This window comes from Pedobacter nyackensis (assembly GCF_032678475.1).
GTDB classification, from domain to species: domain Bacteria; phylum Bacteroidota; class Bacteroidia; order Sphingobacteriales; family Sphingobacteriaceae; genus Pedobacter; species Pedobacter nyackensis_A.
Window position 1 is genome coordinate 403,700 of the sequence record NZ_JAVTSF010000004.1, and the last position, 57,671, is coordinate 461,370.

At 39.8% G+C, this 57,671-nt stretch carries 46 protein-coding genes and 1 tRNA gene (2 of these 47 running past the window's edge); 22 read left to right on the forward strand and 25 right to left on the reverse strand.

Translation table 11 applies throughout. From position 1 onward, the window contains the following. The 3 genes from R2Q84_RS15685 to R2Q84_RS15695 form a co-directional block, all read right to left on the reverse strand. Positions 1-518 carry the start of a TonB-dependent receptor gene (locus tag R2Q84_RS15685; protein WP_316817518.1) on the reverse strand. The gene continues 2,905 nt to the left of window position 1, outside the view, so 518 of the gene's 3,423 nt are visible here — the first part of the coding sequence; the start codon lies at positions 516-518; the stop codon falls past the left edge of the window. Between the two features lie 174 nt (positions 519-692). Beyond that, positions 693-1,895 carry a FecR family protein gene (locus R2Q84_RS15690; RefSeq protein ID WP_316817519.1) on the reverse strand — a complete coding sequence of 401 codons (1,203 nt, stop codon included), beginning with the start codon at positions 1,893-1,895 and terminating at the stop codon, positions 693-695. A 70-nt stretch (positions 1,896-1,965) separates the two neighbouring features. Then, positions 1,966-2,553 (reverse strand): RNA polymerase sigma-70 factor, encoded by a 588-nt coding sequence (locus tag R2Q84_RS15695; RefSeq protein ID WP_316817520.1) that lies wholly within the window; start codon positions 2,551-2,553, stop codon positions 1,966-1,968. Between the two features lie 226 nt (positions 2,554-2,779). On the opposite strand from R2Q84_RS15695, the gene R2Q84_RS15700 reads away from it, so the two are divergent. From R2Q84_RS15700 to R2Q84_RS15720, 5 genes are all read left to right on the forward strand, one after another. Then, positions 2,780-3,358, forward strand: a complete 579-nt coding sequence (locus tag R2Q84_RS15700; protein ID WP_316817521.1) for an RNA polymerase sigma-70 factor — start codon at positions 2,780-2,782, stop codon at positions 3,356-3,358. Between the two features lie 78 nt (positions 3,359-3,436). Next, a complete protein-coding gene (locus R2Q84_RS15705; RefSeq protein ID WP_316817522.1) occupies positions 3,437-4,558 on the forward strand; it encodes a FecR domain-containing protein in 1,122 nt (373 codons plus the stop codon). A 143-nt stretch (positions 4,559-4,701) separates the two neighbouring features. After that, positions 4,702-8,205 carry a SusC/RagA family TonB-linked outer membrane protein gene (locus R2Q84_RS15710; RefSeq protein WP_316817523.1) on the forward strand — a complete coding sequence of 1,168 codons (3,504 nt, stop codon included), beginning with the start codon at positions 4,702-4,704 and terminating at the stop codon, positions 8,203-8,205. 18 nt (positions 8,206-8,223) lie between these two features. Then, positions 8,224-9,768: a SusD/RagB family nutrient-binding outer membrane lipoprotein gene (locus R2Q84_RS15715; protein WP_316817524.1), complete on the forward strand. Its 1,545-nt coding sequence runs from the start codon at positions 8,224-8,226 to the stop codon at positions 9,766-9,768. A gap of 11 nt (positions 9,769-9,779) precedes the next feature. Next, positions 9,780-10,304, forward strand: coding sequence for a TlpA disulfide reductase family protein (locus tag R2Q84_RS15720; protein WP_316817525.1), 525 nt, complete (start codon positions 9,780-9,782; stop codon positions 10,302-10,304). An 81-nt stretch (positions 10,305-10,385) separates the two neighbouring features. On the opposite strand, the gene R2Q84_RS15725 is transcribed toward R2Q84_RS15720, so the two are convergent. Beyond that, on the reverse strand, positions 10,386-11,057 hold the full coding sequence (locus tag R2Q84_RS15725) for a peptidylprolyl isomerase (RefSeq protein WP_316817526.1): 672 nt from the start codon (positions 11,055-11,057) through the stop codon (positions 10,386-10,388). A gap of 69 nt (positions 11,058-11,126) precedes the next feature. After that, positions 11,127-11,336 carry a hypothetical protein gene (locus R2Q84_RS15730; protein WP_316817527.1) on the reverse strand — a complete coding sequence of 70 codons (210 nt, stop codon included), beginning with the start codon at positions 11,334-11,336 and terminating at the stop codon, positions 11,127-11,129. Positions 11,337-11,457: 121 nt separating this feature from the next. Here R2Q84_RS15730 and R2Q84_RS15735 point away from each other — a divergent pair, with 121 nt between their 5' ends. Continuing rightward, positions 11,458-11,814 (forward strand): DUF488 domain-containing protein, encoded by a 357-nt coding sequence (locus R2Q84_RS15735; protein WP_316817528.1) that lies wholly within the window; start codon positions 11,458-11,460, stop codon positions 11,812-11,814. 4 nt (positions 11,815-11,818) lie between these two features. Here R2Q84_RS15735 and R2Q84_RS15740 read toward each other — a convergent pair whose 3' ends face one another. Then, the gene (locus R2Q84_RS15740; protein WP_316817529.1) at positions 11,819-12,526 is read right to left on the reverse strand and encodes an FAD-binding oxidoreductase; all 708 of its coding nucleotides are present in this window, start codon (positions 12,524-12,526) and stop codon (positions 11,819-11,821) included. 143 nt (positions 12,527-12,669) lie between these two features. Here R2Q84_RS15740 and R2Q84_RS15745 point away from each other — a divergent pair, with 143 nt between their 5' ends. Next, entirely contained in the window at positions 12,670-13,296 is a 627-nt protein-coding gene (locus tag R2Q84_RS15745) for a sigma-70 family RNA polymerase sigma factor (RefSeq protein ID WP_316817530.1), read from the forward strand. On the opposite strand, the gene R2Q84_RS15750 is transcribed toward R2Q84_RS15745, so the two are convergent. Beyond that, positions 13,291-14,760: a PLP-dependent aminotransferase family protein gene (locus R2Q84_RS15750; RefSeq protein WP_316817531.1), complete on the reverse strand. Its 1,470-nt coding sequence runs from the start codon at positions 14,758-14,760 to the stop codon at positions 13,291-13,293. The two genes, R2Q84_RS15745 and R2Q84_RS15750, sit on opposite strands and share 6 nt — an antisense overlap. Positions 14,761-14,933: 173 nt before the next feature. On the opposite strand from R2Q84_RS15750, the gene R2Q84_RS15755 reads away from it, so the two are divergent. The 3 genes from R2Q84_RS15755 to R2Q84_RS15765 all read left to right on the forward strand — a co-directional run bounded on the left by R2Q84_RS15755 (position 14,934) and on the right by R2Q84_RS15765 (position 16,779). Next, a complete protein-coding gene (locus R2Q84_RS15755) occupies positions 14,934-15,386 on the forward strand; it encodes a GNAT family N-acetyltransferase (RefSeq protein WP_316817532.1) in 453 nt (150 codons plus the stop codon). A gap of 62 nt (positions 15,387-15,448) precedes the next feature. Next, positions 15,449-16,246 (forward strand): helix-turn-helix domain-containing protein, encoded by a 798-nt coding sequence (locus tag R2Q84_RS15760; RefSeq protein ID WP_316817533.1) that lies wholly within the window; start codon positions 15,449-15,451, stop codon positions 16,244-16,246. A gap of 65 nt (positions 16,247-16,311) precedes the next feature. Further along, complete coding sequence (locus tag R2Q84_RS15765) at positions 16,312-16,779, forward strand: DUF6265 family protein (RefSeq protein WP_316817534.1); 468 nt, start codon at positions 16,312-16,314, stop codon at positions 16,777-16,779. A gap of 73 nt (positions 16,780-16,852) precedes the next feature. Here the strand turns inward: R2Q84_RS15765 and R2Q84_RS15770 are convergent, their stop codons facing one another. The 11 genes from R2Q84_RS15770 to R2Q84_RS15820 form a co-directional block, all read right to left on the reverse strand. Further along, positions 16,853-19,660: a family 78 glycoside hydrolase catalytic domain gene (locus R2Q84_RS15770; protein ID WP_316817535.1), complete on the reverse strand. Its 2,808-nt coding sequence runs from the start codon at positions 19,658-19,660 to the stop codon at positions 16,853-16,855. After that, complete coding sequence (locus R2Q84_RS15775; protein WP_316817536.1) at positions 19,660-22,410, reverse strand: alpha-L-rhamnosidase; 2,751 nt, start codon at positions 22,408-22,410, stop codon at positions 19,660-19,662. The genes R2Q84_RS15770 and R2Q84_RS15775 overlap by 1 nt, the downstream gene beginning before the upstream one ends. Before the next feature lie 85 nt (positions 22,411-22,495). Then, entirely contained in the window at positions 22,496-24,364 is a 1,869-nt protein-coding gene (locus tag R2Q84_RS15780) for a beta-N-acetylhexosaminidase (RefSeq protein WP_316817537.1), read from the reverse strand. A 33-nt stretch (positions 24,365-24,397) separates the two neighbouring features. Then, a complete protein-coding gene (locus R2Q84_RS15785; protein WP_316817538.1) occupies positions 24,398-25,702 on the reverse strand; it encodes a hypothetical protein in 1,305 nt (434 codons plus the stop codon). A 40-nt stretch (positions 25,703-25,742) separates the two neighbouring features. Then, the gene (locus R2Q84_RS15790; RefSeq protein ID WP_316817539.1) at positions 25,743-28,040 is read right to left on the reverse strand and encodes a hypothetical protein; all 2,298 of its coding nucleotides are present in this window, start codon (positions 28,038-28,040) and stop codon (positions 25,743-25,745) included. A 24-nt stretch (positions 28,041-28,064) separates the two neighbouring features. Further along, a complete protein-coding gene (locus R2Q84_RS15795) occupies positions 28,065-29,411 on the reverse strand; it encodes an IPT/TIG domain-containing protein (RefSeq protein ID WP_316817540.1) in 1,347 nt (448 codons plus the stop codon). 17 nt (positions 29,412-29,428) lie between these two features. Then, positions 29,429-31,051 (reverse strand): RagB/SusD family nutrient uptake outer membrane protein, encoded by a 1,623-nt coding sequence (locus tag R2Q84_RS15800; RefSeq protein WP_316817541.1) that lies wholly within the window; start codon positions 31,049-31,051, stop codon positions 29,429-29,431. 19 nt (positions 31,052-31,070) lie between these two features. Beyond that, positions 31,071-34,358 carry a TonB-dependent receptor gene (locus R2Q84_RS15805; protein WP_316817542.1) on the reverse strand — a complete coding sequence of 1,096 codons (3,288 nt, stop codon included), beginning with the start codon at positions 34,356-34,358 and terminating at the stop codon, positions 31,071-31,073. Positions 34,359-34,648: 290 nt separating this feature from the next. Further along, positions 34,649-35,800 (reverse strand): FecR family protein, encoded by a 1,152-nt coding sequence (locus R2Q84_RS15810; RefSeq protein ID WP_316817543.1) that lies wholly within the window; start codon positions 35,798-35,800, stop codon positions 34,649-34,651. Between the two features lie 93 nt (positions 35,801-35,893). Continuing rightward, positions 35,894-36,751 carry an alpha/beta hydrolase gene (locus R2Q84_RS15815; protein WP_316817544.1) on the reverse strand — a complete coding sequence of 286 codons (858 nt, stop codon included), beginning with the start codon at positions 36,749-36,751 and terminating at the stop codon, positions 35,894-35,896. 79 nt (positions 36,752-36,830) lie between these two features. Beyond that, positions 36,831-37,376, reverse strand: coding sequence for an RNA polymerase sigma-70 factor (locus tag R2Q84_RS15820; protein WP_316817545.1), 546 nt, complete (start codon positions 37,374-37,376; stop codon positions 36,831-36,833). Between the two features lie 145 nt (positions 37,377-37,521). Between R2Q84_RS15820 and R2Q84_RS15825 the strand changes: the two genes are divergently transcribed. Beyond that, positions 37,522-38,346, forward strand: coding sequence for an SGNH/GDSL hydrolase family protein (locus R2Q84_RS15825; protein ID WP_316817546.1), 825 nt, complete (start codon positions 37,522-37,524; stop codon positions 38,344-38,346). A gap of 5 nt (positions 38,347-38,351) precedes the next feature. Here the strand turns inward: R2Q84_RS15825 and R2Q84_RS15830 are convergent, their stop codons facing one another. Together R2Q84_RS15830 and bla are read right to left on the reverse strand one after the other, a co-directional pair. Continuing rightward, positions 38,352-39,758, reverse strand: a complete 1,407-nt coding sequence (locus R2Q84_RS15830) for a sialate O-acetylesterase (RefSeq protein ID WP_316817547.1) — start codon at positions 39,756-39,758, stop codon at positions 38,352-38,354. A gap of 91 nt (positions 39,759-39,849) precedes the next feature. Beyond that, positions 39,850-40,740: a class A beta-lactamase, subclass A2 gene (bla, locus tag R2Q84_RS15835; RefSeq protein WP_316817548.1), complete on the reverse strand. Its 891-nt coding sequence runs from the start codon at positions 40,738-40,740 to the stop codon at positions 39,850-39,852. A 151-nt stretch (positions 40,741-40,891) separates the two neighbouring features. Here bla and R2Q84_RS15840 point away from each other — a divergent pair, with 151 nt between their 5' ends. The 8 genes from R2Q84_RS15840 (at position 40,892) to R2Q84_RS15875 (ending at position 49,420) form a co-directional block, all read left to right on the forward strand. Then, the gene (locus R2Q84_RS15840; RefSeq protein ID WP_316817549.1) at positions 40,892-41,452 is read left to right on the forward strand and encodes a Crp/Fnr family transcriptional regulator; all 561 of its coding nucleotides are present in this window, start codon (positions 40,892-40,894) and stop codon (positions 41,450-41,452) included. A gap of 91 nt (positions 41,453-41,543) precedes the next feature. Next, complete coding sequence (locus R2Q84_RS15845) at positions 41,544-42,725, forward strand: hypothetical protein (RefSeq protein ID WP_316817550.1); 1,182 nt, start codon at positions 41,544-41,546, stop codon at positions 42,723-42,725. 37 nt (positions 42,726-42,762) lie between these two features. Beyond that, positions 42,763-43,743 (forward strand): deoxyhypusine synthase family protein, encoded by a 981-nt coding sequence (locus R2Q84_RS15850; protein ID WP_316817551.1) that lies wholly within the window; start codon positions 42,763-42,765, stop codon positions 43,741-43,743. A gap of 13 nt (positions 43,744-43,756) precedes the next feature. Beyond that, positions 43,757-45,043, forward strand: coding sequence for an NAD(P)/FAD-dependent oxidoreductase (locus tag R2Q84_RS15855; RefSeq protein ID WP_316817552.1), 1,287 nt, complete (start codon positions 43,757-43,759; stop codon positions 45,041-45,043). 60 nt (positions 45,044-45,103) lie between these two features. Beyond that, positions 45,104-45,652 carry a LemA family protein gene (locus R2Q84_RS15860; RefSeq protein WP_316817553.1) on the forward strand — a complete coding sequence of 183 codons (549 nt, stop codon included), beginning with the start codon at positions 45,104-45,106 and terminating at the stop codon, positions 45,650-45,652. 9 nt (positions 45,653-45,661) lie between these two features. Next, positions 45,662-47,608: a DUF2207 domain-containing protein gene (locus R2Q84_RS15865; protein ID WP_316817554.1), complete on the forward strand. Its 1,947-nt coding sequence runs from the start codon at positions 45,662-45,664 to the stop codon at positions 47,606-47,608. Positions 47,609-47,669: 61 nt separating this feature from the next. Continuing rightward, positions 47,670-49,295, forward strand: a complete 1,626-nt coding sequence (locus tag R2Q84_RS15870; RefSeq protein WP_316817555.1) for a serine hydrolase — start codon at positions 47,670-47,672, stop codon at positions 49,293-49,295. Between the two features lie 51 nt (positions 49,296-49,346). Then, positions 49,347-49,420 (forward strand) — tRNA-Pro (locus R2Q84_RS15875). Positions 49,421-49,527: 107 nt separating this feature from the next. Here R2Q84_RS15875 and R2Q84_RS15880 read toward each other — a convergent pair. Then, the gene (locus R2Q84_RS15880) at positions 49,528-50,949 is read right to left on the reverse strand and encodes a PLP-dependent aminotransferase family protein (protein ID WP_316817556.1); all 1,422 of its coding nucleotides are present in this window, start codon (positions 50,947-50,949) and stop codon (positions 49,528-49,530) included. A 98-nt stretch (positions 50,950-51,047) separates the two neighbouring features. Between R2Q84_RS15880 and R2Q84_RS15885 the strand changes: the two genes are divergently transcribed. Genes R2Q84_RS15885 through R2Q84_RS15895 form a run of 3 tightly spaced genes read left to right on the forward strand, consistent with a single transcriptional unit; the run spans position 51,048 to position 52,722 of the window. After that, entirely contained in the window at positions 51,048-51,548 is a 501-nt protein-coding gene (locus R2Q84_RS15885) for a cupin domain-containing protein (RefSeq protein WP_316817557.1), read from the forward strand. A 20-nt stretch (positions 51,549-51,568) separates the two neighbouring features. Further along, entirely contained in the window at positions 51,569-52,468 is a 900-nt protein-coding gene (locus R2Q84_RS15890) for a dihydrodipicolinate synthase family protein (RefSeq protein ID WP_316817558.1), read from the forward strand. 23 nt (positions 52,469-52,491) lie between these two features. Then, complete coding sequence (locus tag R2Q84_RS15895) at positions 52,492-52,722, forward strand: thioredoxin family protein (RefSeq protein WP_316817559.1); 231 nt, start codon at positions 52,492-52,494, stop codon at positions 52,720-52,722. A gap of 90 nt (positions 52,723-52,812) precedes the next feature. On the opposite strand, the gene R2Q84_RS15900 is transcribed toward R2Q84_RS15895, so the two are convergent. The 4 genes from R2Q84_RS15900 to R2Q84_RS15915 all read right to left on the reverse strand — a co-directional run. Continuing rightward, positions 52,813-53,739: a metallophosphoesterase family protein gene (locus tag R2Q84_RS15900; protein ID WP_316817560.1), complete on the reverse strand. Its 927-nt coding sequence runs from the start codon at positions 53,737-53,739 to the stop codon at positions 52,813-52,815. A 50-nt stretch (positions 53,740-53,789) separates the two neighbouring features. Beyond that, the gene (locus R2Q84_RS15905) at positions 53,790-54,758 is read right to left on the reverse strand and encodes a metallophosphoesterase family protein (RefSeq protein WP_316817561.1); all 969 of its coding nucleotides are present in this window, start codon (positions 54,756-54,758) and stop codon (positions 53,790-53,792) included. Positions 54,759-54,962: 204 nt separating this feature from the next. After that, a complete protein-coding gene (locus R2Q84_RS15910) occupies positions 54,963-56,720 on the reverse strand; it encodes a RagB/SusD family nutrient uptake outer membrane protein (protein ID WP_316817562.1) in 1,758 nt (585 codons plus the stop codon). A 20-nt stretch (positions 56,721-56,740) separates the two neighbouring features. Next, positions 56,741-57,671, reverse strand: the 3' end of a protein-coding gene (locus tag R2Q84_RS15915; protein WP_316817563.1) for a TonB-dependent receptor. It continues 2,528 nt past the right edge of the window; the window shows 931 of its 3,459 coding nt (coding positions 2,529-3,459); the start codon falls outside the window, past its right edge — the gene reads right to left on this strand; the stop codon is at positions 56,741-56,743.

Here is a 57,671-nt window from a genome sequence, read left to right on the forward strand (position 1 = left end):
ACGGCAATACTGAAATCTCCATTGCTGTTGGTGGTACCACCACCTGTTTCACCTTTTATTTTTACCGTTACCCCCGGTATTCCCTTTCCCTGTGTATCAACTACGCGACCACGTACGTCAACCACCCGATCAGCCTGCTTTATTTTTAAAGGAGCATCCAGCTTTTCTTTGAGTACAACAGTACGGTCTTCTATAGTATAAGAGAGGGGCTGACCTATAAATACCTTGTTAAGTACTTCCTCCAGCAATGCAGCATTTACATTTATATCAACCTCCTTTGCGTTTTTCAACAGCTCATCGGTATAGATAAAATCATAATTACTTTGTTTTCGTATTTCCTTAAAAATACTTTTCAGGGTCGCCTTCTTTTTGGAAAGGGTAATCCTTTGGGCGAAACCTGCTGCACTTACCTGCATTATGGTTGCTATTAATATAACGGTGGTTAATCGCATAATCAGCAGTAGTTTTTTGATATACCTTTTGGGCACACCAAGTTCATTAGCATAATTTTTATACATTTGTTAGTCTGGTTATTCGCAGGTTAACCTTGATCCTTAAAGATCTAAGTTGTCCGCGGGTTAAAGTTGATTGAATCGCAAAATTTGTTGACTGAAGTAATCGGGACATTGGCCAGTCGTGTTGCAAGCACTTCTGGCTTTTTTTATAAGATTACTTCTATTGATTTTAAGTAGTTATTTTGTAACTATAATCCTCCTTCCTTCAATTCTAAAGTGAACCTTATTCGTTAATTCTAATTTGCTTAGGACTTTGGATACATTGCTGAAACGGCTAACTGTACCACCAAATCGATCTTTAGGAATCGCTCCTTCATATACAACATCTACATCGTACCATCGTGAAATCTTTCTCATTACTGATGCTATATCTTCGCTTTCAAACATAAAAGATCCATTCTTCCAGGCCAGTACCTCTTCCATATTTGCTTCGGCAACTGTCAATGTACCATTCCCCGCCACAGCCTGATTTCCAGGCGTAAGCATTTGTGATGCCCCAAAAGCATCAACCATTACAGAACCTTCAACAAGCGTTGTTCTGCTGACTGGCTCATCCACATAACTGTTGACATTAAAATGGGTACCCAACACTTTTATTTCCTCTTTGTTCGTCACGACAATAAAAGGCATTCTATGTTCCTTACTCTTTAATTCTTTATCCTTCATCATGACCTTGGCCACCTCAAAATAAGCTTCCCCTTTTAACTGCACCCGCCTCTCCTTAACAGTAGTAAAGGAGGTAGGAAAAGTTAATACGGAAGCTGCATTCAGCAGCACCTTCGTTCCATCAGGTAATACCACCTGGTATTGTCCACCTTTTGGAGTCTCTATACTGTTGGCTTTTGTCGTTGCAGCCTGGTCCTTTACCGTATACACGATTTTTCCATCAGTCAGTTTGGTTACCACTACACCAGATTGCGCGGCAAGGTCACCGTTCTTAGCATCGGTAAGGACGATTTTTTCTCCATTAGCTAAAGTAAGTATAGCTTTATTTCCTCCTGGCGCGATGTCGTTCGCTAATGTACCAGATAGAGATTGCGGGGATAAATAATAAAAAGAACCTACACTTAAAGTGATCAAAATAACCGCAGCGGCTGCAATTTTTCTCCAATAAGTATTTCTAACAGGAAGAACAATAGCACGCTGAGGCTCTTCTACGATGGTATCTTGTATTCTATTATGTAAGCCCGTAATTTCATCAAAAGACATTTCTGATTGCCGGGCACTTTTTACCAATGCAGCGGCATCTTCAGTAAGTACAAACTCCCATTCATCTTTATAACTTCCCTCTTCAATCAGCGTAAGAACTTTTTCAAGTTCAGTTTTACTACATTGATTATTTAGATATTTTATAAAAAGTTGTATGATTTCGTTGTTCAATTTTCCTCCCTTTTGTAACTAATACAAATGGCAGAAACAATACATCTATCCTGATTAAAAAAAAATATAATTATTTCACTACAGTTGCCATTAATACCAGAACAGCAGTACGAATGGTAATAAATTCCCTAATGGTTTTTAAAGCTTTAACCATTTGATTATTAACTGTGCTTTCTGAAATACCCAGCTCTATAGCTGCTTGTTTGTAGGTCAGCCCTTGTATGCGACAACGGATAAACACTTCCCTCCTTTGTTCCGGCAAATTATTTATGGCCTCAGTAAAAATTGAACTGCTTTCTGTATAATCTATTAAAAGCTCAGTCGCATTTTCTTCGCCCACCACATTTTTTTTAATCTCGTCCATGATACTCACCTCATGTTGGGCACGCTTCAAAAGATTAAGTAAATGCCTCCGGGCGATGGTATATAAATAAGGCTTAAAAGGTTGTCCACTATCTATTTTAACTCTATTCTCCCAAACTTTAATAAATGTATCGTGTACAACATCCTCTGCAAGCATAGCAGACTTAGCAGTTCTCATTACAAAATACTTCAGTTGTTTAACATGTAAATAATACAGACTGCTTAAAGCATTGGGATCACCTTCTATAAGAAGACCAAGCAGTTTTTCTTCACTGTAGTTATTATAAATGTTCATTTGGTTTGGTTGACTATCCGAAACTACAAAAATTAACACAAATTGTACCTTTTAAACAGTAAATACCTCCACCTTGTCAGTAATTATTAATTTACTATATTTATTTTTTAGTGTATCCGGAATAATGAATTGCTATAATATCAAGTCATTTTGGTTTCATTTTAACACTTAGATTTTAAATTAAAATTTAAATATCTACCTTCGCCATAGATAATATATACTAAATATGTCAACATACAGTAATTTAAGCGATTACGATTTAACCACCTTATTAAAGGAAGGAGACCGTATGGCTTTTACTGAAATATATGACAGATATTTTTGGCTGCTCCACGCTCATGCCTACAAATGGATGCGTAACCGGGAAGAAACCAGGGACATTATTCATGAGCTTTTTCTCGCATTATGGGAAAAACGGGAGACTTTATCTTTTGAACCTGGTTTACTTAGTTATTTATCAGCTGCCGTAAGAAACAGGATTTTTAATCTTTTATCTCATAAACGCATTGAATCGCAATACCTCACTTCGCTGGACAACTTTACTACCGAAGGCACCTGTATCACTGATCACCTGATCAGGGAAAAACAATTGACCTCACTTATAGAAAATGAAATCGCAGGCATGCCTGGCAAAATGCGAGAAGTGTTTGAATTGAGCAGAAAAGAAAATCTGAGTCACAAAGCCATTGCAGTACAACTCAACATATCAGAATTGACCGTCAGAAAACATGTTCAACATGCGCTAAAACTATTACGTTTCAAGCTCGGAATCTATCTCATCGTTTCTTTTCTTAATACATTTTAATTTTTTTCATTTTTATTTACCCCCTCCCGGCCTTTCAGCTGTACCTCTTTATATAAGGCATTAAAATGTCGACTGGATATGGAAGAAAAAAAAGCACAGGAACTGTTTAAAAAATATGCGGCAGGCAATTGTACTGATGAAGAGAAAGTACTGTTGGAGTCGTGGTATCTTTTACATAGCCAGAATTCAAACCTTTCGGATGTCAGCGCAGAAGAACGCCTGGAAGACAAACAATTAATCCTTGATGCACTTGATCATGCCTATGCTCCGGTAACACGAAACGTAAGCTGGCTAAAATATGCGGGTATGGCTGCAGCCTCGATTGCATTAATCCTGATCGGCTTTGGCTTATATACCTATACAATTAAAGAGAATCAGGAAACACGTCCGTTGGTACTGGCTAAAACAGATGTCTCTCCTGGTGGAAATAAAGCTGTGCTTAAGCTGGCAAACGGACAAACGATTAATTTAAGTAATGACCAGAATGGGATAATCATCAAAGCAACTGAACTGGCTTATAACGATGGAACCCACATTCAGACCAATGACACTCATCCAACTGCATCAGCACAAAACACCATAAGTACTCCTGCGGGTGGTCAATACCAGGTTATCCTGCAGGATGGCACTAAAGTATGGCTCAATGCCGAATCGTCTTTAAGCTATCCAAGCAGTTTTGCAGGACAGGAGCGCAAAGTGGAAATAACTGGTGAGGCTTATTTTGAAGTAGCACACAATAAAGCTATGCCATTTAAAGTAGTTAGTAAAGGACAGACTGTAGAAGTGTTGGGTACACATTTTAACATAATGGCCTATAATAACGAAAACGCAGTAAAAACAACTTTGCTGGAAGGCTCAGTAAAAGTAACGGGCAGAAGAACATCTAAACTCCTCAGTCCCGGGCAACAGGCACAGCTTACAGATCAGCATATAACTATAACAAACCATGTAGACCTGGAGGAAATCATTTCCTGGAAAAATGGCTATTTCAAATTTAACGAAGACATCAAAAGTATCATGAATAAAATTGCGCGGTGGTACGACCTGGATGTGGTATACAAACCGGGTGTAGATCTTAACCAAACCTTTTCTGGTGAGGTTTCGAAATCAAGGAACGTCTCTGTACTGCTGAAAGTAATGGAACTGACCGGAAATGTAAACTTTAAAATTGAAGGAAGGAGGATCATCGTTATGCCATAGTTTATACATAAAGATGAGCCTTAAAAAGAAGCCGGAGATGATTGGACCCATCCCCGGCAGAATTGTAAGGGCTCTAAAAAATCCGCGGCTTAAGCGGAATTCATATCGAAATGACAATTATCTAAACCCTAACTATCAAATGTATGATTTTTTACCTAAACGTTAAACGTGGTGGGAGCCACAGTATTATACGAAAACTCATCATGCGGATCAACTTATCCATATTTTTCATTCTATTGGCTATGATACAAGTATCTGCCAAAGGTCTATTCGCACAAAAAATTACGCTGGACAGAACCAACAGCAGCCTTAACCAATTGATAAAAGAAATTCGCACTCAAAGTGGATATGATTTCTTTTATAATAATGCATTGATTGCAAAAGCAAAACCGGTATCCATTCATGTAAAGAATGTAACATTGGAAACTGCCTTGCAAAAGTGTTTTGCCAATCAGAGCTTTACGTACCGGATTACCGACAAAATGGTAATTATCATGGAGAAAGACACTGATACTCCTGTACAAACATCGCTTTTACAGGAATCCATTACCGGAAAAGTAGTAGATACACTGGGAATGCCCCTGCCAGGTGCAACAGTTAGAATAAAAGGCACAACAAAAGTGACCATAACTGATGCTAACGGTGTGTTTGTCTTTAAAGAAGCAAACAATAATGTTATCCTGGAATTCTCTTACCTGGGATTTGTAAGTCGTGAAATAAAAGCCAGTGCTAACATGGGCAAAATTGTTTTGCAGGTTGCCCAATCCGGATTAAATGAAGTTGTGGTAACTGCAATGGGTATCTCCAGAGAGAAAAAAGCATTGGGCTATGCTGTACAGGACGTTAAATCCGAAGAACTCACCACCCGGCCTACCAATGCACTCAGTGCAATTTCAGGGAAGGTCTCTGGTCTACAGGTTATATCATCAGGAGGTAATATGGGCGGCTCGACCCGCGTGTTGTTACGCGGTATCAATTCCATAACAGGAAACAATCAGCCCTTGTATGTAATTGACGGAACACCAATAGACAATTCTGACATCAACACTTCTTCTACCGTTAACGGAAGTGCAGGTAAGGATGTAGGAAACCTGATCCAGGACATCAACCCGGATGACATTGAGAACATATCGGTATTAAAAGGTCCTTCTGCTGCCGCCATCTATGGATCAAGGGCAGCAAACGGAGTGATTCTGGTAACTACCAAGAAAGGCAGCAGAAAAGACAAATTTGATATTATATTGAACACCGGTTTAGACCTGGAGAACATTGTACGCCTACCGGCAAGACAACATCTATACGGACAGGGTTATGCCAATACCTTTACCAAAGCAACCATTAATGGCAAGGAATACAATATGGTAGACTATGCTTCTGATGAAAGCTGGGGGCCAAAATTAGATGGAACGCCAGTATTACACTGGTATAATCTAGATCCGGAATATCCTGCTGACTACCTGAACCCACAACCATGGGTATACCCTGAGCACGATGTAAATTACTTTTTCCGTACTGGTATCGCCAATACCAATAACATTGCTGTAAGCGGTGCAAGCGACAAAACCACTTATCGTTTATCTTATACCAACAAAAACGTACGTGGTACTGTGCCTAATTCCAGTTTGGGGCGTAATGCTGTTAATTTTTCGGGTTCCACGCAACTGGGCATCGTTAACGTATTTAGCAACCTGAATTATATTAAGAATACATCGCTAGGCAGACCCTGGACAGGCGCTTCCAATCGCAACATCATGCTTGAAGCCTTTCAATGGGGTGGAGTACAAGTTGATTACAAGCGTTTAAGTGATTATAAAAGAGAAGACGGGACTCCGCGTCCCTGGAACCGGACAGGTTATTTGAATACTCCTGCAGCTAAAGCAACTCGTTTTATCGACAATCCGTATTGGTCGGCGTACGAAAGCTATCTGGAAGAAAACCGTGACCGGATTTATGGAAATATAGGTTTTACCGTCGATGCAAATAACTGGTTAAAACTGACAGGAAAAGTACATGCGGATATATACACTTTTGAATATCAAGACCGTATCGCTGTATACTCCCGTTCCCAATCACAATATCAGGACTATAGCAATCACTTTAATGAATTCAATTATGAGTTCCTTGCTTCCGCAAAACACAACTGGGGCGACTTCTCTCTATCGGGAAATGCGGGTGGTAACATCAGGGATCAGCAACGCCGTATAATCGATGGCTTAACACAAGGTGGTTTGATCATCCCACAATACTATAACCTTAAAAATGCGCCTACGGTACTGAACAACAACAACTTTTATCACAAACAAGTCTATTCATTATATGGTAGTTTCTCGGCCGGATGGAAAGGTATGCTTTATCTGGACGGAACTTTACGAAACGACTGGTCTTCAACGCTGCCAGTGAACAACAATTCATTCATATACCCTTCTGTTACAGGTAGTTTTGTATTCAGTGAAATTGCTGGTATAAAAAAACAAGAATGGCTGGATTTCGCTAAAATACGTTTGGGATGGGCACAGGTAGGGAATGATACTGACCCTTACCAGTTATATCCTGTTTATGAAGCACAGCAGTCGTTCAATAACAACGCTCCCTACCGTTTACCGTCTACCTTAAACAACCCTTTGTTAAAACCAGAAATCACCACTTCGGTAGAGGCTGGTTTGAACTTACAGATGTTTAAAAACCGTCTCGGCTTAGACGTGACCTATTACAATAACAATAGCCGCAACCAGATCCTGGCTGTACCGGTATCCGCAGCATTCGGATACGACAACAAGATCTTCAATGCAGGTAAAATCAATAATAAAGGTCTGGAAGTTACTTTGAACGGTACACCATTAAAAACCGATAACTTTGAGTGGAACAGTACCATCAACTGGTCCAGAAACCGGAATAAAGTAGTTAGCCTGGACAAAGGGGTAAATACACTCGAATTAAGTAACCTGTTGGTTACCCTTGTAGCCCAGGAAGGGAAACCTTATGGACAGATCATGGGTAATGACTTTGTTTATGCACCAGATGGACAGCGTGTGGTACAAGCCGATGGTACGTATCTTAAAACCTCTCAACAAGTAGCCCTGGGCAGTGTTTTACCTGATTACCTTTTTGGTTTCCAAAATACTTTCCGCTATAAAAAAATGCGATTAGGTTTCCTGATCGACGGCAGAATGGGTGGAAGTTTCTTCTCCCAAACCTATAAAGTTGGGATGTACTCAGGAGTACTCGACCGTACTGCAGCAAACGGAATACGCGAAAATGGAATCGTTGTTGACGGAGTAAAGGCAAATGTGGTATTTCATCCGGACGGTTCTTATACAGTAAGCAACCCGGTTAAAAATGACACCAAAATCTCAGCACTGAACTGGGCAAGGAACGAATATAGTGGTCCAACAACTTTTAGTGTATTCGATGCTTCTTACATCAAATTAAGGGAAGTAACACTAGGCTATAATTTCGACCTGAAAAAAACCAGTACCATCCGTTCTGTAGGTCTTACGCTATACGGCAGGAACCTTTGGAACATCTATACCAAAAGCAAATATATTGATCCGGAATTCACTAATAGTGGTGGTAACGTGCAGGGCATAGAGGGTGGAAACATCCCGGTTCCGATCACATATGGTTTAAATGTAAGTGTTAAGTTTTAACCTCAAAAATTCGAACAGATGAACTTTTACAATAAAATATTTTCCCTGGCACTTTTAACGATTACGGCGTTTAGCGCTTGCAGCGACAAAAAGTTTGAGGAAATTAATACCGATCCTAACAGGCCAAATAATGTGCCAACACCAACCATTATTTTAGCTACTGAAAAACAGATCATGGACAACGTACGGCACCTTGATTTTTCCCTAAACGGCACCATGCTGTTTGCCCAGTACTATAGCCAGAACATATATACTGATCAGAGCCGTTATGACATCCCAAAAAATTACTCGGATCGTTATTGGGCCGATGCTTTTAAAGCCTTAAGTAATTTAAATGAAGTCATCAAGTTAAATACCAATCCAGTGACAAAAGCAGTTGCTGCAGCTGGTACAGCTGGTACAAATGTCAATCAAATTGCAATATGCCGTGTATTAAAGGTATTCACATTCCATTCTCTGAGCGATGTATTTGGCGAGATCCCTTATCAATCCTATGCAGGAACGGATCCAAGTTTTGAGGCCCTGCAACAAAATCCTGATAACTATACGCCAGGATATGCTACACAGGAAAAGGTTTATACTGATATGTTGAACGAACTGGATCAGGCAGCAGACACCTTGTGGAAATATCAGACCGCAAATACTTTTGGTGTTTCTGATGTAATTTACAAAGGAAACAATGAGCTTTGGGCAAGATTTGCAAATTCTCTGCGTTTGCGCCTGGCTACACGTATACGGACGAAATTACCAACATTATCAGATCGACATTTTACGGATGCACTTACACAGGGGGTGTTTACATCAAATACACATACTGCGGCATTCAAGTACAGCGTTGGCGCACCAAACGAAGCTCCACTATACCGGGCTACAGTAACCGCAAATCGTAAGGACTTTGCAGTCTCACATATCCTGATCAATTCCTTGAAAGGACAACTTGGGCCTTTTACCAGTAGTGATCCCCGCCTGCCGATCTATGCTTTGCCAAACAAAAACAACGAATACATTGGCCAGCCATACGGTTTACCTCTCGATGCTGCAGGCATCAATGGACCTACAGATATTAGTTTACCGGGCACCTTAGTCAATGCTGCTGATTTCAGCGAAGTATTACAGGAATATGCTGAAGTTGCATTTTTAATTTCGGAATACCAGAACTGGAGCGACAGCGAATATAAAAAGGGAGTCGTAGCTTCCTTAACCCGCTGGGGCATTGCACAAAATACGGCGCAATCTTATGCAGACAACCTACCTGCAGCCAATAAAGAAAGAGTTCTGACGCAAAAGTATTTTGCGTTGTATACTCAGGGACTTGAGGCCTGGTCAGAAATTCGACGTACAGGTTTCCCTGGTTTCCTGGTCAAACCAAACGATATTGTTTGGGCCAGAACCACACCTGCAGGCATTGTTAACTACCGGTTTGTACCGCTGTTTGGTAATGGCATCCCAAAACGTTTGTATTATCCGCTGAAAGAACAAAGTGTAAACAGGGCCAATTATCAAAAAGCACTGGCTTCACAGGGAGATGACGTAATCACCACCGCTGTTTGGTGGAACAAATAAATACCGTAGCTATGAAAACATTATTAATTTACCTGTTCTGCATTATGCCAGCCTTAGTGCTGGCGCAGAACACTAAACCAGATGATCGCGGTTACATTGTAAAAGTAGGCGATAAAGCACCGGATGATTTTAAACTGGTACTCGCTAACGGAGAAACAACTAGTCTCAGCAAATTGAAAGGTAAAGTAGTAGTACTACAATTCACCGCCAGCTGGTGTGTAGTTTGTCGGGATGAAATGCCACATCTGGAAAAAGATGTATGGCAAGCCTACAAAGACAAAGGCCTGATGCTTATCGGAGTTGACCGTGACGAGCCCTTAAATGTGGTTCAGAAATTTGCAAAAGATATGAAGATCACTTATCCGCTGGCATTGGATCCCGGCGCTGATATTTTCGGCCGGTTTGCAGATAAAAAAAGTGGGGTAACAAGAAATATTGTAATCGATCAGCAAGGAAAAATTGCATACTTAACCCGGCTATATGATGAAAAAGAGTTCAAGGGTATGGTAGCAGCAATTGAAAAACTGCTTAGATAAAACTTATACTATACATAAAAATGCCCCCAAAAAGTTAGACACTTTTTGGGGCATTTTTATGGTCTAAACGTTTTCAGCGTATTATTTCAATTTCTTACGCCACACCGCAGCTTCTTTTTTAGACAGTATCACGGGATTAAAAACCACTGATGTTAAAGGTACATCGTTTTTATCTGTAGCTACTGAATTAATGGCATCAGCAACCTCCATACCTTCTACTATTTCACCAAATATAGTATAGTCCTGATCCAGGTGAGGAGTACCTCCTATTGTTTTATAAACAGCTCTTTGTTCCTCTGGTATTTTCTTATTCCTTTTCTTCTCTATAGCATCCAGCTGTGCATCTGTTTGTTTTTTCCCCGCTACCAGGTAAATCTGCGTAAAATACGATGCCTTATCAGGGTTATCATCCCGTCCCGCCCCAAGTGCTCCTTTTTTATGAAACAATGTTGGTTTAATTTCTGCGGGGAAACGTTTTGCACCTAGCTCAGGATTGCGCTTTTCCCTGTTTAAAATGGTATCGTCCAATTCGCCTCCCTGACTAACAAATGATTTAATAACCCTATTGAATTCGGCATTTTTATACAAACCGGCCTTAACGGATTTCAAAAACATATCCCTGTGGGCAGGAGTTTCATCGTATAGCATTATAGTAATATTTCCTTTGTTGGTTACAAAACGCACAAAAACCGATTGCGCATTAACAAGTGTAACAAACAGAACAAGGAATAAAAAAAGGATAACTTTTCTCATTGGGATAGGGAATAATGAAGCAAAAGAGAAATCCCCGCAATCATCTTACGGGGATTCAATATTTAATGATTAATGAGTATGTCCCTCATGTGAATGTGCAGTATCTACAGCAGTAGAATCTGTAGTTGTAGTTTTTAAAGTGGTATCAACAGCATGTTCGTGTGCACCATGTACTGTTCCATCTTCATGTGTGTGTGTACCTTCAGCTGGTTTTTCATTGTTACATGATGCAGTAAATAAACCAACGGCTATAGCCATTGCAAGCATAGTTTTTTTCATGTTTATAAAATTGTTAAATTTAAAATCCAAATATATTATAAAAAGCTACGCCTGTTGGTAATATTTATATAGGCAAACGCACTTCTAAAAATGGCTAAGTATTAAATAATAGACGAACAACATGATCCAGATTAAGCGAATTTATGATCCCTTTAATAAAGCAGATGGCTTAAGGGTTCTGGTAGACCGCTTATGGCCCAGAGGTATAAAAAAAGAATCGGCACATGTAGATTTATGGACCAAAGACCTTGCGCCCTCAGTTCCTCTAAGAAAATGGTTTAATCATGAACCTGAAAAGTTTAAGATTTTCAAGCAAAACTACTTGCATGAACTCGGAAAAAGTGAAGCCATCACTCCATTCCTGGAAGAAATAGAGTCACACCACACCGTTACATTATTGTATGGTGCCAAAGATAAAATCCATAACCATGCGATTGTGCTCCGGGATTTTTTATCGCATTTAGCAACAAATGCCTAGTTTACTACTGCTCAATAACTATTCGTTGTTTCCTTACTCCAAGCTCTTCAAGATTTGCCATCATTGCAAAAGTAAATGCTTCAGGACCGCAGATGTACCAGTAACTCTCCTTATTTCCGCTATAAGCAGCTAACAACTGCGTATCAATGATCCCGCTTTTTATATTTGGATCAAGAGGTGTCTTTAATATGTTCACACAATTTTCACCAAGCAAATAACTCAATTCAGCTTTGCAAATGATATCATTTTCATTGTGATTCGCAAACAGCAACGTATTCCCTTCAAGTTGATCATCTAACTTAAGCTGCCTAAAAATAGAAATAAAGGGTGTTATACCAGCGCCTCCTGCAATAAATACGCCTGAACCTTTATACTGTATCGTTCCAAACACCTCATGTATAATCAGCTCATCGCCCGTTTTTAAGGAAGCCATTTTTTCGGTAATACCATCATGTCCCTTATAAATCTTGATGGTAAACTCTAAATACCCCCAATCATTTAAAGAAGTAAAAGTAAAGGGTCTTAATTTATCTTCAAGGCCGGTTTTGTTAATCGCAACATCAGTGGCTTGTCCGGGTATAAAAACATATCCCTTAGGCTTTTCTGTTACAAATCGCTTAACATTGTAAGTTACATCCTCTACGTTTAGTATTCTAACAATATGTTTTACCGTACTGTTGGTTGTTTGAATAGGTAATTCCTCAGTTTCCATGACAATTCGATTTATAAATTAGAGCACTCTTATTAAAAAAGGGTTACAAAATAGCTTTATTAGTTTTTAGAATGATTTTGTAACCCTTTAATCTATAACGACTCTATTAAGTAAATTTGTATAACGAACAACCCTATGTCAATATGAACAAAGCTTTGAATGATGAAGAATTAATACAGCAAATACTGAACGGTGAAACGCATCTTTACGAGACTATCATGCGAAAATTTAACCAGCAACTGTTCAGAATTAGTATGTCAATCGTCAATGATGAGCAAGAGGCGGAAGACATTATGCAGATTACCTATCTGAATGCCTATAGAAATTTGTCAAACTTCAAACATCAGTCAAGCTTCAATACCTGGCTGACAAAGATATTGATCAATGAAAGCCTGTTGCATAAGAAAAGGAAAGTGAAACTCGAAAAAACGAGAAAGGAAAGTGAATATAATGACCGCCATACCGAAACCCCTTTAGACAATCTGATGAATAAGGAATTAAAAGAAATGCTGGAAAAGGCTGTAGCCACTTTACCAGAAAAGTACAGAATCGTATTTGTCATGCGTGAAGTACAGGGCATGAGTACCAACGAGACCATGGAAGCACTGGATTTAGGAGAATCAAACGTCAAAATCAGACTTACCCGCGCAAAGGAAATGCTACGCACAGAATTGACAACTTACTGGCAACCGGAAAAACTATATGCATTTAACCTGATTAGATGTGATGTAATTGTAGCAAAAGTTATGACTGCGATAAACAAGCTATAGTAAAGCCTGGTAATAGGTATCTCCCATAATTTTCAGCCCTGTAATTAACTCCTCCGCGTTTAAAGATCCATAACCCAGTCTGATAAAATTGGTGGATTGATTATTCAGATAAAAGCTGGCCGGAGGTACAATCTGAACTCCTTTTTGTCTTAATCCAGTTATATACTGATCCATATTCAAATCATTTTTAAATTGTAACCAGCATGCCAAACCTCCTTCTGGTTTGTGATAAGTAATATGATGTCCAAAATTCTCCTGTAGACAAGCCAACATTAAGTCTCTTCTTTCTTTGTATACTCCAACCGCTTTGCGTGCGTGTCTTGCAATTGTACCGTCTTCCATTAACTCCGCTATAGCATTTTCCAGAATAGCGTCTCCCTGCCGATCAATCTGTACACGTAAATTTACTAAAGACTGGATAAAAGAAGCCGGACCGGTTATATAACCTACCCGTATCGCGGGAGCTATAAGCTTACTTAATGAACTGATGTAAATCACATTGGCGGCCATTTCATGACTTGCCAAAGCAAGGTTATTCCCTGTACCAAAATGATATTCATGATCATAATCATCCTCAATAACCGCGAAACTATATTTAAGTGAAAGCTCCAGTAACCTCATCCTTCGTCCTGCCTGCATGGTGACCGTAGTAGGGAATTGATGATGGGGAGTAACATACACTGCTTTAATTTTTGTCGTAATACATAATCTTTCAAGTGCGTCAACATCAATTCCATCTTTATCAACTTCAACGGCTTTTAAAATAGCACCTGCCTCATGGAACAACTTTCGCACCGCATAGTACCCCGGATTTTCTATTGCAATCACATCACCCGGACGAACGAGAACCCTGGCTGCAAGATATATAGCCATTTGACTTCCCCGGGTAACGCATATGTTGTCTGCATCTACATGAAGTCCCCTATCTCTTGATAGCATTATGGACAACATTTCCCTAAGCTTTATAGCTCCTTTTTCACTTCCATATCCCAACAACCTCCATTTCCCTTGTCGCTGAAACACACGTTTATACCCAGCGGAAAGCTCCTTCAATGGGGCCAGCCTTGTATCAGGAGCTCCCTCGTTAAAAACAATCAAGTTTTCCGCCAGGGGCCTGTCGGTAACTGTAAAGGAAGCATATTGAATATACTCAAAGTTACTCAGAGGATACTTTGATGACTGCCCCGATCTGTCTTTCATGAGCGGCAGGTTTGCAGACACAAATGTTCCCGACTTATGTTTACTTTCCAACCAACCCTCCGCAACCAGCACTTCATAAGCAAAAACTACTGTTTTCCTGTTTACGCCAATATCTGCAGCCAATAACCGGCTTCCGGGTAATGCTGCCCCTCTTTCCAAACGTCCTTTTATAATTTCATTTCTAATCACTCCAGAAATCTGCTCCACCAAAGTCTGCTGAGCATTAAAAGAAACATTAAAAATAGTCTTCCATGGTCGTAACATCTGGCCCCTTCATTTAAGTTTTTCCTAAAAGATATAATGAGCTAAAAATAACCAATAAATTCCATTAAAAGAATCTAAGCAGGACATCTGGCCCTATCAATTTATTAAAACTGGATGAACAAACACCTCTCCAAATGAGCAAGCTTTGCATCATAAATTAAATTCTTAAAAACATGAAACAGATTGAAATTGCAACCCTACACCACCTGGATGAATTCGCAGAATTGTTCGACAATTACCGTGTCTTTTACAGACAGCCTTCCGATATAGAAAGGGGAAAGGCATTCCTGAAAGACAGGATCACTAACAATGAAACCGTAACCTTTCTCATTAAAGAAGATGGCAAATTTGTCGGCTTTGCCCAATTGTATCCATTGTTCCACTACAAGGCCTTACAACGCCAATGGCTCCTGAGTGACTTATTTGTGAACCCTGACTACCGTGGCCGCGGTCTTTCTATTGCACTCATTGACAGATGCAAATTATATTGTGACGAAACAGCTGCCTGTGGTCTATTGTTAGAGACTGAAAAAACAAATGATATAGGTAACAATTTATATCCAAAATGTGAATTTGAACTGGATAAAGACCACAACTATTACAATTGGTGGAAAAAAGTATCTTAGGACACTCCACATAAGATCTGAGCATATAGCTCAGATCTTATGTATTATTTATAATTTGCAGTATGAAATTCATCAGAATTGCCCCTCATTCCAGCCTGACAGAACTCATCGAGTGTTATTGGATGATGCAAAGTGATGACCCGATACCTAGAATAGAAAAGATCATCCCAGATGGTTTTACGGAGCTGATTTTTAATTACGGAAGTGTTTATAAAGCAAAAATCAATGGAGAATGGGAACTGCAAAATCCAAATTTACTGGCGGGGCAGATCAGTAATTACTTTTACCTCGAAAACACAGGCCAAACAGGTTCTTTCGCCATCAAGCTTAAACCAGCTGCACTCACACAGTTGTTTAACCTCAACATGGATCAATACCTGGATAAAATCGTGAACCTGGATGCACTTCCTGTCCCACAGCTCACTGTTTTAAAAGAAAAAACACTGCCGTTTAAAGGTGAACAACACCTTAAAATGGTTTTAGATGATTACTTTATGGAGTTAAACAAATCGGCAACTAAAAACCCATTAGCAACTACTTTAGATCTCATCTTTAATTCAAATGGAATGGCCTCCGTTACAGCCCTCACCGCAGTTGCAGGAGTAGGAGAACGACAGTTGGAACGCCTGTTTAAAAAATACATCGGCCTCTCACCTAAATACTATTCCCGGATCATTCGGTTCAACTACATTTTTCAACTCATCAAATCAAAAAAAAGCAACTGGACAGAAATCATTTACCAATCCGGGTATTACGATCAGTCCCATTTTATCCGCAACTTCAAAGCTTTTACAGGAGAAGATCCCTCCTCCTACTTCTTTGAGGAGAAAAATATGGCTAATTTTTTCTTAAACAAATAAATCGGTCAGGTCGGTTTTGTACAATACAACTTAAAACCCCTTGTTTACTTTTGGAGAAAAAAAGCATGAAAACAAAAAAACTAATATTAATCATTCCGGTCTTATTGCTGATCTCTACAGCATATGGGCAGGAAAACAACAAACAAAAATTCAAAAAGCTGGAATGGCTGGTCGGCAAATGGGTCCGGACAAATGCCGAAGCTGGGCAATCGGGCTATGAAACCTGGTCAAAGACAACAGACTTGCAGCTGAGTGGAAAAGGTGTTACCCTAAAAGGTAAGAAAACCATTTTTGTAGAATCCCTGGAGTTTATCGCTAAGGGGAATGATATATTTTACACCGTCGTGGTTACCGGCGAAAAGCAACCCACTTATTTCAAACTCACCGCATTAAGTACAGATGGCTTTACCTGTGAAAATCCGAAGCATGATTTCCCTAAAAAGATAGTTTACAAGAGAGAAGGTAACCACATAAAAGCTGTCATTTCGGGCAATGGCCAAAGTGTAGATTACAATTTCGTAAAAGCGAAATAAGGGGTATCAGAAAAGGTATGTCCAGGCAGATTTTGAATAACTAGTGAACATACCTTTTTGTTTCCTTAAAACTTTAATTGAAGTTTAAAATGTGTTTACCACTGCTGATTTCCAGTAAACCATAACCATTTTTAAAGCCTTTAATTTTCACGTGCTCACTTTCTTTGATTTTATTTTTAAAATCTGCTTCAGCTACCTGTATCGTTGCGGTACAATTTGGCGGAACGGTTACTTCCAATCTCAAATCTTCACCTTTTCGTTCCCAATAAGTGTGAATTAAACCTGCTGGCGCATCAAAAGAAGCTTTCGCCCATGTCAAAGAAGTAGCTTTCAACGCTGGTAAACGAACTAAAAACTTCTGAAAACCCGGAGCTTCAGAATCCCTTTGTATACCAGCCACCCCCTCAACATACCATGCGCCCGGATAAAGGTACGAACTGTGCAGCAGAGAGTGCCCCGGAAGATCTTTTTCCCACATTTCCCAGATGGTAGTGGCGCCATTAGCTTTCATATAACCCCATCCCGGATATTCTTTTTGCGAAGTCATCGAGTAAATCAAATCGTCTCTTCCTTCTTGCCGCAACAATTTAAACAACATCGCTCCTCCGGTAATTCCTACATTGATGTGTCCTTTATGCAAAACCAGAATATCCTTTTCCAATCGTTTCATGACATCTGCCCTTAAATCTGCCGGCGGTATCTCTGCCAATAATGCCGCCGCCAGGTTGGCCATGGAGCTATCTGCATAGCTATAATCAGCGGCGCGATAAAACCTCGCATGAATAGCAGCCCTGCAGCGCTCCGCCTGCTGTTCCCAGCGTTCAGCCTCCGTATCTTTTCCGATTACCCTGGCTATTTTTGCCGCTGTACGTAAATTAAATACCCTGTAACTATTGTTTAAACATAAAGTTTCCTCCTTATTGTTGTTCATACCCTGTGCAGTTGCATTAGGCCATAACCAATCTCCCAGAAAATCCCAATCGCCACCAAAACGCTGTAAGATATCATTCGTGGTATGTGAATCCAGGAAGGAAAGCCAACCTTTAATCAGCTCAAAATTCTTTTCCAATATACGTTTATCTCCCTCATGCTGATAAACAAACCAAGGTAAAGATACAACTATACCTCCCCAGGCGGGACCACCTCCACCAGAATAGGTAGGTGCTGTATGTGGCAAAGTACCGTTGTTTAATAACCTTCCGCTCATCACTTCTTTCCGGGCAAACTTAGGATCATACATGTTACCTACAATAGACTCCGTACCCTGTACATCCCGCCAATCCTGCATCCATTTGGTATAAAATGCGCCCAGCTTATAATTATACATTCCGGTCTCACAGGTCGCATGTGCATCACCTCCATAACCCAATCTTTCGCGTTGCGGACAATCCACTACAAAACCACCGATAGAAAGGTTTTCAAAAGTCCATTTTACCTTATCGTATATCCAGTTCTGCAAAGTATCAGAACATTCAAAATTAGTGGCCGTCTGAAAATTTGTTCTCACCATCCAACCCCTGATATCACTTAATTGCGGCTTATACTTTAAGCCCCGGATGGTAATCCATCTACCAGAACTATAGTTAAAGCGGTTACGAAAAGTTCCCTTACCGGCTGCCCCAATAATGTAGGCACTATGCAGGTTAAAAGTCTGATCCATCTGTTCCCTTTCCGAATATTCAAACGCTATTTTATCGCCTTTACTCCCCTTCAGATCAACCTCCGTCCATCCGGCGAAATTAACACCCATATCCACCCGGTACGAACCATCCGGCCTGGTCTCGATGCCAACAGCTTTAATTTCTTCAAACAGACGATTTGGCTCAACAGTATGCGCAGATAAAATCAGGTTAGGCTGATAAACGATTGCCTTATTCCATTTAGTTTCATTGCAAGTGATGCCATTCCAGTCCGCAATTTCCTTATTAGCATCCCACAACTCACCTCCCATCTTCGCAAAATCCCAGGTTCCCAATAATTTATTCGGACTTGCATGTGTTTTCCAGCTTTCATCAGTCTGTACAATTAGTGAGGGTTTGGTACCTGAAACAGGTGTTTTTGTATGGTAAATAGCTGTTTGCGCAATTACAATAGGTGTATTAGGTCTGCCTGTAGTTACGTAAGGACCAAAAATTGACCAGGAGGTCCCCAGCCAAATGGCGATTACATTTTTCCCGGGCTTTAGCGCAGTCGCGATGTCATAAGCAACATAACGTGCACGTTTGGTATGATCCGTTACTGCCGGCGACAATACATCGTCACCAATCTTCTTTCCATTCACATACAGTTCATGGTAACCTACCGAAGCAAGAAACAGCATGGCCTTTCCTGGCTTTTGTGATAAGCTAAAAGTTTTCCGCAGCCAGGGATCAGAGATATTACAATCCTTTTGTGAAGGGTCAAACAATTCATTTGTTCCAATCCATTTGGCTTTCCAATCATGCTGCTGAAGTAAACCCGTTGTCCAAAATGCCACTTTACTCCAGGCTGAAATCCCTCCCTTTTCGTCTTTTACTACTACTTTCCAATAGTAATAACGGTCGGATCGAAGCGTCTTACCTTTATATTCAATTTGCTGCATCTGGTCAGAGTTCACCCAACCAGAATCCCATTCATCTCCCCTGTTTTGATGAAGTATCTGTACGTCAGACGCCACAATAATCCGATAGGCAGTTTGTTTTTGTCCGAATGCAGCTGCGTTTGTAGCTTTATGAGTCCAGTTAAAACGTGGGCTCAGTTCATCTAATCCTATAGGATTTTCCAAATACTCACAACGTAAATTTTCTGGCTGCAGACTACTTACCACGACGTTCGAAAACGTAAATTGTACGCCCGAAATAAACAATACTAACAGTATAATCAGATTTTTCTTCATCATCATTAATTATTCACCCAATTCAATATATATGACCCGGAACCCAATACAATTTTCTGTTTACCATTTTCCAGATACTGTCTTTTAACAGCTTTATGCTGACTTAGCGTTTTTTGATCTAAAGTCAGGAGATTTGCATCATTAACTGGTAAAACAACTAATGCTTCTGTATTTGCAGGTATCTTAATCTGCAATGCAAATTTAGCCTGCTCCTTTTTCCAGTCAACCACTATATCACCAGTAATGGCTTTATAACTTGCTTTAACCCAATCGATCCCTTCCACAAATTGAGGTTCAATTAAAATTTTACTGAACCCCTTATCATCTGCCTGCTGTTTTATTCCGGCCAGTCCACTGTAAAACCATTCCATCAGGTGTCCAAGCATCATATGGTTATTGGAAACATTCTTTAAGGCTGGCCAGGATTCTGTTAAAGCCGTTGCTCCGTTACGAATCTGATAACCATAACCCGGTACATCATCCCTGTTATTCATTTGATACAACAATTGTGATGCACCTCCGTCTTCCAATACCCTGATCAGGTATCTATAGCCAATGTCGCCGGCCGTAAGTGCATAACCGCTAGCCTGTATAGATTGCTTCAGATTAGCGAAAACCTTTTCCTTAAACGGCTCATCTACCAATCCCATGTAAATCGCCATAGCATAAGCAGTCTGACTTCCTGTTGAATAAATCCCAGTCTCAGGCTCGAAAAACTTTTTATTGAACGCTGCTTTGATCTGACGGGCCAGTTTCTGATAACCTTTTGCTTCCTCCGTTTTCCCAAGAACTTCTGCGGCTTTCTCCAACAAAACTGCGTCGTAGTAAAAAGTAGCAGTAGCCGTTAAAGCCTTAGGGGTAAGCTGTGATTCTCCCGGACTTTTAGGACCAAGATCAAACCAATCACCCAGACCATGCGACAGAATATGTGCATCCGCCTTACTTTCCAGGTAACTGATATAACGTTTCATCATAGGATAAGCCTTTTCAATTGACTTTTTGTCACCATACCATTGATACAAATACCAGGGTATAATAACAGCAGCACTTCCCCATTCCGGTGAATCCCTGAAACCATCGTCAAATACAACATATTCAGGAACAATGTCAGGTACCAAACCAGAAGAAAGCTGCGATTCCATCATATCATCTATAATTTTATTATAGAAGAGCTGGATGTCGTAATTATACTTCAATGATCCCCCGACAAGATGCGTTTGCTCCAACCAACCCAATTTCTCCCTATGGGGACAATCTGTACTTACATGACTCATGTTACTCTTCATCGCCCAGTCAATCAGTTTAAAAGTTTGATTAAACAAGGTATTCGAACAGCTAAATGTACCGATCTCAGGCACACTGTTGCGCGTGTGCAACAATTGGAGTGTTTGTACAGCTGAAACATCACCTTCTACCAAAGCATATCTAAATCCGTAATAACTAAAACGAGGTTCCCAGATTTCTTCAGCATCACCTTTAAGTGTATAATCAAAATAATAAGGACTGCCTGAAGCTCGTTGATCTACCATTCCCTGATCATCTAAAATTTCTGCAGGAATAATGCGTATCCGATCTCCTTTCTTCCCTTTAACTTTTAAACGAACAATTCCAGATGCATTCTGGCCAAAATCGTATAAATAGCTACTATCCGTTATTTTTCTGACTGTTTTCTGCTCGAAAACCTGCTTTACCTTTAAAGGATAGCTGGACTCTGCTTTCATTTTTCCCCCCGGTCCATTAAGCAAAATGACTTTTTTCCAGCCTTCATCATTAAATCCAGCTTTATCCCAACCAGTTTGTTCCTGACGGGCATCATAATGTTCACCACCATAAATGCTGCTATACACAATTGGTGAAGGACTTGTTTTCCAGCTGTCATCCGTAACTATTTCCGCAGTAGTACCGTCTTTATAGCGGATCATCAATTTTAATCTTAGCATAGGAAAGGCTTCAGCCCTTGCCATTTTGCGATAACGCTCGCGGTTTATATACATAAAACCAGGACCAACAATGGCTCCCAATGCATTTTTACCAGTAACCAATGAAGCCGTTACATCATAAGTACTATAAAGATTTGTTTTTGAATAATTGGTCCATCCAGGTGCCAGAAAATCATCACCTACTTTCTTTCCGTTCAACTGCAACTCATAATGTCCCAGCCCTGAAACAAATACATAAGCCTCGGCTATCGGTTTTTTGATATCAAAAGCTTTTCTAAAATAAGGAACAATGGCACGCTGTACAGCTTTTTTTCCCAATGAACCACCATCACCATGTAAACCAGGAACAACTTTCATGGAATCTTCCAACACCTCATAAGCAATCCATCTACTTTTATTCCATTCTTTAACTTGCAAAATACCCGTAGAAAACACAGCCGGCCTACTCCATTCAGAAGCTTTTCCGTATGACGACCAAACTCTAACCCGCCAATAGTAACGTTTGCCTGAGGAAAGTCCCTTTCCTCCGTAAACTGTTGACATGACAGCGTCAGCATTCATTTTTTGTGAATCCCAAAGATCGGCCTTACCTAACTTCGCGTAATTAAGGCTACTAAAAACCTGCACCTGCCAGGCACTTTGTACAAATGACTGTTGGTCAGAACTGATGTTCCAACTGAATTCCGGCTTGGTTGTTTCTACGCCAAGCGGACTATTTTTCTGATTGCAGCTTAAATTTATCGGTTCAGTAATCGCATATACGTTTACTGTAAATAATAAAAAAACAGCTACGATTAAGTATTTGTGGATTGTCATTGGTTATATTTGGTTTCAGTTGTGGTAGCACGCCATTACCAGCGTTACTATTTAAAAGTATTCATAATATTTTTAATGTGCATCCTTACCTGTCCTGCTTTGTCACCTCGTAATCAGTAGTCTGCCCCATCTTTATACCGTTTTTAAAGGTTGCAGCTTTAATTTTCACATTAGGGTTTACATTAAACGGACCGACATATTTGTTAGCATTTTGGCTAGGCTCTGTTCCATCCAATGTATAATAAATATCAGGATTATAACTCTGTGTTTTCAATACCATCTGTGCCTTTTGTGTCCTTGCTCCATCAACCATTTCAAAACTTACCTGATAGGCACTTTTTGAATAGTTTATTCCCTGTGCCTCGTAACGGTTGTACTCCGTTTCCATTTTTAATTTAAACTTTTCCCAGTTCTTTTTTTCCGGAGCAGACCAGGCCACCTCGGCCAGGGCTGACAAACGTGGAAATGCCATGTATTGCAAATGGTTAAAATCCGGGATAAACTCTGTCCAGATGTTACCCTGAACACCCTTTATATATTTTACTTCTTCAGCGTTTAATGCTGAAGGAATAGGCTCATAATTATAAACACGTTCCAGGGTATTAAAGCCATCAATAGTAAGCGGTTCCAGGTAAGGTGCCCCCTGGTAATAATCCAGGTACAGATAAGTAGTCGGAGTCATCACCACATCGTGATGTTTTTTAGCTGCTGTAACCCCGCCTGTTGTACCTCTCCATGACATGACAAGTGCATCTGGCCTAAGCTGGTCCCCTTCCAGAATCTCATCCCAGCCAATTATCCGTTTATTTTTAGCTTTAAGTACCTGAGCAATGCGGTTGACAAAATAACCCTGCAGTTCATGTTCATCTTTCAGTCCCTCCTTTTTCATACGTGCCTGACAATATGTACAACTTTTCCAGTTCGTTTTGCGGCATTCATCGCCACCAATATGGATCACCTTTCCGGGGAAAAGCGTAGCCACTTCCGTAAACACATCTTCCAGAAATTTAAAAGTGTTTTCTTTTCCGGCACAGTACACATCGTCAAATACGCCCCACTTGTCCTTTACCTCAAAAGGCCCCGGGTTTTCACCACAACCCAATTCCGGATAGCCTGCAAGCGCCGAAGTACAATGCCCCGGAAGGTCTATTTCAGGAACAACCGTAACATATTTTCGTTGTGCATAAGCAACAATATCCTTAATCTCTTCCTGCGTATAAAACCCACCGTGAGGCGTCGCATCAAAACGCTCCGGCTGTTCTTCAAAATGTCCGATCAATGATCTTTTCCGCCATGCACCTATTGATGTCAACAATGGATATTTCTTTATCTCAATCCGCCAGCCCTGGTTATCCGTTAGATGCCAGTGGAAAGTATTGAGTTTATAAGCAGCCAGAAAATCTATGTATTGCTTCACTTGTTCAACGGTATAAAAATGCCTTGACACATCGAGCATAGATCCTCTCCAGCTAAAACGGGGCTGATCCTGAATCTGAAGAGCCGGAATACTTGCCTCTTCTTTGGGATCTAAAGGCAACAACTGCAATAAAGTTTGCATACCATAGAAGCATCCCTGCGGCTGCTTTGCTGTAATAACAATACTCCCGGAATTAACGTTCATGGTGTACCCCTCAACACCAAGTCCCGGTAGTTTATCCGAAAGCTTAAATACAATTTGATTTTTGCCACCGGCAGCAGTTAACTTTTTAACTGGCAACTTATTGCCTGTGTAAGCTTTTAATTTTTCAGAAAGCTGATCCGAAATAAACTTCAGCTGTGCATTCCGATCATCATATAAGATAATGGTCGCACTATTGAGCTTGAAATTTCCCGGCATTACTTTTACAAACTCCGGTTCCGGAATAATTGAAAATTGTCGCGATTGTAGCTGCGCTTTTATAGCACTGTTTATAAAAATAAAAACAGCTACGAATAATATCTTTGGTGTATTCATAAGTTAAACAGATTATATGGAAAGCAGGAATCGTTATTTGTATAGCGCATACAGTTTACCCTCGCCTGGTAAAAAGCTATCTGTTAATTTATGATCGGCAGTTTTGAAATCAATAATCTTTTCCAGCCCGTCAGTTTTAGAAACCTCCTTAACATTCTTAACAGCAGTATCTGTATTAAATGTAAACACCTTATTTTCCGTTAAAGATTTATTCACCACCATGATATAAATTCTACTATCTGCGGGATTAACAAAATGAGTAATCAACATCGGGTCATTTTCATTTTCCGCCTTCCATATAAAACCTGAAGGTGTTCTTTTAGTCCCCGAAGGAATGCTAACACCTGCATGGTAAACAGCTATAGCATCCAGTTTCATCAACGTTTTCCCGATTTGTTTCATTTCAGCGTTAATCACTGTAAATGGGGCGTACAGATCAGTCTTGTTTCCCTGAGCATCTACGATTGCTTCCGTAAATTGTTCAGTTGAACCTATTGGTGTCCAGTAAGTAAACCATACCGGTAATTTAATACCATAGGCAAGGTTCGTAAAAGCGCTGTACCTAAGTTCATCGGCATTAGGCCTTCTCAAACCTATAGAACTGCCTATAGACTGCAAGTAAGCTGAAGTCTTGATCTTGTATTTTAATCCTATTCTTCTAATGATATCAAGGTCTTTATAATAAGGAGCTTCCCTTAAAGTTCCATCCTTCATGAAAGGATAATTGTCAAATGAAAGGTATTTCAGATTAACGGCACCAACCAGCTCTATCCACTTCTCTACATATTCCGTTTCATACTCTACATTTGCTAAGGCACCAGTAGCATAACTTGGAAAAAGATTAACATGAGGTACTTTTTCAGGATCCAGGTTAATCAATTTTTTGTACCTGTTGGCAGCATCCTGCAAATCAGGAACCCTGGGTTCATCTTTAATGTAGTATCCTGCTGTCGCCGTATGGTTTTTGTACGCATTCACCATCGCAGCCATTTCTGCATCTGTACCATCAACCCTTTGATCGGCCACAAACATTTTTAGTTGGTTTGCCGCAGCCATGTTTAGCATAGCCAGTTTATTCGCTTGTGAGTAGCTTAAAGAGATATCCTGTATAAGGTCAACATTTGCTTCCCTGATGTTCTTAAAATGATGATCGGTGATGTAGCCAATTCCCGGTGATACGTAAATCCCGATCATCATATCTTCTTTTATTTCAGTTACCGGCGGTTTAACCGGATCGGGTGTTGCTTTTTTCTCCGTCTGAGCCTTGCTACAGCTATAAATACCTGTAAGCACAAGCATGCCGGTACACATTAAAAGTGTTTTAATTGATCTGTTCATTTGTGTGATATTTGATATTTTTACGATACAACTTCTAATTTTAAGGTGATACCATTTTTCTGATGCGGTGGTTTGCTTTATCCACAACATACATGGTACCACCGGGAGCAATAGCAATTCCTGTAGGCACGGTAAATTTTGCAACCGTTCCTGATCCGTCTAAATAACCTTGTACGGCACCACCAGCGATGGTGGTCACTTTGTTAGTTCCAGCTTCAATCCTTCTTATATTTGAAGCATCCGCAGCTATGGTCGGCGCATCAAATAAATGGCCACAGCCTGCGACATAAATATTATCGCTGGCGTCGACAGCAATCCCCCAGGGATGTTCAAACCTGGCATTCAGGCCAATTCCATCCGTCTGTCCCGTTGTGCCGGCCAGCCCCGCAATTTGTGTAACAGCCCAATTACTGGTATTTACCTTATACACGTTCGAACTACCGTTGTCTGCAATAACAAGGCTACCCTGACTATCCATCGCAATCCCTCCAGATATCACGGGTACGCTCAGTGTCCTGGTGGTCATTACCCCTCCGGGACTAACTTCATAAAGTTTATTGTTACTCGCCGAAGGCAAAGCACTTACCAGATAAAATTTGCCAGTGTTTTTATCTATCGTAATTCCTTGCGGAAATGGAATGACCCAGCCAAGTATAGTTGTTACTGTACCTGCAGGTGTTATTTTACGAAGTGCCCAGTTCCAGGTATCAGCTACATAAATATTGTTATTCGCATCTGCAACTACGGCCGAAGGATGGTCAAATAAAGCAGCTGTACCTACACCGTTGGTATTACCGGCAACACCAGGATTACCCGCGAATGTACTCACCAAGCCAGCAGGGGTTATCTTTCTGATGCAATGGTTGTTGATGTCAGCGACATATACATTACCATTATTATCGGTAGTAATACCCGCATTGGTTACGAAGTTAAACTTAGCTGCAATTCCCTGACCATTAATAAAACCAGCGACACCAGAACCGGCAAAAGTACTTACAGTAGCCATATAAGCAGCCTTCTCTAAGGCATACAATTTACCTTCACCGGGCAGAAAAGTATCTGACAACGAATGGCTGGCAAGTGTAAAATTCGTCGCTTCTTCCAGACCTGTAACTTTAGAGATAACCTTAACATTCGCAACCTGATTTGCGGTTACAAAGCTGAAGGTATTGCTTGCGGTAAATGATTTATTGACCACCATGATGTACTCTTTGCCAGCAACAGGATCTATAAATTGGGTGATAATCATAGACTGAGCGGCATTCTGGGCTTGCCAGATAAAATTTGCGGCAGGTCTGACAGTACCAGTCGGAATTGTTGTTCCGGTATGGTAAACAGCATTGGCATTCAGTTTAATCAATGTTTTACCCAGCTGCTTCATTTCAAAGTTTAAAGCTTTAAAAGGAATGTACAGGTCGGTCTTATTTCCCGCAGCGTCTATAATTCCATTGGTAAAGGTTTCTACTCCACCTGTTGGTGTCCAGTAACTAAACCAAACCGGCTTTTTTATCCCGTAAGCAAGGTGTGAATAAGCACTGTACCTCAATTCATTGGCATTCGGTCTTCTCAGATCTGTTGAATTGCCTATAGATTGGAGATAGCCGGAAGTTTTGATGTTATATTTTAAACCAACACGCCTGATGACATCCAGATCATGAAAATATGGGACATCCCTAAACGTTCCATTGAGTAGAAAAGGATAGTTGTCCATGGCCAGGTATCTCAGGTTTGCAGCCACCACTTTCTGAATCCAGTTTTCAACGTAATCCAGCTCGTAGTTGATACTCCCCAAAGCACCTGTAGCGTAACTGGGAAATAAATTCACGTGAGGATCATGGTTATTATCAAGCGTCAGTAGCTTTTGATAACGGTTGGCCGCATCCTGGAGTTCACTAACTGTTGGTTCATCCTTAACGTAATAACCTGCCAATGCAGGATGGTTAACATAGGTATTCACCATAGCCGTAATATCTGCATTAGTACCATTTACCCTGTTGTCGGCAACTACCATTTTTAAACCATGGCTATCTGCCATATCCAGCATCGTCAGTTTATCAACCGGCGAAATCCAGCCGGCGATATCTTGTATCACATCGATATTCGCTTCACTAATTGCACCATATTGCAGGTTTGTCGTAAACTCAAATGGAGGAGCGATGTAGATCCCTATGGGCATCCCATCTTCAACGCCATTAAGTAACATAGGCTGATCAGCCCTCCCCATATCTTTGACTGGCATCTCTGTGATAAATTTCTGGCAGCCAGCAAAAATAAAAGCAAAAAAACTTAGTGTAAGGAGCGCAAAGCGCCCCTTATTAATATAATATCCAGCATTCATAATTAATTAGATTAAATGAACTACTTATTCCGATACGATTTTTCTAATGCGGTGATTTCCTTTGTCTAGTACATAGATGGCACCATCAGCCCCGATAGCAACCCCAGTTGGCACAGTAAACCTGGCAACACCTCCCAAGCCATTTGTATAACCTTGCGTATCGCCTCCGGCAATGGTGGAAACCTTGTTAGTTCCTGCCTCGATCATCCTGATATTCGATGCTGAAGCCGAAATATTTGGTGTTTCAAATCTATGTCCGCAGCCTGCTACATATATGTTATCCCTGGAATCTACAGCGATTCCCCATGGATGATCAAAACGAGCAATTGAACCTACACCATCCACCAAACCTGTTTCTCCAACAGTACCGGCAATTGGGGTACGAACCCATGTCGTGGTATTTACGCTATATATCACCGAACTCGCATTATCAGCAATGATCAGATTGCCCTTGCTGTCAACGGCCATTCCTCCCGAGAAAATTGGTACGTCCACACCACGCTCGCTTAATACCCCCGAAGCAGAAAATTCATAAATTTTCCCGCCGTGATAATTTGCAGCTAATGCACTGCTAATATAAATTACTCCTGTATTTTTATTTATAGCAAGTCCTTGAGGGAAGGCAAATGCCTGCCCGCGGATAGAACTGACCACACCATCAGGAGTAACCTTACGTACAGCCCAATTCCATGCATCAGCAACATAAAGATTATCATCTTTATCAACTGCTACATCCATGGGGTGATTAAACAACGCTACATCTTTATTTCCATTTACATACCCTTCCACACCAGGTTTACCTATAAAAGTGCTCACCACTCCTGTAGGGGTAATTTTGCGGATGCAATTGTTAAAAATATCTGCCACATATAAATTTCCCTTGGAGTCTATATCCATCCCGGCATTACTCTTAAAATCAAATTTAGCAACATCAGCAGGCCCGTCGGCAAAACCGGCAGCACCAGCCCCCGCCAATGTGCTCACAGTTCTTTTTAAGGTATACACAAATGGTTCTGCACTCGTTACCGTCTTTCCCGCAATGGTAATTTCGATATTGCCGGTACCCAGACCAGCAGGAATCTTAACGATCATTCGTTTTCCATTAGCCCCTAAAATAGTTACTGGCTTTCCATTAATTTTCACGCTGATATCAGCTAATTTACTACTGTAATTATCGCCATAAATCATTACTTCAGTAGCTTCACTACCTTCCATAGGTGAAAACTTACTAATCACAAAAGGAGCATTACTGTTGTGCATGTAACTATCATCAGTTTGCTGAAAAAACTGTTCTTTACAGGAGACCAATCCCAATTGAAGGAGCAGCACAACGCCATAAAAAATAGCTTTCATTGCTTTATATCTTTTCATATTGAATATCTTTAACATTAGTGGTAATCATTATTTTGATCAAGTGCCGTATTTCTGTTACGCTCTGATTGCGGGATTGGATAAAGGTCAAAAGCATCCTCATAAATTCTTGACTCTACAAGGAATGGTGTATAAGAAAAATCTCCTCCGCCTTGCTTCACTACACGCATACCTCTTGCGTCACGCATTACACTTTTGCCAATACGCCACCTCCTGATGTCCCAAAAACGGAAGCCTTCAAAAGCCAGTTCAACTCTTTTCTCTCTTCTGATTCTTTCTCTCATCTGTACTTTGTTAAGACCTGCCGGCAATGCTGGCATATTTATGCCAGCCCTTGTACGTACAGCATTTACAGCATCATAAACACTTTTATCCGGGCTCGACAAAGCCTCATTCTTAGCTTCAGCGAAATTCAACAGTGTTTCCTCGTAACGCATAAAAACCCAGAAATGATCACCCGGTCTGTTATCGGGAGTCATACTTCCATTTTCATCCAACAGCTTACGCAAGTAATAACCAGTTTGAGTTTTTGCACCTTCAGCAGAAGTCAGTCCATCTACTCCATCTACAAAAGTTTCGATCACATTCTCTCTCCAAATGCTGCCATTGTGAATAATCGAAGCGGCAAGCCTGGGATCACGATTGGCATAAGGATGATTAGCATCATAACCTGATCCTGCCTCATCAGGCTTTAAACCATTGGTCATTTCATAATCATCAACCAAATTCTGCAAGGGTTGAATCCAGCCCAAACCACCCTGACTAGGTACAAACATTTGTTGAACCCAGCTGGTATTATTAAATGTAGATTGAAATATGATATTAGCAGCAGTTCTTTTATGAAACAATTGCTTATAATCGCCATCAACCTGATACAAATTAAGTTTCATCACATCCTCAGCAGCGTCAGCGGCTCGTTGCCATTTCTGAACATCCGAACCTGGATTGTGTAATAAGCTGGCAGAATAGAGTAAAACCCTGGATTTTAACATTAAAGCGGCTCCTTTAGTTGCCCTACCAATATTTGCAGCAGTATTTACAGGAAGTAAATTAGCGGCCGCTTCATTACAATCGTCCACAATAAAGCGCACCAACTCTTCTTCAGTATTTCTAGGAATATTCAGGTCATCGCTGACTTGCAAAACCCGATCTATCACAGGTACCCTGCCATAACGCTTATGTAATTCGGCGTAAAAGAAGGCCCTTAAAAAATAAGCTTCGCCTTTCATACGGCTTTTTCCAGCAATCTGTGTAGTATTTTTTGCCGGAACGGCATCTATTTTTTCTATAAAGCGGTTAACTTTACGAATAGCAGCGTAAAGTGATGCCCACACATCAATAGGGTTGTGATTTGGACTGATCAACCCCCTGGTAAACACCTGAGGACCATTAAAATAGATAACCGGACATTTCGCTTCATCAGATGCCGCAGCATAGGTAAAACTATTTGCAGGCATCCATTCATTCGGCAGGTGACTGTATACATTGGCCAGATATTTTTCTGTCTGCACGTAGTCTCCGAAAACTTCTTGTTCCGACAAGCCCCCAGTCTCAGCTTTATCCAGGTATTCATCAAATTTTTTACATCCGGAAAATGTCAATATCCCCAGAATGCAAATCATTATTAATTTAAATTTCATGTGAAAATAAGTTTTAGGGTTAGAAACTAAGAGAAGCACCAAAGTTGATTATCCGTTGGGCAGGGTAAACATTACCAATGGTATTTGGCTGCCAGTATTCCGGATCAAACATAGGTTGGGCTTTCGTCCAGGTATATAAATTCATCCCATTCCCGTAAATCCGAAAACTAGATAAACCGGCATTTTTTGTCAGCCTGATATTTTTAAAAGTATAACCTATTTCTAAATTTTTTAAACGTATATAACTGTTGTCTTCCAGGTAAAGTGAAGACATCCGGTGGTTGTTACTATTACCGCCATAATGGAGTGCAGGCCAGGTTGCCGTATTGGCTGTTTCAGGTGTCCATCTGTTCAGATGCTGGGTCCTCGCTTTTCCCCCTTCATAAAATTCCCACGACATTCCCCCCACGAGAGTCCTGCTACTGTTTGCAGCACCTTGAAAAAGGAAACTAATGTCAAAATTCTTCCAGTTCACTCCGCCAGACAAACCAAAAGTAATTTCAGGAATATTACTTCTACCCATTGGTCCCATATCATCATCAGTAATAATCCCGTCACCATTCAAATCTTTATACTTTACATCCCCCGGAATCAGGCGGCCATATTGTGCAGGACTAAGACGAATGTCGATTTCATCTCTAAAAAACCTTTCTGCTTCTAACAGAAAAATTTGACCCAAAGGATGTCCTGTTTGGTATTGATAATCATATGGCTTGTTTTCCTCATCCATAAAGATGATTTTGTTTTTAGCCAGGGCAAAATTCCCACTCAAAAAGTACCCACCATTATTGAAGCTGTTACGGTGAGCAAGTTCTACTTCGAATCCTTTATTGTTTACTTTCCCCATATTAGCAGGAGGCAGATTATTTTCACTCATCCCCAACATTGTAGGAAGGGATTTACGGGTAATCAAAATATTGTTACGTTTTTCCGTAAAGAAATCAGCCGTTACAGAGAAAAGATCCTTCAGTAATTTGATTTCAAAGCCAATGTTTCCCTTACGTGCTGTTTCCCAGGTTACAGCCGGGTTTGCCATTGCTCCCTCATAAATACCTTCTATCCCTACAAGCTGATCTCCATACAAATAGCCATTACCTGCACTTCGGATATATTCAGAACTAAACAACCATCTTCTTCCAGGTATCAGGTCATTTCCGGTCAATCCATAAGAACCTCTTAGTTTTAAGAAATCTATAACGGAATTTCCTTTTAAGAAGGATTCTTCAGAAAGCACCCAGCCAGCAGAAACTGCCGGGAAAAAACCGTATCTCTTTTCTTCAGAGAAATTGTCTGTCCCATTGTATCCTGCATTAAACTCCGCAAAATATTTGGTTTTGTAATTATAAGTCAACCTGGTTACAATACCCTGCGTAACATAAGGGACTTCATTACCCCTTACTTCCTGTGCACGATTTACAAGCAATAAACCTGTAAAACCATGATCCTTATACTGTTTAGTATAATTTAATGACACATCCATCCACACGTCTCTTTTTTGGTTGAAAGCTGAAGTAGGGGCAGAAAGCGGCGCATCAACACCTTTATAGGTATAACTGGCAGGATCATTATAATCTCCGGTTCCCTTATAATCAGCAGTCATCACTGATTTAGACCTTCTAAAATCATTTTGAAAATAACCATCAAAAGAATAATTTCCTTTAAGTGTTAATCCAGGGGTAATGAAATTCAGTTTCCTTGTTAAAGACAGCATTCCTGATAAAGAGGAATTGAATGATTCACGAAAACCAGACTGGTTTAAAAATCGGGCTGGATTGATGAACCCCTTTTCCCCATAACTTCCGGTAGGAAATTTTACCGGAAAAGCATTTGGTGGTATCTGATTTAAAGTCCAGAAAAGATCCGCAACAGAAATATTAGGGTCTCTTTTGTTTTCTATCGCACCAAATAGATTTAAGGACATAGAAAAATTATCATCAAAATCGATATCGACATTGGAACGGAAATTATAGCGTTTAAAACTGGAAGTGGGATCATACTTAGGATCTTTTTCCGTTTTATATATTCCCCCCTGATCTGTATAACCAACGTTTACGAAGTAACGGGACTGTTGTCCACCACCACCAATATTAAAATTGGCTTGTGTCTGCATTGCAGGTTTCATCATCTCATCAAACCAATCGACATTGGGATATTTATAAGGATCAGACCCTGTACGATAGGCTTCCAGTGCCTCAGCATTATAGGGAACCATCCCAGTGGGATTATCATTTAGAAATGCTTCATTGGCCAGAACAGCATAGTTATAAGAATCCACATACTCCGGCAAACGGATAGACGTTTGTACCGCACGCTGAACACTAGCTGAAACTGTTGGCTTACCTTGCTTACCTCTACGGGTGGTTACAATGATTACACCATTTGCACCTTTCACACCATATAATGCGGTTGCTGAAGCATCCTTAAGTATGGTAATATTCTCAATTTCATTGACATCGAGCAAAGCGATAGCCCTGTAGTCTTTCTTTACCCCATCAATAGTAATCAATGGTTCCTGACCGTTCACTGTGGCCCGCCCTCTGATCAGCAATTGCGATTTATCATTCCCCGGTTCTCCACTAATCTGTATAGCCGTTAATCCCGGTAACCTTCCTGCCAACGCATTGGTAATATTAGCTGTAGGGCTTTGTTTCAATTCCTTCAGGCCAATTGAGACTGAAGATCCCGTTTGCGCAATCTTCTTTTGTGTTTGTCCGAAGCCAAGGATAACCAACTCATCTAAAGACTGGTCACTTGCCTTAAGCGTTACATTCAGCACCTTATCTCCTTCTCCTACTGTAATTTCCTGACTAACAAATCCGATGTAAGAATAAATTAACACCACATTTCCTTCTGGCAATTTAATACTATAACGACCATCTTTATCGGTACTTGCCGTTGCGCTACCTCCTTTTACAGTTACAGAAGCACCAGGAAGTGGGATTCCTTGTTCATCCACCACTTTTCCTGTAATTTCTATTGTCGCCAGATAGCTACTTACTTTCTCCAGAAACGTTGGCGTTTTTTTAGACAGAATAATATTGTTGTCTACAATTTTGTAATTAATCGGAAGGCCTTTAAATACCGTTTTAACGGCTTCTTCAATATTTGCATTTTTAAGCGTAACACTTATTTTTGGTTTATTCAGATCATAATCCCGGCTCAAAAAAACATATCCTGTTTGTGCCTCTATTGAATTCAACACAGATTTAAGTGATACATTTTTTTGTTCCAGATTTACATTCTGACCGAAGGAACGGGCAAATACGTGTGCCAATGATATGATCATAATGAAAACGGTCAACTTCATAATCAATAATAATTTGGGTGGCAGCCATAGTTTGGGCACGCCTAGGTTAAAAGCATTTATTTTCATACTTTTGATTGGTTTGGGCTAATTCGTAAATCGGTTCATATAGATTTTATCCCGGCTTTCCGGGAAGGGTTGACCCAAGCTATTTCCGCAGAGGTGCGCCAACACTTCTGCGGTTTTTCACCGGTCACCAATAGGGCACTAAGCCCTGCTTCGTAAGCTTTTCTTCATATTCTGGTCTATTTGGTTATTTTATGGTTTTGTTTATTCAATTATTACAACTGCCTTTAAGGCATAATGATGATGGTTTTCCCTTCAATTCTGAATTTGACATTGGCATACTTCAATACTTCAAGGGCTTTTGAGAGATTAAGATTTCTGTAAACTTTACCATCAAAACTTGCTTTAGGAATTTCTCCTTCATATTTCACATTGATGTTATACCATCTCGAGATTTGTCGCATTACAGTTGGTAAATCATCATCATCAAACAGAAAAAAACCATTCTTCCAGCCTAATGCTTCCTCTATATTGGCAGGGCGTACGTTAATGTTCCCATTATCGGATAACTGCGCCTGTTCACCAGGTTTCAGCAAAGTTCCTTCATTTATTTTTACCGAACCTTCCAGCAACGTCGTTACTGTCTGCTCTTCATCGGTGTAACTATTGATATTGAAATGTGTTCCAAGCACAACAAGCTGCTGTTTAGCTGTTTTCACGATGAAGGGACGTGCCTTATCTTTAGAAACCTCAAAGTAAGCCTCTCCATTCAATTCCACTGTTCGTTTTTTCAAGCTAGCAAAAGATGCAGGATAACTTAAAGTTGTCGCGGCATTTATCCAAACCAGACTTCCATCAGGTAAACGAACGCGATAAGTTTCTCCCCGGGCAGTTGACAGTGTATTATTTTTAGATCCGGCTAAATCACCCTTGTCTTTGATTTCGTAAATAAGCTGACCGTCGCTGGTCTTTGTGATTACGACTCCTGCCTCTTTAGCGAGTTCTCCATTATGGGCATCTGCCAATGCTATCTTTTTACCATTTGCCAGTGTTAAAGTTGCCGCATTTTTACCCGGAACAATATCATTAGCTATTGTAAACTCAGTTTGCATACTTGTCTTTTCCGAAAAGAAATAGTGATAGCCACCAATAGTACAAGCAATAACAATAGAGGCGGCAACAGCGATCCTTACCCAAAGCCTTTTTACAGGTAGCATATGCGCACGTTCAAATTCAGAAAAATTATCTTCCGCATTAAAGCCATGCATAATTTCCAGTTCATCCCTAAGCTGGTCATTAGAAGTAAGCCGGTCAAAAACCAATTGATTATTCTGATCAAGGGCAATCCAGGCTTCCAGTTCTTTCCTGCCGGCTTCATCAATTTCCCCTGAATTATAATCACCAATTAATGTAATGATCTTATCGTAATCCTGCTTCATTCCAGTTTTGTATATCTGATTTAATACTTAAACTACACGACGTTGAAAAAGTACCGATAAAATATAAAATATTTTTCATTACCATATAAACCATTAAAAACCCTGACTTTTAATAAAGCGAAATATGGGCTGCATCCAGTCATCTACCGGAAGCTGCAAGACGAAACCATGGTCCCCTTTTGGAAACAAATGCAGCTCCGCATCCACACCTTTTTTTTGCAATGCCTTATAAAATGCTATACTATTATCAACCTTTACCACACTGTCATCGCCCGAATGTGTTAAATAAGTAGGCGGCGTATCTTTGGTTACCTGCTCTTCATTTGAAAATAGCTGTAATTTTTCTGGCGTAGGTGCTGTTCCAAGCAAATTTGTCTTTGATCCAGAATGCGTAAGACCTGCTTTCATACTGATTACAGGATAAACAAGAACCATATAATCCGGACGAAGATTAACCCCTTCTTTATTGGAAATGTAACTCGTTTTAAAATGTGTACCTAAACTACTGGCCAGATGTCCTCCTGCACTGAAACCTATGATTCCGATTTTTGCAGGATCAATATTCCAGGTTGATGCTTTTGATCTTACCATTTTCATCGCCTGTTGTGCATCCATCAAAGGTCCCATACTTTTATCCCTCATTTTGTCAGCATCGGGCAAACGGTATTTTACCACGATTGCGGCAATCCCTTGTTTTAGAAAAGCCTCTGCTATTGGTGTGCCTTCAGTATGTGTAACGATGGTACCATAGCCCCCACCAGGAAAAATGATTACCGCTGTCCCTGTAGCTTTGTCGGCCGGAGGTAAATAAACAGTAAGTGTTGGTTTGTCAGCATCCTTCAAACTAACCTTGCAATTGGGAATACTCTCCGGATAAAGTGACAATACCTGTTGAGCAGAAGCACTATAACAAATGAGTAGCAGGGCAATCGTTTTTAATGATCTTATCATAATTTTTATTGTGGTTTGTTGATTCAATAACTAAACTACAACAATCTAGAAAAGTACCGATAAAAATATGATTTTATCCCTAGCCATTCTTCAGGCCATAAATGAATAAGAACATTGCAAAAATATCAGGTTTAAGCAAATGTCTTAAAGTATCCAGTCCTTTCGATTTTAAGTTTTTTACTGTTTGCACAGAAATTCCAAGATGTGCAGCAATTTCATCGTTTTTCAAAGATTCAAAATAGCTCATTTTAATAATCTTCCCTGCATGACCAGGTAATTTATCTATCACCTTCATTATATCGCGTAATACCTCAGCTTGAATCAGTTCATTTACGCAGCCCTGTTCTTCCAGAGGTAAATTGGAATTGTAATGCCATTGGCGTTCTTTAACCCTTGTTGATACTTTCAGATGACTTAGGCAAGAATTTTTAACCGCTGTATAAAGATAGGCACGAATGTTCTCTACCTCCAATATTGTCGACTTATTGTGAAGTACCTTCAAGAAAACATCTTCCACAAGATCTTTTGCCTCCTCCTGATCTCCGACAATCTTAAATGCGAAGTAGCAAAGGGCAGCATAATAATCAAGATACAACTGTTTAAAATCAAGAACCGCCGTAGACATATTATCTCAAATATTGATTGATGATCTGAACGGTAAGGATACAGCTTATTTTTGAGATATAAAAAGCCTTCAAATTTTTTATTGTTTAAAAAATGCTAATTTCAACCTATAAAGCCAATTAAAAAATAAACCAAAACACCATAAGATGAAAAGACTTTTATTTCTTCTTCCTCTATTTTTACTTGTTACTTCATTTAGCAGCAAAGAACTGGTATGGACTGCCATAGGCGATTCTATTACCTTTATGAACGAACATCCAGAAGAGGCGGGCAACAGAATCAGCAAAGGATACATGAGCATGGTAACTGCGAAGCTTCCTTACATAAAATACATTAACCAGGGGCATAATGGCTGGACCGCTGCTGGCATTGCCGAAAAAATAGAGGGCCTTGATTTACAAAAATCAGATATTTATTCTGTGTTTTTAGGTACCAACGACTGGTGGAGCAGCAGACCTTTGGGTACGATGGACGATTATCATAAAAACAATGGCAACGGTACATTTTATGGTTCATATCGCATCATTGTTAATAAACTACATGCATTAAATCCACAAGCTAAAATTATACTGGTCACACCAATGCAACGTGTAGATTTTGTATACCTCAGCAATATGAAAAATAATGCCTGGGGTTCTTACAAACAAAAAAATGGTCAGTCACTAGCCCAGTTTGCCAATGCCGTAAATGAAATCGGCAAATATGAAAAGTTTAAAGTTGTAGACTTGTTTAATGACAAGCAACTAGGCTTAAAGCATCTTGTAAAATACAAGCGTTTAAAAGACCCTGAAACCGGAAGCTATAAAAACTTCAGGTACCCATCTTTTATTGATATACCTTTCGATCCGGAAAAAGATGAACACCCTTATCCTCTTGATGCAATGAACCTCACATTTGATGGGTTGCATCCTTCAGATAAGGGTTATGAAATTATTTCAAAGCTTTTTGTGAAAGCCATTAAAGCCAACTAAGCTTCCTATTTTAAACTACCGGTATTCACCTCCCAGTTATCAGTTCTGAATGGAGCAACCGGTAAACCTGCTTTACTAAAAATATTGCCTATACCAGCATTGCTAAATTGGTAACGAATAGCTTCTGGCTTTTTTACCTGTTTACTTGAAACAACGATTGTATTGCCTTTTATTTTTACCATTGCCGGATAAAATACTTGATCTGCACCAGCTACAAAGATCTCTTTTGCTTTTTCGCCTTTCAACATTAAGCCCATTTCAGCATTGTCAAAATCAATCAGGCCATTACTTCCATTTACCGTAAACGATTTAAAGATCGGGCTCTTATAGGCTCCTTTCTTCGTACCATACGTTTCAGCAAGTGCCCAATTGGCAAGACGTAAACCTACATCTTTCTTATTTACCGGGTGAATGTTCAACGTATCACTAACCAAATCAGAAATCACTACCATTCCTGTATTTTCCGTCGAAAGGTTTTTGGTTTGTGCCTCTCTCACTAAGGCTCCTATATTATACCGGTCGTATTTAAACGGAGCGATCTGCACATAGTAAAATGGCAAATTTTTATTCCATGCCTTACGCCAGCTACCTATCATTGTATTCATTAATTCAGCATAGCTTGAAGAAGTCAATGTATTACTTTCACCCTGATACCAAATCGCTCCTGCAATGTTGAAATTAACAATAGGCGCAATCATTGCATTGTAAGTATAACCAGGGGTTACAGGCCACCATGCTACAGGAGCCTTTTTTGTTGCTGCTTCCTTTAGGGTTGGATTATTTTCTACTAAATCGGCAGGAGTCCAAACTTCGGCAGGTGTACCACCCCAGTTACTACTGATCAATCCTATAGGTACATTCAAATCCTGGCTCAATTGTTTCCCAAAATAATAACCTACAGCACTAAATGCCTTTAGTGAATTGCTATCGCAAACAGTCCAGCTACCTTCAACATTATCCTGCGGAGTTTTTGAAGTCGTTTTAGGCATACTGAAAAATCTGATATTAAGTTTACCGGCTTGTGCCAGTTCATCTTTAATACCTGGCACACCAAGGTGATAATTCCACTCCATATTGGACTGACCACTACATACCCATACTTCTCCGATCATGATATTTTCCAGTACAATTTTATTGTTTCCTTGTACAACAATTTGATAAGGGCCACCAAACTTAGGTGTCTGAAGATCAATTTGCCATTTTGCATTTCCATCGGCTGTTGTTTCAATTGTTTTATTGTCCCATGATGCGGTAATTTTTATTTTTTCACCCGGGAAAGCCCACCCCCATAGTTTTGTTGTGGATTGTTGTTGCAATACCATATTGCTCCCCAATACATTCGGGAGCTTAACATCTGCATATAGCGTTAAAGCAAAAAAAGAAAAAATAAGGAAGAGAAACTGTTTTTTCATTGTGTGTTTTTGTTTAGTGTTTGGTTTGGTTCAAAATCCTTTCCAGGATTTTGACGCTATTAAGATAACTATTCCTTTAAACAATTTGAAATTAGTGTCCCTCTTCCCAGGCAGCCTTAGCCAACTCAGCGATAATCCTGTCATTTTCTTCTTCGCGCTCTTTTGACATGGATACAAAAACCGTGATGATCATTTTCTTTCCGTTTCGCAGCGTAACAATTCCTGCATCATTTGAAGCAGCCGTGATTCCTTCTTTATTCATCCCAGAACTTCCGGTCTTATGGGCAACAACAGTTCCTAAAGGCAGCAACCCTTTAATCTTATTAGCCCCTGTGGTCGTTTCTTCCATAACCTTCATCAAAAAATCCCCGGTGTTTTTCTTAAGCACTTGTCCGCGACAAAATTTTTCAAGTAAAGTATTAACCGATTTTGGTGTACTCCAATTCAGAAACTGAACTTTATCATCTTTATGCATCTCCTCCTCCGTAGCTACTATGGCACAATCTTTAATGCCTAACCCAGCAATGTACTGATGCACTTTATTTGGTCCGCCCAGTAATCGGAATAATATATCGCAAGCGTTGTTATCGCTCCAGGAAACGGAAAATTTAATGATTTCAGACAAAGGCAAACTTACATTCCCAGCCGGATACTTATCCCTTAAAGGACTCCATGTATCAGGCAGCAAGTCACTCTTTTTTACAAGGATTTTCTCGTTTAAACGAAATTTACCTTTATCAACCTGATGAAGTACAGCCAAAGCGAGATGGAATTTGTACACGCTTTGCATAGGATAATGCCGATCCCCATTTACGGAAACAGATCTCCTTTTTTCAAGATACAATACAGACACCCCGACATCTGCCTTTTTACCATTAATGATGGTTTCCATTTTCTGTTGGAGTGTACGGGCTTGTCCACATACTTCAACAGAAAAAAATGAGGCGAACGCTATTAAGAAAAAAAGACAAAGTTGTTTCATGATAAAAACTAGCTGTAATTCTCAAAGTTACAAGAAATCATCTATAATAATTTTCCAGATCTCCGTACAACCGATTAACTTTAGGAACCAATCAAAGAGTTTTAAAATATGCTAACAGCAACAATTCTTTGAATTATATTGCGAGCGTTATATGGAAATTAGCCAGTTATTAAATGAAATTTACCCCCTTCCTCCAGCCTCAATAACGGAAATATGTAAATACATAAAAGAAGTTAGCTACGAGAAAGGAGATATCATATTAAGAGCAGACAAAGTAGAAACAAAGACCTTCTTTATCAAAAAAGGAATAGTCAGGGCTTTCGCAACACCAGTAGAAAACGACATCACATTTTGGTTCGGTGAGGAAGGTGAAACCATCCTGTCTATGAGAAGCTATGTGGAACATAAAAAAGGCTACGAAAATGTTGAATTGCTGGAAAACTGTGACCTCTATGAACTGGATAACGGACATTTACAGGAACTGTTTAACAAAGACATACATATTGCCAACTGGGGTAGAAAACTGGCAGAGACAGAACTTTTAAAGATTGAAAAAAGATTGATTTCAAGAGAACTGCAATCGGCAAAACAACGCTATGATGAACTAATGAATAACAGGGCGAGCCTTTTACAAAGAGTACCGTTAAAATTTATAGCATCATATCTCGGAATTACACAAGTAAGCTTAAGTCGGATCCGTAAAGAAAAATAATGTAAATTCACGTTATTTATCATAGGATAAATTTGTTCCGTAGCACAAAACATAATTTTGCACCGTCAATCTTTTAATAGATATTAAAAATATGTCTGCAAAAAAATCAACAGGATTGGATCTTATCCTTCCGACTTCTACCAAGATCCGTTTAGCCATTATATGGCTTGTTGTTGGGGTATTTTATGCTTTTGGAGATTCATTCTTCGGCGAAAATATGTCTGGAACAGCTGCTGTTGTTATTTTTATTACGCTGCTGGCAACTATCATCACTGCATCCTTTGGAGTGGTAAAAGAAGCGGACGAGCTTGCGCATAAATTAGGTGAGCCTTATGGAACGCTGATCCTTACGCTCTCCATAGTATCTATTGAAGTAATCCTGATTGCTGCTGTAATGTTAGGCCCGGGAGAATTCCCAACAATTGGTAAAGACTCTATTTTTTCGGTAATGATGATCATCATGAACCTGGTTGTAGGTTTATGTGTATTATTTGGTTCATTAAAACATGGCGAACAGGAGTACAATGCCCAGGGAACACTCACGTACATTTCAATGATCGTTTTATTGGGAGGCATGTCTTTAATGCTGCCAAACGTTATTGTTGGAATGGGAAATGGAGCTTTCACAACGATGCAGGCTATAGTTATATCAACTTTGATTGTAATTCTTTACGGTTTTTTTCTACTGCTACAGATGAAAGGCTACAGGCACCTTTATATCCAGCCTCAAAAGGGAGCAATGGAGATTCTTTTCGCCCGTCGTAACCAATCAGATGTTACAACGACTGAACATTCCAAAGCAGAAACTCCAGGAAGTAAAAATGAGATCCTGATCCGTTCGCTGGTGCTGATTGCCATGATTCTGCCTATTGTACTTTTATCACATAACATGGCCGTAGTAGTGGATTATGGAATAAAAGCAGCTGATCTTCCTCCTATTCTGGGAGGGGTACTCATCGCCATCATCGTATTTACACCTGAATCGATTACAGCGATAAAAGCGGCACTCAATAATGAAACACAAAGGGCCATCAACCTATGTCACGGCGCGTTTGTTTCGACTGTTGGGTTAACCGTTCCTGCTGTATTGATTATCGGCCTGGTTACAGGAAAAACAGTGCTTTTCGGTATTTCATCCACAGAAACCATTCTTTTCCTGATCACAGTTTGTCTTAGCTTTTTGACCTTCTTTGGAAAAAGAACAACTCCGATATCGGGAATCATGCATCTTGTACTCTTCGCAGTATTTATAATGCTGATTTTCACCCCTTAGTACTTTATACACACAAATACATTTTACATTTACTGTTATGGAACTTGAAAGAGGCCCTATCTCAAAATTTATGGAGAAAAACTATCTCCATTTTAATGCTGCGACCGTAGTCGACGCGGCTAAAGGTTACGAAGCCCATTTAACAAAGGGCGGAAAAATGCTCATTTCCCTTGCCGGCGCCATGAGTACTGCTGAACTTGGAATTTCATTAGCAGAAATGATCAGACAGGACAAAGTTGATATCATTAGCTGTACTGGTGCCAATCTGGAAGAGGACATCATGAACCTTGTAGCCCACTCCCACTACAAAAGAATCCCCAACTACCGGGACCTTAGTCCACAGGACGAACTGGATTTACTCAACAATAAATACAATAGAGTAACAGATACTTGTATTCCTGAGGAAGAAGCATTCAGAAGAATACAAGAACATATAGAAAAGATATGGAAAGATGCGGATACTAAAGCTGAACGCTATTTCCCGCATGAGTACATGTACAAACTTCTTTTGAGCGGTGTGCTTGAACAGTATTATGAAATAGACCCTGCAAATTCATGGATGCTTGCCGCCGCTCAAAAAGGAATTCCAATTGTTGTTCCGGGATGGGAAGATTCTACTATGGGAAATATTTTCGCTTCCTATGTGATCAAGGGAGAGATTAAGGCTTCTACCACAAAAAGTGGAATCGAATATATGGTTTGGCTGGCAGACTGGTATGCTCAAAATGCTATAAACGAAGGTGTAGGATTTTTTCAAATTGGCGGTGGTATTGCTGGTGACTTTGCCATGTGTGTAGCACCGATGCTTGCCCAGGATCTGGAAAGAGATGACGTATTGCGCTGGAGATATTATTGCCAGATTACTGACTCCACAACGTCATTTGGTTCCTATTCAGGCTGTATACCCAACGAAAAAATAACATGGGGAAAACTTGACCTCGATACCCCAAGCTATGTAATCGAATCAGATGCAACCATTGTTGCCCCGCTTATCTTTTCATGGGTTTTAAAACACTAATTCTATTCTAAAAATGAAACAAAAGGTTGTAATTGTTGGTGCTGGTTTTGCAGGTCTGGAGCTGGCCAATAGTATTGATGGTCGAATTTTCGAGGTCTTGCTACTTGATAAACTTAATCATCATCAATTTCAGCCTTTGTTTTACCAGGTCGCCACTGCACAGATTGAACCTTCGAGTATATCCTTCCCATTGAGATATGTTTTTAAAAACAAAGAACATGTGCAAATCAGGTTAGCAGAAGTAATAAAAATCAATCAAGAGGGAAAATCAATCACCACATCTGCAGGTGATTTTGATTATGATTTTCTAGTCATTGCAATTGGCTGTAAGACTAATTTTTTCGGCAATGAGAACATTGAAAAAAATGCGCTTACCCTAAAATCAACATCCGACGCAATAAAAGTAAGAAATCATATTTTACAAACTTTTGAAGTCATCGCCAATACATCATGGCTGACACATAAAGATTTGCTAAACCTGGTAATTGTTGGTGGCGGTCCTACTGGTGTAGAATTGGCCGGTGCTTTTGCCGAAATTAAGCAGAACATTTTACCAGTTGATTATCCGGGCATCGACTTCACGGACTTCAAAGTAACTTTGGTGGAAGGAAGCGGGCATACGCTCAATAATATGAGCGAAAAATCGAAAAAAGCTTCCGAAAACTACCTACGGAATATGGGCGTAGAAATATTAAAGGAAACTTTTGTAAAGAACTATGATGGAAAAGAATTGTCATTAAGTAATGGCAAGACTATCAGAACTAAATCAGTCATATGGGCAGCGGGCGTAACCGGTAATGCGCTGGAAGGTATACAGCAAGATTGCAAAACTGTTGGCAATCGAATAAAGGTCGACCGCACGAACAGTCTTATCGGTTGCAATGGCATTTACGCCATAGGCGATATCAGTTATATGGAGACTGAAAAATACCCCAGAGGCCATCCCCAAATAGCAAATGTGGCCATAAATCAGGCGAAGAACCTGGCTAAAAATCTAAAAAGACTACATGCAGGCAAATCAGCCCTGCCTTATGAGTACAAAGATCTGGGATCAATGGCTACTATAGGAAAAAACAAGGCCGTTGTAGATGTGAACAGCTTACATTTAAGCGGTTATTTTGCATGGCTGATATGGATGTTCCTACACCTTTTCTTAATTCTTGGTGTAAAAAACAAGCTCATCATTTTCATTAATTGGGCATGGAACTATCTAACAAAGAACCCTTCTTTACGCTTGATTTTAAACCAGCCTTTAGAAAAAACCAAGTCGCTGGATAATACCATTAGATTTTCTAATTAAAAATTTTCTTTTTTAGAGTGTCTTCCGGCTATTGATTTTTTTTCTACCTTTCTCTAGCCTATGTTATATATCTTAATTGCCCTGATTTGCCTGCTGATAGTTGGCAGCATATTTTATTACAACACACTTGTCAACAAGAAAAACAGGATGAAAGAAGCCTGGAGTGGCATCGACGTATATCTGAAGAAACGCTATGAGCTGATTCCTAACCTCATTGAAACAGTTAAAGGTTATGCCAGTCATGAACAAAAACTGATGCAAGAGCTGGTGAGACTGCGCAATGAAGCACTTCAGCACCAGCAAAATCAGGAAAAAATCAATACAGAGAACCAACTTTCAGAAAACATCAGCCGGTTGATGCTCATTGCTGAGAACTATCCCGATTTGAAAGCAAACACAAATTTCCAACAGCTGCAAACGCAATTAGAAACTATAGAGACAGAAATTGAGCTCTCCAGAAGATATTACAATGGAACAGTAAGGGAAAATAATATTCAGGTTCAATCTTTCCCTTCAAACCTTGTTGCATCTATCTTTGGGTTCGAAAACGGCATTTTTTTTGAAATAAACAATTCGGCTGAACGCGAGCCGGTAAAGGTTTCTTTTTAAATTCCCTGTATGAAAACTAAACATCTGTTTGCGCTGCTTAAGGTCTCCCTGATACTACTGTTCATCCCTACCTTATTCGCTGCAAAAACTTTAGCTCAGGAACCGGCTACACAACAAAATGAGCAGGATAACCATTCTGAAAGAATCATTTCTTTTCATACCGACATCAGAATTGATACCTCAGGTATGATGTACCTGTCTGAAAAAATCAAAGTTTATGCATCCGGCGGTCAAATCAAACGTGGTCTTGTCCGGAATATCCCGGTGTACCGTAAAGATATATTTGGTGATAAAAAATCTGCCGATTTTAAGATAACGGGCATTTTAAAGGACGGGAAGCAGGAAAACTACAAGACAAAAAATGATGGTAGTGTCCGTAGTATATACATTGGAAACGAAGATATTATACTTAATCCAGGTGTATACAACTACGAAATCAATTACCAGACTAAAGGACAAGTAGGTTTCTTTAAGACCTATGACGAAATTTACTGGAATGTTACCGGTAGTGAGTGGAATTTCGAAATTGAAAAAGCCTCTGCTACTATCGTACTTCCTACAGGGGCCTTACCAGGCAATACTGCTTGTTATACCGGCCCAAGTGGATCAACCGATAAAGACTGTACTATCGACATCAATCCAGACCAATCCATAAGTTTCCAGACTACAGGACCGCTCCCTTCAGGAAGTGGCTTTACTGTGGCTGCAGCTTTTACCAGGGGGATTATACACAGGCCGTCTAATTTCGAACTCTTTTATCAGGATTATCTGAAGATTACAGTTACACTGCTGCTGCTGATTGGGTTAGGAACTTACTATTATATCAGCTGGTCACGTCATGGCAGAGATCCCCAGGAGCCTGTTATTATACCCACCTTTAATGTCCCAAATAACTGGTCGCCTGCCCTACTCCGCTATTTTCACATTAAAAAAATAGATGATAAATCCTTCGCGATTTCGATCATAAATATGGCCGTAAAAAAAGTCATAAAAATCACCAAAGGAGTCGGTCTCAAAAAAGAAGATTACGCTGTCGAAAAATCAACGGGTTTAACAAATGTACTGTCGAAAGAAGAAGATGCCATCTACCTGCGCCTCCTCAACAATAAAGATAGGATATACATCAATAAATCGAATGGTTCAGCCATAAATGCGGCTAAAAATGCGCATCAGGATAGATTGAAACCGCAGCTTAACCTAAAGGATTTCTTTTTCAGTCACAAAAAACATTTGATCATAGCTACACTAATTACGTTAGCTGTGTTTATTGTATTCATGATCTTTGTAGAAACAGGTACACCTTTAATGGTGCTTTTTTTCTGCCCGTTTATCGCCATTGGAGGAATTTGCTTTTACGGCGGCATCAAACTTTTAAAAGAATCTATAGCCGTAGGGATTTTCCTGATCATTTGGGGAGCAGGTTTCGGTGGTGTTCCGCTGTATATGCTGCTAACGAACCTGGGTAAACTACCTATAATTTCGCTGATCTTTATCGTGGTCAGCATGATCATGTATTCGTTCTATGTTTACCTGATAAAGGCACCTACAGCAGCTGGCACAGACGTTTTAAGTAAGATTAAAGGTTTTAAAATGTATCTGGAAACGGCAGAGGAACATCGCTTAAACATGCTGAACCCTCCCGAGCATACGCCCCAATTGTTTGAGAAATTTTTGCCATATGCGCTCGCACTTGACGTAGAAAATGCTTGGGGGGCCAAATTTGAAGAGCTGCTCAACCAGGCGGATTATAGTCCGGATTGGTATGAAGGCGAGAAATTTTATTATCCCCACGTTACAAAACGTTTTATTGTCCCCTTCAGTAGTGCGGTGAGCGATAGTAAACCAGATACAGGCTCTTCCTCCGGATCATCCGGGAGTTCAAGCTGGAGCTCTGGCAGTAGCGGAGGAGGCTCTTCAGGCGGTGGCGGAGGCGGCGGCGGTGGTGGTGGCTGGTAGTCTCCCATCGAAATCCAAAAGCAAATGTTTACTTTGAGATCAATCAGACATCAACCAGATTATGCATAAGAACTTCCTGATCCAGATATTTACACTCCTGTTGTTTACCAGTAATGCAGTTGCACAACGTGTAAACGAGAAACAGATAGACAGCACATTAGCCTCAGTTACAGGTGCAACTGAACCTGGGTTTGTAGCAGCGATTATAAAAAGCAATAAACTGGTTTATGCGAAAGGCTTTGGTCTTGCTGACATTGAAAAACAGATTAAAATAGATGTTAAAACGCCCTTCAACATCGCATCAAATTCAAAACAGTTTACTGTTGCCTGTATTTACCTACTTGAGCAACAGGGCAAACTAAAAACCAGTGATAAACTATCGAGGTATTTTAAAGATCTCCCAAAATATGCAGACAGCATTACCATTGCACACCTGATTTACCATCAAAGTGGCTTAAAAGATTATTCGACTTTAAGAGCTTTAAGAAATATCGGCGATTTTAAAAGGGAAAGAAACATGTACCAATTACTTGCCGCTCAAAAATCTTTAAACTTTAAACCCGGAGAAGAAACTAGTTATTCCAACTCTGGTTATTTCTATTTGTCTTTAATTGTAAAACAATTGAGTGGAATGGATCTGGCAGACTTTGCGAAGCAAAACATTTTTACCCCCCTAAAGATGACGAGCACTTCGTTTTCCCGTAATCATCGCATTCCCCATAAAGCCAATGGTTACGTATTTAAAGATAACCAATATCTGATCAACAACGCTACTGACACGACCATTGGGCAGGGTAATATGTATAGCAATGTGCCAGATCTTAAAAAATGGTTGAACGAGATTAAAACCCACAAACATTTTGGTGAAGCTTTATGGCAAAAAATGTTTACACCTCCGCAACCAGGGGCTAAATATGCCGGAGGTTTGATTATCGACGTTGTAAAAGGTAGAAAACGCATATCTCACGGAGGAGATATAGATGGCTATCACAGTGATATGTATTCTTTTCCAAATGATGATTTAGGAATGATCATTTTAAGTAACAAGGATAATATTTCCATATCAGGCATTCATGCTAAACTTATTGAAGCTGTTTATGGAAAAGAAACACCAGCGGTTGTTAATACAAAAACAGAAGAAAAAAAGACCTCTACCCCATCCATTACTTTTGATACCACAAGCTATATCGGAACTTACCGAATGAGCCCCGGTACCGTTTTCGATGTATCAAAAACCAATAAAGAATTAAGTGTATACCAACGCTGGAATGGTATGTCATTTAAGTTGCTGCCAAAAACACAACACCTGTTTTACACTGATTTTGATCCAAATGTAACCTTTGAATTTAAAAACATCAGCAACGATAAGGCGCAGGAATTAGAACTTTTTCAAGAAGGTAAAGTCACGAAAATTACCAGAACCGAGATTGATATCAATTTAACAGAATATACAGGGCAGTTCTATAATGATGAGCTAGAAACCAGTTATACGTTTATCATCAAAGACGGTGTGTTAGAATTTTCAAGTAACAAAGAACCAGTGCAATTAACTGCTACTGATAAAGATCATTTTTACAGCGACTGGGGTGATATAATTTTCAGCAGGGACAAAGAGGGCAGTATTAATGGTTTTTCTTTAAACCATACCAGGGTGAAAAACCTTCATTTTACAAAAACGATTCTTTAAAATTAATTATTTTTATATTTTTACCGCCGTAATGTTCAGGAATGAATATTTCGGGATGTAGCGTAGCCCGGTATCGCGCCAGCATGGGGTGCTGGAGGTCGTGGGTTCGAATCCCGCCATCCCGACTTGACGGGACAAAGTAGAAAAATCTACTTTTGCTCGGTTTTTAGAGATTATGGAGACAAAGAAAGCAAGGTAATCCAAAATACGGTGAACGCCCATTACTTTGTCTTCACAACATTTTAGCCAATGCAACCACACCCTCTTCCAGTTCTTCTTCGGAAAGCGAACCATAACCTAACCTTATGCCGTTTATATTCTTATCAAAGCTATAATTATCAGGTGTAATAATTTTAATGCCTTTGTTTTTCAGTTTTTTGGAAATTTGCTCCCAGTCCACTTGCATATTAGGAACAATCCAAAAAGCTAAACCACCATCAGGAACAGTATACCTTGCTTTGTCTTTGATGTGTTTTTTCAGCACAGTTGCCGTAAAGTCCCTTTTGGCTTTGTAATGATTAGTTGATTTTTTGATATGCCGTTTTATGGTGCCGTCTTTGATCAATTGCAAAACTGCCTGTTCCATAATACTGTCACCCTGCACATCAATAATTTTCCGCAAACTGCCCACTCTTTCAATAAAAGAATAGCAATTACTTACCAAATAACCAATACGCAAAGCAGGTGCAACAACTTTACTCATTGTACCAATATAAACATAGTTTTTTAGCTCTATAAAACTTGACAATGGTAAAACCGGACGATATCCAAAATGAAACTCATTGTCATAGTCATCTTCAATAATCGTAAACCCGTATTCGTTAGACAACCTTATTAATTCTAATCTTCTATTCAAGCTCAATGTCGCAGTAGTCGGATATTGGCGGTGTGGTGTAAGGTAAATTGCCTTTATCTTTTTGCTGGATTTTAAATAAGAAATAACGTCATCAATCAGCAAACCGTCCTTGTCCACTCTTGCAGGAAGCAACTTTGCACCTGAATTTTCAAATGCTTTCCAGGCAGGTTTATACCCAGGGTTTTCTATTATCACATAATCATTTTTTGTAAATAAGCATTGAGCAGCCAGGTACATTGCCATTTGACTACCACGAGTGATACAAATATTTTGTTCGTTTACTTGCATACCTCTTTGATGATTTAGCATTTGAATAATGTTCTTTCTAAATTCTAATTCGCCCAACTCATTGCCGTAGCCCATCATCTGCCACCTTGCTTTTTGATTGAAGATCTGGCGATAAGCTCTTGCTAACTCAGTGATTGGTGCTATTTTACTGTCGGGGTGTCCGTCATCAAATTGTATATGAAAATGCTGATTCGAAATATCTTTTATCGCAGAAGTTATATGATCACTTTTTTGTACTTCATTAAAACCAGGCAAAATTTCGGCAACAAAAGTACCTCGTCGTTCTTTAGAAATCAACCATCCTTCTATAAGCAATACGTTAAGAGCTTCCACGATTGTATTCCTATTCACCTTTAAAAGTTGGGCAAGGTTTCTACTTCCTGGCAAGGCTTCACCAGCTTTTAACCTACCAGAATGAATGTCTTTTATAATAGCATCAGCTATTTGCAGATAAATAGCTTTATCCGATTTTTCATCTAACTGTATTTCGAAATTCCAACGTCTTAACATCTGGACTATCTGTTTTTATAAAAACTGTATCACAATAGCAGTCCAAAGGTACAATACTTTTGTATTGCAATAATGCACAGAACTAAAAAATTTAAGTTATGTCAAAATTAGAAACAGCTACAGAATTAAAAAAGTCAATCCGTGCAGAGCAAAAGCAATTCAGCTCTAAAGACTTTCATCAGACATTTGCAAGACCAACGTATGTAAAGCCGCTACACATCATTCACAAAAATGTTGAAAATGCAGGTGTACACAACCAGTTTTCGGAAGAAAGAAAGCACCCTGTTTTCTTTGTGGATTTACCAAGTAAAAACGTAAGCATGACCATTGGAGGTTTGTTACCTGGACAGAAAACTCACCTGCACCGTCATACCTACGAAACCGTATTGTATGTCATTGAGGGTAAAGGCTGGTCACGTGTAGAAGATGAAATTGTGGAATGGGAAGCAGGTGATGCTGTTTATATTCCGTCTTGGGCGTGGCATCAGCACCAAAACCTAAGCAACACCGAACCCGCGAAATACATTGCTTGTGAAAACGCCCCGCAACTACAAAACTTGGGTGTAGCATTACGTGAAGAAGAGGGAAGAGATTTTTAACTTTTAAAGCAACATAATAAATGAAAAAAGTACCATTTAAAGGTATAATCGCTTATCCGGTTACACCATTTGACAACAACGAGAATGTCGATATTCCATTATTCAGAAAACAAGTAGAACGCTTGGTTACAGCAGGTTCTCATGCTATCGCCCCATTGGGAAGTACAGGTGTAATGCCTTATCTTAATGATGGTGAAAAAGAAGCCTTGACCGAAGCAAGCATACAACAGGTAGCAGGTCGGGTGCCAACATTGGTAGGTGTTTCTAATCTTACCACAGAGAGAACTGTTTATCATGCACAATTTGCAGAAAAGGTAGGTGCAACAGCAGTAATGATTATCCCAATGAGTTATTGGAAATTGTCTGATGAAGAAATTGTGAAACACTACGATACCGTTGCATCCAGAATTTCCATTCCGATTATGGCCTATAACAATCCCGCTACATCTGGTGTGGATATGTCGCCTGCTTTGTTGAAACGCTTATTGCAGATACCAAATGTTACGATGATCAAGGAAAGCACCGGCGATATTCAGCGTATGCATTACTTAAGAAAAGAGTTGGGCGAAGAAGTAGCTTTTTTTAACGGCTCTAATCCCTTGGCATTAGCTGCATTTTCGGCAGGTGCTAACGGTTGGTGTACCGCTGCTCCCAATCTAATACCCGAACTCAATATTGCCCTTTATCATGCTATACAGGAAAACGATTTGGATAAAGCCCGAAAAATATTTTACAAACAGGTCGATTTGTTGAAATTCATTGTAGCAAAAGGTTTACCACGCTCCATAAAAGCAGGTTTAGACTTGTTGGGAGTAGGTGGAGGCGGTTTTAAAAGCCCTTTGAAACCGCTTAGTGAAAATGAGATAGCGGAACTAGAGAGCATACTTTCGGCTATTGAAAGTGAAGTTTATCAGTATTAACCATAATTCAAAAACAAAGTAAAATGGCAAAAGCAATTTTTTATCACGCAGGTTGTCCTGTATGCCTAAGTGCAGAAAAGGACATTTTAAATCTCATACCTGAAAATCAGGTTGAAGTAATCCATTTGGGAGCAGACAAATCAAAAATAAAAGATGCAGAAAGTGCAGGTTTAAAATCTGTCCCTGCATTGGTTTTGTCCAATGGAAATGTGTTACATATTAACTTTGGTGCTTCAATTGAAGATTTGAAGTAATCAAAATCTAAAAGCCCGAAAGCACTATGAAACTTTCGGGCTGTAGTTTGAATCTGTCGCAAGGTGATTTTGTCTCCAATAATATTGGATTTACACCGTTTCATATTTGATGTAATCATGATCAAAGCTCCCATCGTCATAAAGGTTTAAAAGCGCATAACCTGGCACTGTTTGCTTGTACGAACTTTTACCATCATCACCCGGTTCCCACCAAAAACCGCTTGTAGCACCATTACAGATATAAGTTACATCATTATACCAAACTTTATCCAGCAAATGGATATGTCCGCTTAAACAGATTTTGACGTTCTTATTCTTATTAAAAACCTCGATAAACTTCATGATGTCTAAATGATTATAACTGCCCCCAACTTTAAATGGCCCTCTAAAATCTGTTTTATTATCTGTAATACCAGTACAGCTCAGCAACGGATAGTGCGACATGATCAAAGTGGGTTTATCCTGGCTGTTTTTCTCTACATCCTGCACAAACCAGTTCCATTGTTCATCATCCAGCATCCCGGGGTTTGTTGGATGGTTACTGTCCAGCATTATAAAATGCCAGCCATTTTGATCAAAACTGTAATAGTTGTTTTTTATGCCCAGCATTTTTAAAACCCCAGGTTTGCCATATAATTCATCTCCCTTACCTTTCCACCACATGTCGTGGTTTCCAAGCACATGATGCATAGGAATATCTTTAACTACAGCAACGCTTTCTTTCCAGCAAGCCCATTGTTGCTCTACCCTATCCTTTGTAATATGATCGTAGTCAGCCGCATAAATAGAATCCCCTCCGTTAAGGATCAGATCTACTTTATCTTTTTTTATCATTTCCAGGCACTTTTTAAAACGACTAACCGCATCATACTCCGGTCTGATGTGGACATCGGTAATATGCGCTATCTTTAAAACTTTCTTTTTCTTCTTTGTTACTTCCGATGCCTGGGCAACATTTCCCAGCATTACCGTCCCTGTTGCTACGCCCAGTGACTTTAGTAAATCCCTTCTTTTCATGTGGTTCTTTTGTGTGTTATTTAGTTTTCTTTTGTGTGTTATTGGTTTTGTTAGCCGAGCTTCCGGTCGGAAATATATGGAACAATCGGATAAATGTATTCATTCATTTTTACGCCCAGTTTCTCTGGCGATGAGCCTACAAAGACAGTCTTTCTGCCTTTGATTGTAATCTTCCCTTTACCCTCAATTTCAACCATAGCCCATAGAGGATCTTTATAAGGCACAGTATATTTAATATTAGGCCGTGCCTTATCTACTTCTTCCGAATACCGGATTTCTTTATAGTCGTCTCCAAGCCACTGATATGACGCGCTGTTAATCTGTACATAATGTATTTTATTGATCTGGTTGTAATAATCCTGATGGTGATGACCACTAATCACCAAAATCACCTTTTGTTTACCAGCTTTGTTATTTGCCTGTTCTAAAGTATATCGCAAAAGAGTCCCATTTTCCAGGCCTCCGGAATCATTATCCAATCCCTGGTGACAAAAGATAATCGTTGGAAGCGAAGTCTCTTCCAGATCTTTTTTTAACCATTCCACCTGAGTAGGAGAAATATAGCGCGCATAACCCTTTGGCCGATATTCACTTTCATTGTTTTCATTCCCATCAAGCACCACAAAATGAAAACCATTGGCATCAAATGAGTAATATTTAGCTTTGGCATTCCAGAATTCGACCACCTGATCGCGGGTATAACCTCCATCCGTATCATGGTTACCGATTACATGATATTTCGCCCCCTTAAACTGATTCCAAACATCCATCAACGGGACATTTGCTTTTTTGGGAATGCAAAAATCTCCTACCTGAATAATAAAATCAGGGGCTTCAACATTCATTGCATTAACAAATGCGGATAAACGTTCTATTCCATCATGCATAATGTCGTGATGAAGATCAGTGATGATACCAAACTTAATCTTTTTATCCACGGGATTAAGCTCAGGGAAGCCTGCAAAAAGCAAGGCTCCACCAGACAGTCCTGTTTTAGTCAAAAATTCTTTTCTGTTCATTCTCATTTTATTAACTGAAATATAGTACTAATGGCAACATGATCTGAGGGGAATAAAGTTACATCTGATTGCTTGCCGGTTTTAATTTTAGTAACTCAAATATAACAACACTAAACAAATGTTTAGTGTTGTTTAACTTTATTTTTGTATTAAAATAAGATAAGCCCTCCTCACGGAGGGCTATCACTAAACTAACCAACTAAACTACTTTATCCATCCAGGATTCTGAACAAGATTTGTATTCAGCAACAACTCTGAGGTTGGCAATGGGAATAAGTAATTTTTATTTTCGTCAAATGTTTTTGTTTGATTTGGAAAAGGAACAATGTTTCCCGAGTTCCCGTTAGAAAGGAAAATATCCTTGTTGATCACCGCATAAGTAACACCATCTACTTTCGGATCAGGAACAGCAGTTACAATAGCGAAGTCAGGCTTACCATCTTTAGTCAGATCATACGTTCCAAGTCCGGGGAAATAAATCCCATAAAATTTCTTTGTAAACAAGGCCCCTGCTTTCCAGCGCATGATATCACTGTACCTATGCCCCTCTCCTGCAAGCTCAACCCGACGTTCCCTTCTAATTTCGAGGATCAGCGCACTATTTACATTAGGGTATTGCGCAGCTAAAACCGGATCCATAGCAACGGCCATAGTCAGATGGGCAGCTCCTTTCATCCCCACACGATCTCTGAGTTTATTAACCGTCAAATCCAAAACATCCTGAGATATTGCGCCCAATTCGGCCATCGCCTCCGCATAATTTAACAAGACCTCAGCATATCTGATGACCGGAGCATCATTATCAGATTCTCCATACACCGACTTAACTGCATCATCCTGATAAAATTTAACCTGTATATACCCTGTTGGGGCCCCACCAGGTATCCTCGGAATCGGACTAAACCTTTTGCTTTCGTCCGTTCTGTCAATACGCGTATAAAGCGGATTTAATACGGTCTGGATTAATCTTGGATCTCTGTTTTCAAACTCATCCATATACGTTTTGGTAGCATAACCAGGAACAGAAGTAAATGGTGTACCATCTTTCATCAGATAGGTATTCACCATTTCTTTAGTAAAACCCCTTCCATAAGCACCAGACTCTGCACTAAAAGCATGCTTTACGTTCAATAACGTACTGTATTCGTATGCCAGTATCACTTCATTTACCGGCGCATCAGACATCGCAAATAAGTTAAGATAATCCACATCAGGCTTGTCGGTCGTATAAAGAGAATAACCTCCCTCGTCCATTACTTTTTTGGCGGCATCTCTCGCCGCAGTCAGAAACTTGTCTGCGTCTGCAAGTCCACGATACTTACGCCAGGTACCTTCAAACAAACAAATCCTGGACTTTAACGACAGTGCAACATATCTGTTTATAGTCCATTTCGGAGATTTAGATGTACGAACATTTTCAGAAGCGAAATCCAGGTCCTTCATTACCGAATCCATCACTAATGCCCGGGGATCTTGTGTTTTATACAAAAGCGCTTCGTCAGTAATGTTCATTGTTCCTGAATACCAGGGCACATTTCCAAAACGCTTAACCTTCTCAAAATAAAACCAGGCACGAAATAACCGTGCAACACCAACATAATGGTTCTTGGCCTCAGCTGAAGCTTCTGCTCTTCCGTAATTCTCCAGAAAATAATTCACACGACGTAAATAAGCCCAGTCCCAGCCACCACCGGTGCTCGGAATTAAGTACTCACCTGCTACTACCTTATCGTAAGGGATAATTTCCATATTATCGCTCTGCACATCTGCTGTCATGATCCCCGCTCCCGGCACCAGAGTATACATTCCATTACAATACAATTCCAGGTCCTTTTCATTTTGAAAAAAGGTTTGTGGCGCGATATCGGTAATTGGAAGCTTATTAAGAAAATCCTTCTTGCAACTTTGAAAGCACATTAAAACCATAATGATGCTTGCATAAATACCTATGTTTTTTGACATGATCTTCATTATTTTATGTCTTAAAATGTTACATTAATACCTGCTGAATAACTCCTTTGGAAAGGGTAAGATTTTGCAGTTCCCCAGGAACCATCTCCCCCAAGGGTTTCCGGATCAAGCACTTTAAATTTAATGTTGTTAATCTCCCCAATATTTTCACCGCTCACATAGAACCTAAAAGTCTTAAGCCCAATTCGTTTCACCAACTTCTCAGGTAACCTGTAGCCAATTGTCAGATTTTTTAAGCGCAAATAAGAGGCATCCTGCAGGTAACGGGTCTGCACCACATCAAGGTCATACCAATCTCCAACATCTCCTGTTCTCCAGGCCGCATACCTTGGAAAATATGCATTTGGATTTTCCGGAGACCACATGTTATCGATCTGATGTTGGTAAACATGCTCCCATGGCGCACGGTAAGTGCCCCAGAAATAACTTGTTGAACCTAACCAATAATCTCTTTTAGCAACTCCCTGTAAGAAGAAACTCATGTCAAATCCTTTCCAGTTAAAACCCCCACTCAAACCATAAGTGTAGCGTGCTTCATTATTCCCAATGATTTCAAGATCCCCATGATCTCCTAAGGTCCGTTTACCTATATTGATTTTTCCGTCGCCATTTAAATCTCTATATTTTGGATCTCCCGCCTTAAAGCCATAATAACCGTCAAGGGCAGACTGATCGGCATGTGCAGCTACTTCAGCATCAGACTGGAACAGTCCTTCTGTTTGTAGTCCCCATATCTCACCAATTCTTTTACCCACATAATTCTCAGCAATATTTCCATTTGGATTATCAAACCTGGTGATCACCGTGTAGTTATCCGCTAAAACAAACCTAAGGTTATAGTTGAAATCAGAATTAGACAGCTTAAAGTTGTTATTGTAATTTAAAGTCAGCTCCCAGCCTTTGGTTTTTAAATCGGCCGCATTGGTTCTGGGAGGCGCTGTT

What these genes read in the sequence shown, in the direction of transcription:
- R2Q84_RS15695 (WP_316817520.1), bottom strand. Translation starts at nt 2,553, where the DNA reads ATGAACATTTATAATAACTACAGTGAAGAAAAACTGCTTGGTCTTCTT.
- R2Q84_RS15700 (WP_316817521.1), top strand. Translation starts at nt 2,780, where the DNA reads ATGTCAACATACAGTAATTTAAGCGATTACGATTTAACCACCTTATTA.
- R2Q84_RS15705 (WP_316817522.1), top strand. Translation starts at nt 3,437, where the DNA reads ATGGAAGAAAAAAAAGCACAGGAACTGTTTAAAAAATATGCGGCAGGC.
- R2Q84_RS15710 (WP_316817523.1), top strand. Translation starts at nt 4,702, where the DNA reads ATGATTTTTTACCTAAACGTTAAACGTGGTGGGAGCCACAGTATTATA.
- R2Q84_RS15715 (WP_316817524.1), top strand. Translation starts at nt 8,224, where the DNA reads ATGAACTTTTACAATAAAATATTTTCCCTGGCACTTTTAACGATTACG.
- R2Q84_RS15720 (WP_316817525.1), top strand. Translation starts at nt 9,780, where the DNA reads ATGAAAACATTATTAATTTACCTGTTCTGCATTATGCCAGCCTTAGTG.
- R2Q84_RS15725 (WP_316817526.1), bottom strand. Translation starts at nt 11,057, where the DNA reads ATGAGAAAAGTTATCCTTTTTTTATTCCTTGTTCTGTTTGTTACACTT.
- R2Q84_RS15730 (WP_316817527.1), bottom strand. Translation starts at nt 11,336, where the DNA reads ATGAAAAAAACTATGCTTGCAATGGCTATAGCCGTTGGTTTATTTACT.
- R2Q84_RS15735 (WP_316817528.1), top strand. Translation starts at nt 11,458, where the DNA reads ATGATCCAGATTAAGCGAATTTATGATCCCTTTAATAAAGCAGATGGC.
- R2Q84_RS15740 (WP_316817529.1), bottom strand. Translation starts at nt 12,526, where the DNA reads ATGGAAACTGAGGAATTACCTATTCAAACAACCAACAGTACGGTAAAA.
- R2Q84_RS15745 (WP_316817530.1), top strand. Translation starts at nt 12,670, where the DNA reads ATGAACAAAGCTTTGAATGATGAAGAATTAATACAGCAAATACTGAAC.
- R2Q84_RS15750 (WP_316817531.1), bottom strand. Translation starts at nt 14,760, where the DNA reads ATGTTACGACCATGGAAGACTATTTTTAATGTTTCTTTTAATGCTCAG.
- R2Q84_RS15755 (WP_316817532.1), top strand. Translation starts at nt 14,934, where the DNA reads ATGAAACAGATTGAAATTGCAACCCTACACCACCTGGATGAATTCGCA.
- R2Q84_RS15760 (WP_316817533.1), top strand. Translation starts at nt 15,449, where the DNA reads ATGAAATTCATCAGAATTGCCCCTCATTCCAGCCTGACAGAACTCATC.
- R2Q84_RS15765 (WP_316817534.1), top strand. Translation starts at nt 16,312, where the DNA reads ATGAAAACAAAAAAACTAATATTAATCATTCCGGTCTTATTGCTGATC.
- R2Q84_RS15770 (WP_316817535.1), bottom strand. Translation starts at nt 19,660, where the DNA reads ATGATGATGAAGAAAAATCTGATTATACTGTTAGTATTGTTTATTTCG.
- R2Q84_RS15775 (WP_316817536.1), bottom strand. Translation starts at nt 22,410, where the DNA reads ATGACAATCCACAAATACTTAATCGTAGCTGTTTTTTTATTATTTACA.
- R2Q84_RS15780 (WP_316817537.1), bottom strand. Translation starts at nt 24,364, where the DNA reads ATGAATACACCAAAGATATTATTCGTAGCTGTTTTTATTTTTATAAAC.
- R2Q84_RS15785 (WP_316817538.1), bottom strand. Translation starts at nt 25,702, where the DNA reads ATGAACAGATCAATTAAAACACTTTTAATGTGTACCGGCATGCTTGTG.
- R2Q84_RS15790 (WP_316817539.1), bottom strand. Translation starts at nt 28,040, where the DNA reads ATGAATGCTGGATATTATATTAATAAGGGGCGCTTTGCGCTCCTTACA.
- R2Q84_RS15795 (WP_316817540.1), bottom strand. Translation starts at nt 29,411, where the DNA reads ATGAAAAGATATAAAGCAATGAAAGCTATTTTTTATGGCGTTGTGCTG.
- R2Q84_RS15800 (WP_316817541.1), bottom strand. Translation starts at nt 31,051, where the DNA reads ATGAAATTTAAATTAATAATGATTTGCATTCTGGGGATATTGACATTT.
- R2Q84_RS15805 (WP_316817542.1), bottom strand. Translation starts at nt 34,358, where the DNA reads ATGAAGTTGACCGTTTTCATTATGATCATATCATTGGCACACGTATTT.
- R2Q84_RS15810 (WP_316817543.1), bottom strand. Translation starts at nt 35,800, where the DNA reads ATGAAGCAGGATTACGATAAGATCATTACATTAATTGGTGATTATAAT.
- R2Q84_RS15815 (WP_316817544.1), bottom strand. Translation starts at nt 36,751, where the DNA reads ATGATAAGATCATTAAAAACGATTGCCCTGCTACTCATTTGTTATAGT.
- R2Q84_RS15820 (WP_316817545.1), bottom strand. Translation starts at nt 37,376, where the DNA reads ATGTCTACGGCGGTTCTTGATTTTAAACAGTTGTATCTTGATTATTAT.
- R2Q84_RS15825 (WP_316817546.1), top strand. Translation starts at nt 37,522, where the DNA reads ATGAAAAGACTTTTATTTCTTCTTCCTCTATTTTTACTTGTTACTTCA.
- R2Q84_RS15830 (WP_316817547.1), bottom strand. Translation starts at nt 39,758, where the DNA reads ATGAAAAAACAGTTTCTCTTCCTTATTTTTTCTTTTTTTGCTTTAACG.
- bla (WP_316817548.1), bottom strand. Translation starts at nt 40,740, where the DNA reads ATGAAACAACTTTGTCTTTTTTTCTTAATAGCGTTCGCCTCATTTTTT.
- R2Q84_RS15840 (WP_316817549.1), top strand. Translation starts at nt 40,892, where the DNA reads ATGGAAATTAGCCAGTTATTAAATGAAATTTACCCCCTTCCTCCAGCC.
- R2Q84_RS15845 (WP_316817550.1), top strand. Translation starts at nt 41,544, where the DNA reads ATGTCTGCAAAAAAATCAACAGGATTGGATCTTATCCTTCCGACTTCT.
- R2Q84_RS15850 (WP_316817551.1), top strand. Translation starts at nt 42,763, where the DNA reads ATGGAACTTGAAAGAGGCCCTATCTCAAAATTTATGGAGAAAAACTAT.
- R2Q84_RS15855 (WP_316817552.1), top strand. Translation starts at nt 43,757, where the DNA reads ATGAAACAAAAGGTTGTAATTGTTGGTGCTGGTTTTGCAGGTCTGGAG.
- R2Q84_RS15860 (WP_316817553.1), top strand. Translation starts at nt 45,104, where the DNA reads ATGTTATATATCTTAATTGCCCTGATTTGCCTGCTGATAGTTGGCAGC.
- R2Q84_RS15865 (WP_316817554.1), top strand. Translation starts at nt 45,662, where the DNA reads ATGAAAACTAAACATCTGTTTGCGCTGCTTAAGGTCTCCCTGATACTA.
- R2Q84_RS15870 (WP_316817555.1), top strand. Translation starts at nt 47,670, where the DNA reads ATGCATAAGAACTTCCTGATCCAGATATTTACACTCCTGTTGTTTACC.
- R2Q84_RS15880 (WP_316817556.1), bottom strand. Translation starts at nt 50,949, where the DNA reads ATGTTAAGACGTTGGAATTTCGAAATACAGTTAGATGAAAAATCGGAT.
- R2Q84_RS15885 (WP_316817557.1), top strand. Translation starts at nt 51,048, where the DNA reads ATGTCAAAATTAGAAACAGCTACAGAATTAAAAAAGTCAATCCGTGCA.
- R2Q84_RS15890 (WP_316817558.1), top strand. Translation starts at nt 51,569, where the DNA reads ATGAAAAAAGTACCATTTAAAGGTATAATCGCTTATCCGGTTACACCA.
- R2Q84_RS15895 (WP_316817559.1), top strand. Translation starts at nt 52,492, where the DNA reads ATGGCAAAAGCAATTTTTTATCACGCAGGTTGTCCTGTATGCCTAAGT.
- R2Q84_RS15900 (WP_316817560.1), bottom strand. Translation starts at nt 53,739, where the DNA reads ATGAAAAGAAGGGATTTACTAAAGTCACTGGGCGTAGCAACAGGGACG.
- R2Q84_RS15905 (WP_316817561.1), bottom strand. Translation starts at nt 54,758, where the DNA reads ATGAACAGAAAAGAATTTTTGACTAAAACAGGACTGTCTGGTGGAGCC.
- R2Q84_RS15910 (WP_316817562.1), bottom strand. Translation starts at nt 56,720, where the DNA reads ATGTCAAAAAACATAGGTATTTATGCAAGCATCATTATGGTTTTAATG.